Genomic DNA, 57,671 nt, shown 5'->3' with positions numbered 1-57,671 from the left:
CAAAACACTCGTTAGATGAATACGTAAGTCATCTTGCTTGTAATAAACTCCTTCATTAGATAGTCGATATAAAAATGCTTTGACGGCTTCGATATTCCCGTCCTCTAAACTACTTATTAGTAATTGCTGCTCTTCAGGCGTTAGTAATGGATCGAAGGTCTGTGTCTCCAATTGTTTACTAGCATAAAAAATATGTCCATAGCCTTCGTAAAAGCTTTGATGAAGTGCACGTTTTGTTAAGGTATACATATTCTTCATGGTGGTCGGTTCCCCATCATAAACCCCAATATTTAAAGAGCTATTATTTGTTAATCGCCATTCCTTCATTAATGTACGAACATCCTTCTCTAAATCATTCGTTTGGAATAGACATACAATTTTTTCTGATAAAGGATAAATTCTCATACTAGAATAAATAGGAGTTTGCTGAAGCCAGTTGTATAGTTTGTTAAACATTTCGGAATGCTCAGGCTCGATCATTGTGAAATGTATATTTGTTTCTAGGGAACTAGTTTTACTATCTAAAAATAATTGATAGTAAAAGGATTCATCTGTAGCTTCTTGATACACTGCTTCTGCTTTGGTTGTCCGAAGAGAAATAGCAGTGAGCTTTTGCTTTAATACTTCTAAATCAATTGGTTTAACGAAGAGATGTGCGACCTGTAAATCAATTGCCTTTAATGCATTTTTAAACAAGGGCTCTGTCGTCATAGCTAAAATAGTCCCTGAATGCTTTTGTAAAACGCGATAAAGTGCAATTAAACGATTATTTGAGAATAGGTCAATATTTAGCAGTATCACCTCAGGCTCAAACTGTTGAATACTTTGAAGTGCCTCATTAATAGTCGTACCTATTTCTATAGTTACATCCCCAGGGAAATATGTATGTAAAAACCAACGAATTCCTGAAAGGTCAGTAGAGTCCCTGTCAATTAATAACAATTTCAAAACTGTAAACCTCCTTAAAATTATCTAGTTTCGTATAAAAATACTATTATATTATTAAAATAACAAAAATTCTGAAATAATTCATGTTTTCTCTTTTAAAATTCCCTATTTTCTGAAAAAAGTAGTTAGTACAATGTAGTTAGTGTAAGTGTTATTTAACTTTTATAGCGATAGCGAAATTGATTAAAAACATTTTTACATAGCTCTAAGGAAACAGGGGGATGTCATTATTATGAAGTCTATTATCGAACTTGATGGCAAGACATTAACAAGACAGCAAATAGGGGAAATTGTAGACGGTAGTGCTACGGTAGCGCTTTCTCTAGACAGTGTGGAGCGTATACGTTTAAGTAGGGAGCGAATTGAAAAGCGTTTAGCTGAGGGGCAAACGATATATGGTGTGAATACAGGCTTTGGAAAGCTTAGTAATATAAAGATTGAAGAGGATGACATTGAACTTTTGCAGTTGAATTTATTGCGTTCAGATGCAACAGGTGTTGGAGTACCGTTCCCGACAGATGTTGTACGCGCCATGATGATTTTACGTGCCAATGCTTTAGCACGAGGTTTTTCAGGAATTCGTCTGGAAACAGTGCAACTGCTATTGGAATTTATTAATAAGGGAGTGCATCCGATTGTACCATCTCAAGGTTCGGTTGGAGCAAGTGGAGATTTAGCGCCGTTATCACATTTGGCTTTAGTACTAGTAGGTGAAGGTAAGGCGGAGTTTAATGGAGAGATTATGAGCGGCAGTGCAGCGTTACAGCAAGCTGGGCTAACTCCTGTCCGACTACAAGCTAAAGAGGGGCTAGCGCTTGTAAATGGTACACAAGCAATGACGGGTATCGGAGTTTTAACAGTCAATGAGGCAGAGCGTATGGGGTTAGCGGCAGATATGGCAGCGAGTTTAACGCTTGAGGCACTTAAGGGGATTACTTCCGCATTTGATCCAGCACTTTTGGCGGTAAGGCCGCATCCGGAATTAGAGCTTGTTGGCGGACGAATCCGTAAGTGGCTTGATGGAAGTAAGCGAGTGACAAAGCAAGGTGAAATTCGCATGCAGGATGCTTATTCACTACGTTGCATTCCGCAAGTGCATGGTGCTTCATGGCAGTCGTTTTTCTATGCTCAGGACCGTGTGCAAACTGAAGTGAATGCAACGACAGATAATCCGATTGTTTTAGAAAGTGGAGAAGTATTGTCTGGTGGGCATTTCCACGGTCAACCAATTGCGTTAGCTATGGACTTTTTAAAAGTTGGTGTAAGTGAGTGGGCTAATATTTCAGAGCGACGTACAGAACGCATGGTTAATCCACAGCTTAATGAAGGTTTGCCACCATTTTTAGCAACAAATCCAGGTATTGAATGTGGACTAATGATTGCTCAATATACAGCGGCATCTATCGTATCTGAAAACAAAGTATTAGCACATCCTTCAAGTGTGGATTCTATTCCGACATCAGGTAACCAAGAGGATCATGTGAGCATGGGTACAACATCCGCTCGCCAAGTACGTCAAATCGTACACAATGCTGCTCGCGTCATTGCGATAGAAATGATTTGTGCATCACAGGCTATTCATTTAGATAAAGCAGAAGATCAGTTATCTCCAACAACTCGAAAGTTTTTAGAAAAAGTGCGTGAATTTTGCCCGCCGTTGTTAGCGGATCAACCAATTGGCGATGAGATTGAAGCGCTTTCGCAATTTTTATTAACGAGTGATGTTCTATTGAATGAGTATGTGTAAACCATATGGTGATAGCTTCCTAGGGAAAATTAAGAAAATCCTTTAACTTGTTCGGATGACTTGGAAATTTCTTTGAGGAGAAGTACTTACAGGGGGGATAGGGTGGAATTTCAACAACAAGAGCTGAGGCAAGACTCGCAATTTCGAGTCTCCTCCGCTATGAAGATGATTGCGTGCAGTTTAGTCGGAATATTCAGTTTCTTCATATCGTTTGAGTGGCAAGGTAAGAGTACCATTTTAATTGATCACATAGTGAATTTTGTTCGCACCGAAGTACCACTACTTGTAACTGTATATGTACTTATAATGCTTGTAGGCGGAGCGGTTCATCCATTCCTTACTAAGAAGTGGAATAAGTCGATAGTCAATATTGTATTGTCAATTTTTAAAGTGGGCGGTATGGTTGCCGGGATATTATTAATTTTCAATATAGCACCTGCATGGTTAGCGAATGAAAGTATCGGTCCGTATTTAATGGAGAAGCTTATTAAACCGGTAGGGGTACTAATCCCGATTGGATCTTTGTTTTTAGCACTTCTAGTAAGCTATGGGTTGCTTGAATATATCGGCGTTTTAACACAGCCGTTTATGAAGCCTATTTTTAAAACACCGGGACGTTCAGCAGTGGATGCGGTTGCCTCATTTGTCGGTAGTTATTCGGTTGGCTTACTTTTAACGAACCGTGTTTATATGGAAGGTCGCTACACAGCAAAGGAAGCCGCGATAATTGCAACGGGTTTCTCGACTGTATCAGCAACGTTTATGGTCGTTATTGCAAGTACGCTAGATATTATGCAGCATTGGAATGCGTTTTTCTGGGTGTCGCTCGTAGTAACATTTATAGTCACTGCGTTAACAGCGCGTATTTATCCACTACGTTCAATGAAGGATGAATACTACAAGGGCGCGACGCCGATGCCAGAAAAGATTGTAAAGAAGGACCGTTTTAAAGAAGCGTGGCGTCAAGCGATGGATGCAGTTGAGCAAAATCCACCTTTATCTAAAGTTTTATGGGCGAATCTAAAGGATGGCTTCATCATGGTGATGGGTGTTATTCCGTCGATTCTGTCAATTGGTCTGCTAGGAATTGTACTGGCAACATATACTCCAATTTTTGATTGGCTTGCATATATTTTTGTACCATTCACATATGTGTTGCAAGTTCCGGAACCATATTTAGCAGCGAAAGCGCTGTCATTATCGTTAGCAGAAGTATTTTTACCGGCACTTGTTGTCACGCAAGCAACACTTGTGACGAAATTTATTGTGGCAGTTGTATCAATATCGGCAGTATTGTTCTTTTCAGCCGTTATTCCACTTATTTTATCATCTGAAATTCCGTTGACATTGTGCCAAATTTTACTCATTTGGTTTGAGCGTGTCGTATTAACTTTAATCATCGTAACACCAATAGCATTTTTACTATTTTAAAGGAGCGTGTTTTTAATGGTAGTTAAAACAAATATTCGTGCACCACGTGGGAATGAATTAACATGTAAAGGTTGGACACAAGAAGCTGCAATGCGTATGTTAATGAACAATCTAGATCCTGAAGTAGCAGAAAATCCAGATGAGCTAATCGTCTATGGTGGGATCGGTAAAGCGGCGCGAAATTGGGAAAGCTATGAGCAAATTATTGCGTCTTTAAAAGAATTAGAGAATGATGAGACACTTCTTATTCAATCAGGAAAGCCAGTAGCTGTATTCCGTACACATGAACATGCACCACGTGTATTAATTGCGAATTCTAATTTAGTGCCAGCATGGGCAAATTGGGAGCATTTTTATGAGTTAGAGGACCGCGATTTAATGATGTACGGTCAAATGACGGCTGGTAGCTGGATTTATATTGGTGCGCAAGGGATTTTACAAGGAACATACTTATCATTCGTAGAGGCAGGTAAAAAAGTATTTGGCACGGCGGATTTACGAGGCAAATTCATCCTTACAGGTGGTATGGGTGGTATGAGTGGTGCACAGCCTTTAGCTGGGAAAATGGCTGGCGCTGTCATTTTAGTAGTCGAAGTGGATCGTGCTCGAATTGAACGTAAAATAAAAGAAGGCTACTGTGACTATCTTGTGGAGACGGTAGATGAAGCTATTGAATTAGTCAATAAACTACGTGACCAAAAAGAGCCTGCGTCAATTGGTCTTGTCGGCAACTGTGCAGACGTGAATCGTGAGTTATTGAACCTTGGAATTATTCCTGATTTTGTAACTGACCAAACATCTGCCCATGATCCGATAAATGGCTATGTACCAAATGGTATGACATTTGAGGAAGCACTTGAACTGCGTAAAAGTGATGTGAAAACGTATGAGCGAAGAGCAAAAGAGACGATGGCTGAGCATGTTCGTACAATGCTTGAATTTCAACAAGCAGGTGCAGAAGTATTTGATTACGGTAATAATATTCGCGCTTATGCCAAAGAAATGGGCGTAACAAATGCCTTTGATTTCCCTGGGTTTGTTCCAGCATATATTCGTCCTTTATTCTGTGAGGGGAAAGGGCCATTCCGTTGGGCTGCACTTTCAGGTGACCCTGAGGACATTTATAAAACAGATGCACTTGCTAAAGAAATGTTTGCTGAAGATAAAGGTCTTGTGAATTGGATTGATATGGCGCAAAAAATGGTTAAATGGCAGGGATTACCGGCACGAATTTGCTGGTTAGGCTATGGTGATCGTCATCGTTTCGCATTGAAGGTTAATGAAATGGTTGCTAGCGGTGAGCTATCAGGGCCGATTGTCTTTGGTCGAGATCATCTAGACTCAGGTTCAGTTGCTTCACCAAATCGTGAAACAGAGGGTATGCTTGATGGCTCTGATGCAGTATCAGATTGGCCAATTCTAAACGCACTTGTTAATACAGCGAGTGGTGCTAGCTGGGTAAGTGTGCATCATGGTGGTGGTGTAGGTATGGGTTATTCGCAACATGCTGGCCAAGTGTTAGTAGCGGATGGTTCTGAGCTAGCTGCTGAGAAGATTGCACGAGTGTTAATTTCAGATCCGGGAATGGGTGTTGTGCGTCACGCAGATGCTGGCTATGACATTGCCATTAATACAGCAAAGAACAAAGGTGTGCGTATACCAATGTTAAAGGATGATGCGAAGTGACAATTTTAATCAAAAACGCCAATGAAGTGATAACGTTAAAAAGTGCCGTACAAGGTCCTCGTACGAAGGGACAAATGGGTGACATTGCGGTAGTGGAAAACGGCAGTGTTTTAATGGAGGGAAATAGCATTATAGCAGTAGGTTCAATTGCACAGCTGGAAGTGGATTTCCCTGATCTTGTAAAGGTGGCTGATGTCATTGACGCCTCAGGTAAGATTGTTATGCCGGGTCTCGTCGATTGTCATACGCATTTAGTTCATGGAGGTACACGTGAGCAGGAGTTTAATATGCGACTCAATGGTGCCACATACATGGAAATTATGAATGCGGGTGGCGGGATTCATGCCACAACAAAGCGGACGCGAGAAACTAGTTTTGGTGATTTATATAGAAAAACTATGAATCATTTAGATGTGTTTTTAAAGCATGGTGTCACAACGGTTGAAGCAAAATCAGGCTATGGTTTAGATTGGGAAACTGAAAAGAAACAGCTTGAGGTAGCTAAGGAATTACAAGCTACACATGACATCGATGTCGTTAGTACCTTTATGGGGGCGCATGCGGTGCCACGTGACTATAAGGGACGCGAGGATGAATTTGTCGATGTAGTCATTCATGACATGCTGCCGAAAGTAGCTGAGCAAAACCTTGCTGAATTTAATGATGTATTTTGTGAAAAGGGTGTATTTACGCCAGAACAATCACGACGCATTTTAGAGGCCGGGAAAGCGTTAGGGTTAACATCGAAAATTCATGCAGATGAAATTGAGCCTTATAAGGGAGCAGAGCTTGCTGCGGAAGTAGGGGCAATTTCAGCGGAGCATTTATTAGTTGCTTCTGATGAAGGTATACAAAAAATGGCTGAGGCTGGCACGATTGCGGTGTTGCTACCTGGAACAGCATTCTTCTTACGTGCACCGTTTGCGAAGGGACGCCTAATGATTGATGAAGGGGTACCTGTAGCTATATCAACTGACTTTAACCCTGGTTCATCCCCAACGTTGAGTCTGCCGTTTATCATGAATTTAGCTTGTATGCATATGGGTATGACATTAGAGGAAGTGTTAACTGCTACAACAATTAATGCAGCATATGCACTTAACCGTGGACATCAAATTGGCTCTCTTGAAGCGGGTAAACAAGCCGACGTCATTATATTGGATGTTGCCAATTACAAGCAGTTACAATATTTCTATGGCATGAATCATACGAATACTGTAATTAAAAATGGTCGAGTTGTCGTACAGGATGGTATTCTTTTGAAAAACCAACTAGTGAATTAATAATACGAAAGGCATAAATAAGGCAGAGATGCTTTATTTATGCCTTTTTTATGGAAAGCTGTACTTCTTATTCTTTTTTATAAAAAGAGTTGAAATTGTTAACTGGAAAAGTTATTATGTTATTAAATAGTAATTGTTGATTTACAAATTACTACCTCTACAAAACATTGAATCAAAGGAGTTATCTTAAAATGACAAAATATCGTTCACAAGAAGAAGTTCTTGCGAATTATGATTCTTCTAAATATAAAATACCTGATGGATATACATCAGATATCGCAATTTTTACAATAACCTCCGAAAAAGTAGAGGAAAAAGCACCTCCGATGATGACGCTTAAAATCATGTTGATTAAACGGGCCGAAAAAGATCATGAAGGAAACCCAAATATCGAAGGTGGAAAATGGGCGCTTCCAGGTGGATTTGTAGATGCGACAAAAAAGGAAACCGCCTATATGGCTGCTAAAAGAGAATTGAAGGAGGAAACGAATGTAGATAGTCTACACATTAAGCACTTTGGTGTCTATGATGATATAGATCGAGATCCTCGAGGTTGGATGATTTCAAATGCCTTTTATGCAATTGTTCCGGAAGTATACATTGACCAACGTCAAGCCAATGACGATGCGGTAGAAGTAGAGCTTTTCGATATAAATGAAGTGTTCAAACTCGATTTAGCCTTTGATCATCGGAAAATTATTTCGGACGCTTTAGAATTTATTAAGAAAGATATGATACAAACAACAGTTGCTAAAAATTTTTTACCGGTAGAATTTACGTTATCTGAACTACAGAGAGTTTTATTGACAGTGGGAGATGATCCGCGTATTTTAAACGATTCGGTGTTCTTTACAAAAGCGCCTAAGCTGCCTTTTATTGAAAAAGTTTTAGATGGAGATGGGAAACCGAAGAAAACGAAAAGAAATTCATTTAGACCATCGCAATTATATTCTTTTAATGACTTCGAAATCGTAGAGTCAATTTATAATTAGGAAAGCATCAGTCTTTCCTAATTAATTTTCAATATACTAATTTGTAATTTGTTGATTACTAATTAAATAAAAATTGGAGTGATAGAAATATGTCAAGGCGTGCATTGATTAATATTGATTATACAGTGGATTTTGTAGCTCAAGATGGAGCCTTAACTTGCGGAAAACTAGGGCAACTATTGGAAGGGGTAAATACACAATTAACAAAGGAATTTATGTCAAACGGCGATTTTGTAGTTTTCGCTATTGATGTTCATGAAAAAGAAGATAGCTATCACCCAGAAACAAAGCTTTTCCCTCCTCACAATGTTCGAGGTACGAGGGGGAGAGAACTATATGGCTCTTTAAAAGAACTATATGAAGGAAATAAAGAGTTGGATCATGTCTACTATTTGGATAAAACCAGATATTCTGCTTTTGCAGGTACAGATTTAGAGATTAAATTGCACGAAAGAGGCATTACTGAACTGCATTTAATCGGTGTATGTACGGATATTTGCGTTCTTCATACAGCGGTAGATGCCTATAATAAAGGGTTTAACATTGTTATTCATAAAAATGCAGTAGCATCTTTTAATCAAGCGGGCCATGAGTGGGCGTTAAGACATTTCGAGCATTCTCTCGGAGCTACTATTATATAAACGGAGGAACAGGGTATGAAATATGCGGACGATAGCTTCATGTTGCACACGGATTTATACCAAATAAATATGGTGGAAACGTACTGGAATGATGGTACACAAAATCGAACAGCGGTTTTTGAACTATACTTTCGACAACTTCCGTTCGGGAATGGCTATGCGATATTTGCAGGCTTAAAAAAGATAATGGAGTTTATCAAAAACTTTGGTTTTTCAAATAGTGATATTCAATATTTACGCGAGGAAGGAAAATACCCAGAGGAATTCCTTAAATACCTTCAAAATCTAAAATTTACAGGTACTATTTCTGCAATGAGGGAAGGTGAATTAGTATTTGCAAATGAACCTATTTTACGAATTGAAGCCCCATTGGCAGAAGCTCAGTTAATGGAGACACCTTTATTGAACATCGTTAATTACCAAACCCTTATTGCAACGAAGGCTTCGCGCATTAAACAAGTAATTGGAAAGGATGTCGCGATGGAATTCGGTACTCGTCGAGCGCATGAATTTGATGCAGCGATTTGGGGAACTCGTGCAGCTTATATTGGTGGATTTTCTGCAACTAGCAATGTCAGAGCTGGAAAATTATTTGGTATTCCTGTCTCAGGTACTCATGCACATGCCATGATACAGGCATATCGTGATGAATACACTGCGTTTACAAAATATGCAAATACGCATAGAGATTGCGTTTTCTTAGTAGATACGTATGATACGTTACGTTCGGGTGTCCCTAACGCAATTCGGGCCGCAAAGGAGTTTGGAGATAAAATCAATTTTGTAGGAATCCGGCTGGACAGTGGAGACTTGGCTTATCTGTCAAAAAAAGCAAGGGAAATGCTAGATGAAGCTGGCTTCACTGAAGCAAAAGTTATAGCATCTAATGATTTGGACGAATACACGATTATTAATTTGAAGTCTCAAGGGGCTAAAATTGATACATGGGGAATCGGAACTAAGCTCATTACAGGGTACGATCAAGCAGCTCTTGGTGGCGTATACAAATTAGTATCTATTGAGGATGAAAACGGGGAAATGGTCGATACCATCAAAATTTCCGGAAATCCAGAAAAAGTAACGACTCCAGGCCGCAAACGTATTTATCGAATTATTAATACAGCCAATGGTCATGCTGAAGGAGATTATATTGCATTGGACTACGAAAACCCGCAAGAGGAAAAACGCTTGAAAATGTTTCACCCTGTTCATACTTATATCAGTAAATTTGTGACGGATTTTACAGCGAAAGAATTACATCAAGACATTGTGGTAAATGGATCTATTCTGTACAAAGAACCCACACTTCAAGAAATTCAAGTATATGTAGAGGAGAATTTACATCTACTATGGAGTGAGTACAAACGAACAATGAATCCAGAAGAGTATCCGGTCGATTTAAGTCAAGCGTGCTGGGATAACAAAATGACAAAAATTAAAGAAATTAAAGAAAAAGTCGGGAAGATGATGAGTGGGGGAAATTAATAGGGGATGGAAATGGAGGGATAGATGATGGCGAAAATAGGGATTTACGGATCATCCTTTGATCCAATCACAAATGTTCATCTTTGGACCGCGAGCACAGTCGCACATCGTTGCAAATTAGATAAAGTAATTTTTTTACCTTGTTCAAATAAACGAAAGGACAAGGAGATAAAAACTGAAAATACGCATCGATGGAATATGTTACAGCTGGCTATTGCTAAGGATGAGCGTTTTATTGCAAATTCATATGAAATGGAGCAAGAAGGCTGGAACATTTACACATATGATACGATGAAATATTTTAGAGAACAAAACCCGAATGATGATATTCATTTTATTATGGGAGCCGATTTATTGGTTGATATTGGCGCAGGATTATGGAAAAACGGAGAAGCGTTAGTAGATGAGAACAAATTTATTGTAATGGCAAGGCATGGAATTGATATGTTATCAACAATTAGTCGTTCTCCAATTTTGAGGAATCATGATGATGGAAGATTTCATTTGATTGACAAAGGCTTGGCGATGGAAATTAGCTCTACCTATATTCGAGAAGAATTCGCAATGGGCGGTGAACCAAAATATCTATTGCCTTCCGCTTGTTATGACTATATTAAAGAGCATAATCTTTATCAAAAATAATCTGGGTAAGGCCGATACATGATAGTAGAATGCAGTTTAATACCGCACATCTCAGATTGTAGGCAAAAGCAATGAATCTTTTATTTTGAAAAGATGGTGAACTCTCTCATATATCGTTTTGGGTAAGATATAATAAAACAAAGTGATATAGCGAAAGTGCAAGGTGCTGCAATTACAAAAGGTTTTGCGTATCTAGCACAATGATTAATGTTAGAAAGGAATTCTTAGAAGTGCAGCTTACATTAACATTTCTTATTCTAGGAGCGACAATTTTTGCATTTGTGACAAATAAAGTACGGGCAGATCTCGTTGCGATTGTGTCGCTTCTTGCCTTCGTCATTACAGATATTTTAACGCCGACAGAGGCGCTTGCTGGCTTTTCGAACTCTGTAGTTTTAATGATTGCAGGGTTGTTTGTTGTGGGCGCAGGAATTTTACGTACTGGACTTGCAGGGATGGCAGGACGATTATTGTTGAAATGGTCTGGTGATAGTGAGCTGAAATTATTTGTGTTACTGCTCATTATTGTAGGGACGGTAGGTGCCTTTATGAGTAATACAGGTACTGTAGCTTTAATGATGCCGATCGTTGTTAGTATTGCCATTAGTATGAAGGAAAGCCCTTCGAAATTCTTGCTACCACTTTCTTATGTTGCGAGTCTTTCGGGGCTTATGACATTAATTGCTTCACCAACAAATTTAATTGTCAGTCAGTTATTAGTAGATCGTGGCTATAATAAACTAGGGTTTTTCGAAGTGACTCCCATCGGTATTGTAGGAATGATTGTCGGTATTATCTATTTAGTACTCGTGCGCAATATTCTTTTACCAAATAAAAAAAATCGCACACAAACGAAAGCTGACTATAAACTATCACCAAAGAAGATTATTAAGCAATATGATTTAAACAATCGTTTGTTTAAAGTGTTTGTGCCTGAAGGTTCCCCGATGATTGATGCAACATTAGCAGAATTAAAGCTTCCGGCCAAATATATGCTTTGTATGATGAAAATTCACCGCCGATCTCAAGAAGGCATTAATTTTTTACCGATGACATATCAGGAGATGGCAGGTCCGACAAGCGTGATACATGCCAAAGATGAATTGTATGTCCAAGGTGAGGAAGAAAATATTCGTCGCTTTGCTGCGGATTATAGTCTAGAGATGCAGGAACTAGTCGAAGGAGAAGCTGATGAATTGGTATCGAAACATCTTGGTATTGCTGAAGTATTATTAACGCCAAATTCGAGCTTTATTAACGAGACTGTTAGCTCCCTGGGCTTCCGAGAAAAATATAATCTTAATATAATCGGCATTAATCGTAGAGGCGGCTATAAACTTCAAGACATGGTGAAGCATAAATTGAAATTTGGAGATGCCATTTTAGTGCAAGGATCATGGGATGAAATTCTATTACTTGCAAGGGAAACGCAGGATGTCGTTGTTGTCGGTCAGCCGAAAGAGCATGCGAGTGTCGCGGCAGCAACGGGGAAAGCTGGTATTGCCGGTGTCATTATGCTTTTAATGATTGTCTTAATGGCATTTGAAATTTTCCCTGCTGTTATTTCCGTTATGATTGGTGCTGTATTAATGATATTAACAGGCTGTTTACGTAATATGGAGGATGCATACGGCAATATGAACTTTGAAAGTATTGTGCTTGTAGCTGCGATGCTCCCGATGGCGACTGCATTGGAGAAAACAGGTGGTATGGTTATTCTATCCGATGGTATTATTAACGCACTTGGAGATTACGGACCGTATGGAGTACTAATTGGTGTATATATTTTAACAGTTATTTTTGGACAATTTATTAGTAATACGGCGACTGCTGTCTTGTTTGCACCAATTGCTATGAATGCAGCGATTGCAATGGAAGCAAGTCCAACGACATTTATGATTGCTGTTGCTGTAGCAGCGAGTATGGCGTTTGTTACACCAATTGCTTCCCCGACAAATGCGCTTGTAATGACGGCTGGCGGTTATAAATTTATGGATTTTGTGAAGATTGGAATACCATTACAGATTATTATGTTTATTGTCATGATGCTAGCAATTCCATTTTTCTTCCCGTTTTAAAAACTCGGTATAATAACCGAGTTTTTTATTTTTAGTTGAAAAATAATTAATTTTTTAATAGAGATTATGATAAAATTATATTTTAAATAATAATAAAATATTAAATTAACTTCAGATTGTGAGTCTAATATTAAATTTTTTTCGTGATCATTATAATAGGAAGTTTCTCGGAAAAATGAAAAACTATCAATTTTTTTTAGAAAAAGTGTTGACCGTATTAGATTAAGCGTGTATTATTATACAAGTCGCTAAGACATCTACTGAAAAACAATTAAATTAAATAAAATTAATTGTTGACATAGAGTTCGCGACATGATATTATATAAGAGTTGCGGTTGAAAAAAACGGTAACGAAATGAACCTTGAAAACTGAACAAGCAAAACGTAATCAATAAAGTTTTTAGTAGCTAACCTTGAGTTAGTGAACGAAACAAAATTTTGGACATCAAACATGATGCCAGCAAAACAATTTGAGCTAATCAAATTTCTTTTTATGGAGAGTTTGATCCTGGCTCAGGACGAACGCTGGCGGCGTGCCTAATACATGCAAGTCGAGCGAACAGAGAAGGAGCTTGCTCCTTTGACGTTAGCGGCGGACGGGTGAGTAACACGTGGGCAACCTACCTTATAGTTTGGGATAACTCCGGGAAACCGGGGCTAATACCGAATAATCTATTTTACTTCATGGTGAAATACTGAAAGACGGCATCTCGCTGTCGCTATAAGATGGGCCCGCGGCGCATTAGCTAGTTGGTGAGGTAACGGCTCACCAAGGCGACGATGCGTAGCCGACCTGAGAGGGTGATCGGCCACACTGGGACTGAGACACGGCCCAGACTCCTACGGGAGGCAGCAGTAGGGAATCTTCCACAATGGGCGAAAGCCTGATGGAGCAACGCCGCGTGAGTGAAGAAGGTTTTCGGATCGTAAAACTCTGTTGTAAGGGAAGAACAAGTACAGTAGTAACTGGCTGTACCTTGACGGTACCTTATTAGAAAGCCACGGCTAACTACGTGCCAGCAGCCGCGGTAATACGTAGGTGGCAAGCGTTGTCCGGAATTATTGGGCGTAAAGCGCGCGCAGGCGGTCCTTTAAGTCTGATGTGAAAGCCCACGGCTCAACCGTGGAGGGTCATTGGAAACTGGGGGACTTGAGTGCAGAAGAGGAAAGTGGAATTCCAAGTGTAGCGGTGAAATGCGTAGAGATTTGGAGGAACACCAGTGGCGAAGGCGACTTTCTGGTCTGTAACTGACGCTGAGGCGCGAAAGCGTGGGGAGCAAACAGGATTAGATACCCTGGTAGTCCACGCCGTAAACGATGAGTGCTAAGTGTTAGGGGGTTTCCGCCCCTTAGTGCTGCAGCTAACGCATTAAGCACTCCGCCTGGGGAGTACGGTCGCAAGACTGAAACTCAAAGGAATTGACGGGGGCCCGCACAAGCGGTGGAGCATGTGGTTTAATTCGAAGCAACGCGAAGAACCTTACCAGGTCTTGACATCCCGTTGACCACTGTAGAGATATGGTTTTCCCTTCGGGGACAACGGTGACAGGTGGTGCATGGTTGTCGTCAGCTCGTGTCGTGAGATGTTGGGTTAAGTCCCGCAACGAGCGCAACCCTTGATCTTAGTTGCCATCATTTAGTTGGGCACTCTAAGGTGACTGCCGGTGACAAACCGGAGGAAGGTGGGGATGACGTCAAATCATCATGCCCCTTATGACCTGGGCTACACACGTGCTACAATGGACGATACAAACGGTTGCCAACTCGCGAGAGGGAGCTAATCCGATAAAGTCGTTCTCAGTTCGGATTGTAGGCTGCAACTCGCCTACATGAAGCCGGAATCGCTAGTAATCGCGGATCAGCATGCCGCGGTGAATACGTTCCCGGGCCTTGTACACACCGCCCGTCACACCACGAGAGTTTGTAACACCCGAAGTCGGTGGGGTAACCTTTTGGAGCCAGCCGCCGAAGGTGGGATAGATGATTGGGGTGAAGTCGTAACAAGGTAGCCGTATCGGAAGGTGCGGCTGGATCACCTCCTTTCTAAGGATATTTTCGGAATACAAACCTAGGGTTTGTAAGATTACGTTTTGCGTTCAGTTTTGAAGGTTCATTCTTACGAATGAAATACTTCAAAACGTGTTCTTTGAAAACTGGATAAAACGACATTGAAATTGTAACAAACACATTTATTTTTTAAGTTTTTTTATAGGCTTAATAACTTGGTTAAGTTATTAAGGGCGCACGGCGAATGCCTTGGCACTAGGAGCCGATGAAGGACGGCACTAACACCGATATGCTTCGGGGAGCTGTAAGTGAGCTTTGATCCGGAGATTTCCGAATGGGGGAACCCACTACGTTTAATCGCGTAGTATCTTGACGTGAATACATAGCGTCTTGAAGGCAGACCCAGGGAACTGAAACATCTAAGTACCTGGAGGAAGAGAAAGAAAAATCGATTCCCTGAGTAGCGGCGAGCGAAACGGGAAGAGCCCAAACCAAGAGGCTTGCCTCTTGGGGTTGTAGGACACTCTATACGGAGTTACAAAAGAGCGAGTTAGATGAAGCGACTTGGAAAGGTCCGCCAGAGCAGGTAAAAGCCCTGTAGTCGAAAGTTCGTTCTCTCCTGAGTGGATCCTGAGTACGGCGGAACACGTGAAATTCCGTCGGAATCCGGGAGGACCATCTCCCAAGGCTAAATACTACCTAGTGACCGATAGTGAACCAGTACCGTGAGGGAAAGGTGAAAAGCACCCCGGGAGGGGAGTGAAAGAGATCCTGAAACCGTGTGCCTACAAGTAGTTAGAGCCCGTTAATGGGTGATAGCGTGCCTTTTGTAGAATGAACCGGCGAGTTACGATTACGTGCGAGGTTAAGCTTTAGAAGGCGGAGCCGCAGCGAAAGCGAGTCTGAATAGGGCGAAATAGTACGTGGTCGTAGACCCGAAACCAGGTGATCTACCCATGTCCAGGGTGAAGGTGAGGTAACACTTACTGGAGGCCCGAACCCACGCACGTTGAAAAGTGCGGGGATGAGGTGTGGGTAGCGGAGAAATTCCAATCGAACTTGGAGATAGCTGGTTCTCTCCGAAATAGCTTTAGGGCTAGCCTCGTGATGAGAATACTGGAGGTAGAGCACTGTTTGGACTAGGGGGCCATCCCGGTTTACCGAATTCAGACAAACTCCGAATGCCAGATATTTATACACGGGAGTCAGACTGCGAGTGATAAGATCCGTAGTCAAAAGGGAAACAGCCCAGACCACCAGCTAAGGTCCCAAAGTAATCGTTAAGTGGAAAAGGATGTGGCGTTGCACAGACAACCAGGATGTTGGCTTAGAAGCAGCCATCATTTAAAGAGTGCGTAATAGCTCACTGGTCGAGTGACGCTGCGCCGAAAATGTATCGGGGCTAAACGATTCACCGAAGCTGTGGATTGACATCTACGATGTCAGTGGTAGGAGAGCGTTCTAAGTGCGTTGAAGTCAGATCGGAAGGACTGGTGGAGCGCTTAGAAGTGAGAATGCCGGTATGAGTAGCGAAAGACGGGTGAGAATCCCGTCCACCGTATGACTAAGGTTTCCTGAGGAAGGCTCGTCCGCTCAGGGTTAGTCGGGACCTAAGCCGAGGCCGATAGGCGTAGGCGATGGACAACAGGTTGATATTCCTGTACCACCTCCTCACCGTTTGAGAAATGGGGGGACGCAGTAGGATAGGGTAAGCGCGCTGTTGGATATGCGCGTCCAAGCAGTAAGGCGTGTGTGTAGGCAAATCCGCACACTGTAACGTTGAGCTGTGATGGCGAGTCCGTATGGACGAAGTTCCTGATTTCACACTGCCAAGAAAAGCCTCTATCGAGGTGAGAGGTGCCCGTACCGCAAACCGACACAGGTAGTCGAGGAGAGAATCCTAAGGTGTGCGAGAGAACTCTCGTTAAGGAACTCGGCAAAATGACCCCGTAACTTCGGGAGAAGGGGTGCTCTTGAGCGTGCAAGCGCATGAGAGCCGCAGTGAATAGGCCCAGGCGACTGTTTAGCAAAAACACAGGTCTCTGCAAAACCGTAAGGTGACGTATAGGGGCTGACGCCTGCCCGGTGCTGGAAGGTTAAGAGGAGTGGTTAGCGCAAGCGAAGCTGCGAATTGAAGCCCCAGTAAACGGCGGCCGTAACTATAACGGTCCTAAGGTAGCGAAATTCCTTGTCGGGTAAGTTCCGACCCGCACGAAAGGCGTAACGATCTGGGCACTGTCTCAACGAGAGACTCGGTGAAATTATAGTACCTGTGAAGATGCAGGTTACCCGCGACAGGACGGAAAGACCCCGTGGAGCTTTACTGTAGCCTGATATTGAATTTTGGTACAACTTGTACAGGATAGGTAGGAGCCAGAGATCTCGGAGCGCCAGCTTCGAAGGAGGCGTCGGTGGGATACTACCCTGGTTGTATTGAAATTCTAACCCATGCCCCTTAGCGGGGCAGGAGACAGTGTCAGGCGGACAGTTTGACTGGGGCGGTCGCCTCCTAAAAGGTAACGGAGGCGCCCAAAGGTTCCCTCAGAATGGTTGGAAATCATTCGTAGAGTGTAAAGGCACAAGGGAGCTTGACTGCGAGACCTACAAGTCGAGCAGGGTCGAAAGACGGGCTTAGTGATCCGGTGGTTCCGCATGGAAGGGCCATCGCTCAACGGATAAAAGCTACCCCGGGGATAACAGGCTTATCTCCCCCAAGAGTCCACATCGACGGGGAGGTTTGGCACCTCGATGTCGGCTCATCGCATCCTGGGGCTGTAGTCGGTCCCAAGGGTTGGGCTGTTCGCCCATTAAAGCGGTACGCGAGCTGGGTTCAGAACGTCGTGAGACAGTTCGGTCCCTATCCGTCGTGGGCGTAGGAAATTTGAGAGGAGCTGTCCTTAGTACGAGAGGACCGGGATGGACACACCGCTGGTGTACCAGTTGTCTTGCCAAAGGCATCGCTGGGTAGCTATGTGTGGACGGGATAAGTGCTGAAAGCATCTAAGCATGAAGCCCCCCTCAAGATGAGATTTCCCATTACGCAAGTAAGTAAGATCCCTCAAAGACGATGAGGTAGATAGGTTCGAGGTGGAAGTGTGGTGACACATGGAGCTGACGAATACTAATCGATCGAGGACTTAACCAAAATGTTTGAAACAATCAATGCACCGTTTATCCAGTTTTGAAAGAATAATTCTTTCAACCAAGGGTTTCAAGATACGAGTAGTTCGAGGAAGCGATGGAGAGAAGGAAGGAGCGTACTTAAGTACGTGACTGACTGAACGACAGAAGCTGACGAAGAAATACGATGTATATTGGAAGCCGACAATAGTCTAGTGATGATGGCAAAGAGGTCACACCCGTTCCCATACCGAACACGGAAGTTAAGCTCTTTAGCGCCGATGGTAGTTGGGGGCTTCCCCCTGTGAGAGTAGGACGTCGCTAGGCATTATACCCAGGAGGATTAGCTCAGCTGGGAGAGCACCTGCCTTACAAGCAGGGGGTCGGCGGTTCGAGCCCGTCATCCTCCACCATAATGGTCCCGTGGTGTAGCGGTTAACATGCCTGCCTGTCACGCAGGAGATCGCCGGTTCGATCCCGGTCGGGACCGCCATTTTTTTTTGCCGGTGTAGCTCAGTTGGTAGAGCAACTGACTTGTAATCAGTAGGTCGTGGGTTCGACTCCTATCGCCGGCACCATCCCTTGGAGGGGTAGCGAAGAGGCTAAACGCGGCGGACTGTAAATCCGCTCCTTAGGGTTCGGCGGTTCGAATCCGTCCCCCTCCACCATTTTAGGGGCATAGTTCAACGGTAGAATAGAGGTCTCCAAAACCTTTGGTGTGGGTTCGATTCCTACTGCCCCTGCCAGGTTTCGAGGTACTCGTTATCAAACACTGCTATGATTACATATAGTGGCGATTGTGGCGAAGTGGTTAACGCACCGGATTGTGGTTCCGGCATTCGTGGGTTCGATTCCCATCAGTCGCCCCATTTAATTATTGGGGTATAGCCAAGCGGTAAGGCAACGGATTTTGATTCCGTCATGCCTAGGTTCGAATCCTAGTACCCCAGCCATTCATTTCTTAGTTTGAGCCATTAGCTCAGTTGGTAGAGCATCTGACTTTTAATCAGAGGGTCGAAGGTTCGAGTCCTTCATGGCTCATCAGTTTTTATAAATGCGCCCGTAGCTCAATTGGATAGAGCGTCTGACTACGGATCAGAAGGTTATGGGTTCGACTCCTGTCGGGCGCGCCAAAAAAGCCTATAATATCGGAATGTAGCTCAGCTTGGTAGAGCACTTGGTTTGGGACCAAGGGGTCGTAGGTTCGAATCCTGTCATTCCGACCATCTTTCTTAATTATTGGGGCCTTAGCTCAGCTGGGAGAGCGCCTGCCTTGCACGCAGGAGGTCAGCGGTTCGATCCCGCTAGGCTCCACCATTTATATAATTTCCGGAGGTATACCCAAGTCTGGCTGAAGGGATCGGTCTTGAAAACCGACAGGCGGGTAACACCGCGCGGGGGTTCGAATCCCTCTACCTCCTCCATTTTCCGGGTCAGTAGCTCAGTTGGTAGAGCATTAGATTGAAGCTCTAAGTGTCGGCGGTTCGATTCCGTCCTGACCCACCATCTGCGGGTGTAGTTTAATGGTAAAACCTCAGCCTTCCAAGCTGATGTCGTGAGTTCGATTCTCATCACCCGCTCCAAAAAATAATGGGCCTATAGCTCAGCTGGTTAGAGCGCACGCCTGATAAGCGTGAGGTCGATGGTTCGAGTCCATTTAGGCCCACCATTATTCCGAAGTAGCTCAGTTGGTAGTAGCACCTGACTGTTAATCAGGTTGTCGCAGGTTCGAGTCCTGCCTTCGGAGCCACGGCCCGTTGGTCAAGTGGTTAAGACACCGCCCTTTCACGGCGGTAACACGGGTTCGAATCCCGTACGGGTCATCAAGCATGTTGCACATTAGTGCGACATGCTTTTTTTTATGCGAACTATACTGACAAACAAAGTTCATCATGCGTTAAGGAAATTTTATTTCTAAAGCACAAATAATAACTTCTACTCCTAAATACTGCAAAGGGAGTGCAAAATGGGGCCTAATGCGTCTCGTGTATTACCTACTTCGGCATAATAAAACGTTATAATAAACGTTATAATAGCATATCTCTACTTAAAAAATTTTCCTCTGTAATTTCTCCTGATTTTTATAATGTCTACTCAAGATGGGAACCCTTTTAATAAATAATTTTAGTGAAGGCTTAAGCATAAAGACGAATCCTGACGCATTGTTTATTTGCACGACAGCGGCAATTATACCGAGGCATAATTCATAAAATGAAGAGGTGGTATGAAATATTGAACAAAGTATTTCATATATAAAATATGTATGTTTTCTGGCAGATTTTTTCGTGGTGATTATAGTTCCATTCCTCTAATATGAGGGTAGATGGAGGAATTCGATATGAATTTACAGGAAGTACAGCGTTTTTTAGAACTTTATCAAGTAGAACAAAATGAGTCGAAAACATGGCTAGAAAATAAGTCACAGCAAATTAAAACTGCAGGCGAATATATACCGACAACGGAAGAATTAATCTTTGGTGCACGAGTGGCCTGGCGTAATAGTAATAAGTGTATTGGTCGATTGTTTTGGCAATCACTGCATGTTGTAGATGCCCGCGATATTTCCAATGAAGAGGGTATCTTCAAAGCTTTGCTTGAACATATTAAGTATGCAACAAATGGTGGAAAAATTCGTCCAACAATAACGGTTTTTGCACCAGGGCGTGTTCGTATATGGAATCATCAGCTAATCCGTTATGCTGGCTATGAAACTGAATCTGGAATCATTGGTGATTTGCATTCTGTTGAGTTTACAAAATTATGTGAGTCACTTGGTTGGCAAGGAGAGGGAACGGCATTTGATGTCCTTCCACTTGTTGTACAAATGGACGGAAGGGAGCCGCAATTGTTTAGGATTCCTGACGAGTATGTACTACAGGTACCGATTCGTCATCCAGAATCATCTCAAGTAGAGAAGCTAGGATTAAAATGGTATGCAGTGCCGATTATATCGAGTATGCGTTTCCAAATGGCAGGTATTGATTTTGAGGCTGCCCCATTCAATGGTTGGTATATGGGTACAGAAATCGGGGCACGTAATTTAGCAGATCATGAACGTTATAATATGCTGCCCGCTATAGCAGAAATTTTCAATCTCGATACAACTAAACAGGCTTCTTTATGGCGTGATCGTGCATTAGTCGAGCTGAATATTGCCGTACTACATTCTTTTAAAGAAGACGGTGTGAGCATTGTAGATCATCATACAGCTGCACAGCAATTTAAATTGTTTGAGGAAACTGAAGCAGCGGCGGATCGTAAGGTTACAGGCAATTGGACGTGGTTGATTCCACCTCTTTCACCAGCTACGACTCATATTTTCCATAAGCCCTATGTTAATATTTACAATACACCGAATTATTTTTATCAGAAACCACCTTATTAGAGAAAAAGGCAGCCCACTTTAACTTCTTTCAGCGGGTGTTCAAACATCTGTACCTGTCGCTACGCTTTCGGTACAAAAGACATCCGCTTAAAGAAGCTCATGAGCCACCTTATTTAATTCACATATTCATTTTTAGAAGCCCTAAATGAACATAAGAAAAGTATCAATACTACGATAACAAATAACCAACCTGCTATATTCCAGCCACCAAATAAATCATGTAAATATCCAAATAAAATTGGACCGATTGCGGCTAATAAATATCCTAATGATTGTGCGAATCCTGATAAATCAGCTGCTTCTAAAGCTGTACGGGTACGTAGTGTAAAGAACATCATCGCTAATGCGAATGAAGCACCTCCGGCTAAGCCTAGTAGCACCATCCATAGTACAGCGAGGCTTGTCCATTCCATGACTACCCCGATAAAGCCAACTAAGTAAAATGCCGTAAACATTAATACGAGAGGACGTTGAGATGTCATTTTACTAGCGATAATAGGCACAGCTAAAGCCATTGGAACTTGTGAAAATTGCATGATGGAAAACATCCAGCCTGCACGATCTGCAGCTAATCCTTGTGCTATATATATTTCAGGAATCCAAGCGGCAGTTGTGTAGAATAATAATGACTGAAATCCCATAGCCCCTGTTACTGCCCAAGTAACAGGTGATTTCCATAATGGTATACGTTCTTTCGTAGTCTCAACATTCGGTTCAGGCTTATTAAATTTCAACTGTGGAATCCAAATTAAGATGGTTAACACCACAAGAACAAGTGCGATTGCCAGTGCACCTTGCCAACCGAGTGATGAGTTGGCAATAGGATAGCTAATGCCAGCGCCGAGTCCAGCTGTCAAATTCATCGACATTGTAAAAAATGCCATAAGTAAACCTACGTGATAGGGAAATTTCAATTTAAGTAATCCCGGAATTAGTACGTTACCGAATGAAATGGCTATACCAATTAGCATAGTACCAAAAATAAGTAAACTAGTTGTGCCAAGGGAGCGTAATACAATCCCTACCGCTAATAGAATAGTCGATAAAAATAATGTTAATTCTAGTCCGAATTTACGTGCGACAATTGGTGCAAATGGTGAAATGATTGCAAATGCTAGCAATGGAATCGTCGTTAGAAAGCCTGCTAGTACATGGGATATGCCGAGGTCTTCACGAATAAAGGAAGTAATAGGTCCAACAACTGTTAGCGGCATCCGTAATGTCGAGGCAATACAAATTACTCCGATAACTAGTAATAAGGTTGTACCTTTCCAGTTAATTTTCCTGCTAGGATAAGTATCGGTATGTTCATGAGTAGTCAAATAAATCCCCCCTGTTAGAACAATTTTGATTGAATCACTATACCACTTTATCACATTAATAAAAATAGTTGAAAATTCACAAAATACAGAACATTACTCTGGTTATTGAAATGTCATAGGTCATATGTTAAACTAATACCCATCATAAATTTAATATTTAATGCCTCATGTTTATATTGAGGTAGAGGTCGCGGTATTTAAGAGTATGTTAATGGAAATGACAAGCATTTGAGAAATTAGCTGAAAGGAAATACTGCCGAAGTGTGAGGGGACTTGAAAACCTCATGCTGGGGCTGTCTCCGAAAGGAACAGAACTGTCACGTTTGGACAACGTGTTGAGCTATCATTTTGAAAGAACAGAGGATTTACTTAGCCATCACAGTAACGTTCATGTGATGGCATTTTTTTGCCTCTTAAAAGGAAGGAAGCTATATTGTGAGTGAAATAAAAGTCAATCAGCTCGGACATAAAGCGCCGAAGCTGAAAAAAGAATTAAAAAGCCGTCATATTACAATGATTTCATTAGGCGGTACAATCGGTACTGGATTGTTTTTAGCTAGTGGTGGTGCAATTGCACAAGCAGGACCTGGAGGTGCACTACTCGCTTATGCATTAATCGGTATCATGGTGTATTTTTTAATGACGAGCTTAGGCGAAATGGCAGCCTATATGCCATCATCGGGTTCATTTAGTACTTATGCTACAAAGTTTGTAGACCCAGCTCTAGGCTTTGCACTTGGTTGGAACTACTGGTACAACTGGGCAATTACAATTGCAGCAGAAATTTCTGCTGTATCATTAATTATGAAATATTGGTTCCCAGATAGCTCATCAGCACTTTGGACTGTTTTATTTATTGCCGTCGTTTTAACGTTCAATCTATTATCGGTAAAAAGCTATGGTGAAAGTGAATATTGGTTTGCCATGATAAAGGTTGTAACTGTAATCATTTTTATTATCATCAGTTTTTTAATGATTTTTGGTATTTTAGGAGGAAACGCTCCGGTAGGCTTTACGAATTTCTTTATTAGTGATGGACCATTCCACGGTGGATTCCTTGCTACATTTGGTATTTTCTTAGCTGCAGGATTCTCGTTCCAAGGGACAGAGCTACTTGGAATAACAGCAGGTGAAACAGATGATCCTGGTAAAAATATTCCGAAAGCAGTTAAGTCTGTTTTCTGGCGAATTCTTTTGTTCTATATTTTAGCAATCGGTGCAATTGGGTTGTTGATTCCATTTACAGACGCACGTTTATTATCTGAAGATATCGCTGTTTCACCATTTACACTGGTGTTCGACCGTTTAGGAATTGCCTTTGCGGCATCATTGATGAATGCTATCATTCTAACGGCAATGCTGTCAGCAGGGAATTCAGGGCTGTACGCATCTTCTCGTATGCTTTGGCAATTAGCGGTAGATGGACATGCACCGAAATTTTTCACTAAACTAAGCCGTCGAGGTATTCCGATTTACGCATTGCTGGCGACTTTAGCTGTAGGCTCCCTAGCATTTTTAGCTTCATTCTTTGGTGATGGTGTGGTCTACATGTGGCTTCTAAATGCCTCAGGAATGTCTGGATTCATTGCTTGGTTAGGTATTGCATTTAGCCATTACCGCTTCCGTCGAGCATTCGAGGCACAAGGCTTAGATCCGAAATTATTGCCGTATAGAGCAAAGCTGTTCCCATTCGGTCCGCTATTTGCCTTTACGGTTTGTATGATTGTTGTTATTGGACAAAACTACAATGCCTTTATGGGTGATACAGTAGATTGGTACGGAGTCCTTGTCTCGTATATCGGTATTCCTCTTTTCTTGCTGTTATGGCTTGGCTATAAAATCAAGCATAAAACAAAAATGCTTCCACTTAAAGAATGTGATTTAAAGGTGGAAGACTAATATTAAAGCTGTTCTATAATCCATTGAATGATGGTTATGGAACGGCTTTTTTTACTATTTTGCAAAAGATATATGAAACAAAGATATTACATATGGTAAATTATAGATCAATAACCACAAGTAGTTGATAATATTTTTGGTTATTAGTTGATTGGAGTGGAGGCTGGGTGACTCCATGGGAATCAGCGTCTTAGATAAGACACTGGAGCGAGGCGAAGCGGCTCATCGGACACCCCAGGAAGCTTTGCTCTGCGCGAAAGCGAAGCGGCAGCGATAAAAACGCCCAGCCGGAACGGAAATCAACCCCTCGTTTTGGTGATGGCCCAAATTATAAATAATTTATCCACTATTAACGGGCAGCAATTATTTATACCGAAAGCAAAAATAACTGCACGGAAAAGCCCAATAGGTGAAGAAAAATAATCAGAGGGGGAAAAATGATAGACTACCCATTTTTACAATATAGATTAAAAAAAGAAAAGATTAATACTTTTTTGATTAATAGTCATGGTAAAACGATATTTCGATACTATAAAAATAAGAAACAACAACAGAAACTTCATAAAATTAATTCTTGTACAAAGAGTATTCTTTCAATTCTATTTGGCATTGCAATAGATCAAAAATATTTGGAATCTATTCATATACCTGTCCATACTTTTTTTCCTGAACTATTCGAACGGCAAGATGATAAACGTAAAATGGATATGACAATATATCATCTTTTAACAATGACGGAAGGGTTAGATTTCCCGGAATTTGGGGAATGGAATTGTTTTGCTCCTATGGTATTTCATTCTGATATAGTAAAATTTATAATAGATCGCCCGATGGTGCATCCAGTTGGTACGCATATGAATTATAACTCGGGTTGCTCCCATATACTTTCTGCTATATTGCAGAAAGTTACGAATATGAAAACAAAAGAATTTGCCAATCGTTATTTATTTCAACCATTGGGTATTCTCGAATATCAATGGTACGAGGATAAGAAGAAAATTAGTAAAGGGGCAGATGGTCTTTTATTAAAGGCAGAAGATATGATGAAAGTTGGGCTCTTAGTTTTAAAGAAGGGTGTATATAACGAGAAAAGGATAGTTTCAGAGGATTGGATTAACCATTCGATAAAGCCTAATTTAATGACTTATGACAAAATTGGTTATTACGGGATGCATTGGTGGGTAAATAAACAGAATGAAACTAAAGCTTTTTCGGTAGATAATCAATATTTCTTTGCATTAGGTTATGGGGGGCAATATATTTTTATTTGGCCAAAGGAAGAACTAGTTATTACTATCACAGGTGATTTGTATGAAACTAGTTTATTACCGCTTCAATTAATAAAGTATTATATCTTGAGATAATCGTTATGGTGCTAAACCAATAAAATAAAATTTATAGATTTTAGAAGAGAGGTGCATGAAAGTGCAAAACAATATATTACTAGTAGAAGATGACGAAGCCATTCGTGAAATGGTGGAAAACTATTTAACGATGGAGGGGTTCCTTGTCACCTCTGCGGTAAATGGTGAGGAAGCATTACAAAATTGTTTAAACAATCACTTTGATTTAGTGATCTTAGATATTATGATACCGAAACTTAATGGATTAGAAGTTTTAAAGATTATACGAGAGCAAGCATCACTTCCAATAATCATTATGTCAGCTAAGGATAGTGATGTTGATAAAGCGTTAGGATTAGGATTAGGGGCAGATGATTATATCGCTAAGCCATTCTCAATGCTGGAATTTTCAGCACGTGTCAAAGCCGCAATTCGAAGAGCTACGAAATACTCCAGTCAAGTAGAGGAGAAGAAAGATATAGTAGAGATAGACAACTTATCGATCGACCTTGTTAATTTTTCAGCTGAGAAGAATGGACAACAAGTAAAACTCACATCAAAGGAATTTGCTATCTTAAAATTATTCGTGACAAACCGTAATCGGGTTTTTACAAAGCAACAAATTTACCAATTGATTTGGAATGATGCTTACTATGGGGATGAAAATATTATTAATGTACATATAAGAAGATTGCGTGAAAAAATAGAAGACGATCCATCCAATCCGCTATATATTAAAACACTTTGGGGAATCGGCTATAAATTTGAAGGATAAACAGATGATTATATTTCTATTACTGATGATTGTGTTACTTGTAGGCATTATTATTTTTCAGGTGAGAGTTAAAAAACAACAAAACGCTTCTATTCAATACATGCATCAAAAACTGCAAGCAATCATTAACGAACAATCGAGCGAAAAGATTTTAGTGCCGACAGCAAATCAAGAATTACAGCAACTACTTATTGCGATGAATGCGTTGTTAGATCACAATCAAAGAGTATCGGCGACACATCGAAAAATGGAAAGCTCTATGAAAAAAATGTTAGCCAATATTTCACATGATCTTAAAACACCTTTAACAGTTGTACTAGGTTATACGGAAATGCTACAGCTGAAGCAATCACTTAGTGAAGAGGAGCAGCGCCGGTTGCTCAAGGGCGTTCATTCGAAATCATTGGAAGTATTAAAAATAATCCATACATTTTTTGACCTGGCAAAATTGGAGGCAGGAGATACAGATTATCCAATGACGAAAATTAATGTTAATGAAATTTGCCGAAAAAATATTTTATCATTTTACGATATGGTCACTTCTATGGGACTAGAAATCGATATAGCAATACCAGAGATGTCCGTATATGCATTTGGCAATGAAGAAGCGTTAGATAGGGTTCTGAATAATTTACTGTCAAATGCTGTTGCCTATGGGGCAGCGGGAAACATCATTGGCCTCACAGTAAGAAATGATGATACTAATATTTTCATTGATGTCTGGGATCGTGGTAAGGGGATTGACGAATATCATATTGATAATGTTTTTGAAAGAATGTATACGCTTGAGGATTCCAGAAATAAATCCTTTCAAGGGAGTGGCCTTGGCTTAACTATTACAAAACGCCTTGTAGAATTAATGGAGGGTTCCATCCAGCTTTCCAGTATCCCATATGAGAAGACCATTTTTACAGTTTCTTTAAAACGAATAACATACTGAGCAGTCATGCTTGTAGAGCAATTTTATGGCTTTACAGGCTTTTCTTCTGCCCTTAAGAAATTTGTAAGAATCAAGTAATAAATTAGAGAGTTTCATTTTTTATAATAAAGGTAGCTAAATTAAAGGGAGAGATCTACATGACATATATTGTGAAAACAAATCAGCTTACAAAGGTGTTTGAGGGAAAAGAAGTTGTTTCTGCTGTGACTATGCATGTTAAAAAGGGAGAGATTTACGGTTTTTTAGGTCCTAATGGTGCTGGTAAAACGACAGTAATGAAAATGCTAACAAACCTTACGAAGCCAACGAGTGGAGATATCGAAATATTTGGTGAAAAATTAATGGACCGCTCATACGACGTGCTGAAAAGAATGGGAACGATTATTGAATATCCAATTTTCTATGAAGATTTAACAGCAAAGGAAACGTTAGAATTACATTGTGAATATATGGGCTATTATGACAAGAAAGAGATTGCCCATGTCCTAGATCTAGTGAAACTAACAAACACTGAGAAGAAACGTGTAAAAGACTTTTCTCTAGGGATGAAACAACGGTTGGGTATTGCACGTGCAATTATTACTAAGCCGGAATTACTTATTTTAGACGAGCCGATAAATGGACTAGATCCAGTTGGCATTAAAGAGCTTCGAGAACTATTCAAGATGCTTTGTAAAGAGTATGGAATTACGATTATTATCTCTAGTCATATTTTGGGTGAAATTGAGCAATTGGCAGATACAGTTGGGGTTATTAAAGATGGAAGATTAATTAAGGAAGTATCAATGGATGCTGTCAATCGTAGTCAAGCAGATTATATTGAAGTGATTGTCAATGATGGGAAAAAGGCTGCCTTTATTATAGAAAGTAAATTAAATATTACTAATTTCAAACTAATGGATGATACATGTATTCGAATTTATGAATCGACAGCTTCACAAAAGGTGCTATCTAAAACATTGATTGAGCATGATATTGAAATTGAGGGCATTAGCAAAAAAACAAGCTCATTAGAGGATTATTTCTTGAAATTAATCAATGGAGGTGTCGCTAGTGCTTAATTTAATGCGTCTAGAAATGAAAAAATATCATATTGGTTCATATATAAAACGAGCTATTTTCGCAGATTTTGTGATATTAGCTGTTATATTTATGCTTCTATTTATTACTAAAGTAGAAGGAGATCAAGATTTTAGAACTTATCAGACGGCATTTGGTCTCATAGATACATTTGTAAGAGTAGTATTTATTATTTTTGGTAGTGTGTTAATCGCCAAGTTTATTATTGGAGAATTCAAATATAAAACGATCACTGTAGCCTTTATGTACCCGATCAATAGAAAAAAACTAATTGCTTCAAAGCTTGGCATAGTTGTTCTTTTTACCTTTAGTGCAATTATTTTCTCGACAATTTTTATTACAGCAATTTTTAGTGTTGTTAGCAGTTATTTTCAATTGCTTCCAGATGTGGTAACGTTCTCTTCCGTAATACAACGAATTCCCGCTGTGGTTATGAATGCAGTTTCAGCATCATGCATCGCATTAATACCATTGTATTTCGGTATGAGAAAATACTCCATTCCGGCAACGATTGTATCTTCTATATTAATCGCAATGGTCGTATCATCAAATTCGGGTAACTTCACCTTGTATGATATTATTTTTATACCAATCACTTTAGCTATAATCGGTATAAGCGTGGCCTACTTATCATTTCGGAACATTGAGAAGGTAGATATTTAAAGGTAAAAAATAGCGCATTGTAGTAGGGGCGACAATTGTTAAAACGATAGGGGAACGAAGGCTAAGAGCATCACATCCTGTGATAATGCTTCGTGATCAACATCCTGCTGTCGCTTCGTTGCACTACGCTTTCGCACAGAATAAACCCATGTTGCTGCCGCTACGTTAGCTCTACGCTTTCGCGCAAAAAATACCTGTTGCCCAAGCGGCTCATCGGATGCCCCCGGCAAGCTTTGCTCTATGCGAAAGCAAAGTACCCAGTCGGAACGGAAATCAACCACACATTATGGAGTAGTCCCTTACATGTAGAAATGCCAGCCACAAAACCAAATTTGAGGTTTTGTGGCTGGCATTTTTTCAACCAAATACTGTTTGCCATAATAAATAAAGATTTAAAGTAACTACAATCGCTACGACAATCCATCCTAATATTGTTGTAATACGATGATTGACTAAGCTTCCCATAATATCACGCTTACTTGTAAACATAACAAGCGGTATAAGAGCAAATGCAATACCAAAGGATAAAATAACCTGGCTTAGGACAAGCGCGTAAGTCGCATTAACGCCGGATGCAATGATGACCAAAGGAGGTAACATTGTAACAGCGCGGCGTAAATAGAGCGGAATTTTCTTTCTAATAAAGCCTTGCATCACAACATCACCTGCTAGTGTACCAACTGAAGAACTAGCAAGACCTGCAATGAGAAGTCCAAGACCAAAGGACACTGCCGCCATCGGACCAAGCGCCTCTTTTAATCCGTTATAAGCGATATCTAAATCTTCCACTACAACACCTTGTGTATGGAATACGGCTGCGGCAATAATAAGCATACTCATATTGATGGCACCGGCAATAACCATTGCGATGATTATATCAATAAACTCAAAACGGAATATACGTCTTTTTTCAGCATCATTTCGGCCAACGATACGATTTTGGGTTAAGGAAGAATGCAAGTAAATAGCGTGTGGCATGACCGTTGCTCCTAAAATACCTGTTGCTAGTAAAATAGAATCTACTCCATTAAAGCGCGGTGTGAACATGCCTATTGTTACTTCGCCCCAATTTGGTTGTGCTAAAAATGTCTGGAATGCAAACGCTAAAACGACAATAAGCACCATGCCAGAAATACCCGCCTCAAACGCTCTAAAGCCTCTGCGTTGTAATTCTAAAATAGCAAATGAGCCCACCGCTGTAATAAGCGCTGCAGGCAACATTGGAATATTGAATAACAAGTACAGCCCTAGTGCCGCACCAATAAATTCTGCTAGGTCTGTTGCAATAATGACCAATTCAGCCTGTATCCATAAAAATATAGAAGTTTTTTTAGAAAAATGTTCACGTGCTACTTCGGGTAAATTTTTACCTGTCGCAATGCCAAGCTTTGCTGACAAGGATTGAATTAACACCGCCATTAAATTGGAAAAGGCGATTACCCACAGCAGTAAATATCCATATTGTGAACCTGCTGTAATATTTGTTGCGAAGTTGCCTGGATCAATATAGGCAACTGAAGCGATGAAGGCTGGGCCAAGAAACGGTAAGATTCGTCGCCAACCTTTTATATCTCCATCTAAAACCGCCTCTGCAGACGATTTCGTCATTCGTTTATAAACCATGTTGTTCCCTCATTTCAAAGAGTATCACAAGTGAAATAAAGTTTCCTAGAGGAAAATTATATATACTTATTTTATAGTTAAAAGAAGAAAATGTGAAGGAGTTTGCTCAATTTTTTACTTAATTCAAAATTTTTTTGATATAGTAAATCAATTGTCATTGAAGATCTTTGATTTTTGTTTGTGTACCATAATGTATTGAAGCATAATAGCAAAATATTCGATTCATTTGAAAATGATCAAGGATTAATGTACTTAGCCATTTTAAAAGAGGGAATATACTTATAAGGTGGCTTTTAACTTCTTACATCAATTGTTTTTTTGTAACGAAAGTGAAAAGGTAGTTACAAATGTCTCCCTCCTCTATAGGTGGTGAGATGAATGCAGGTTTAGATAATTTTTCATCGGGTTCCAAATGTCTGCTGCTAACGCTACGCTATCGAGCAAAAAACATTGTGCAGGCCTAAGTACAAAGCCAATTCCAGACCACTTATGCCGATTAGGGTATTCACATATTTTCTACCAATATTAAAACGTTATTCTTCAAATAGTAAAGAATCGTCTCCAAAGTTGAGGAATGATTAGGGTGAGATTTAGCGACTCCGCTTCACACACGAGACTCTGAAATACAAGCGAAGCGGCTTCCTAGGAAAGCAACCAGTCGGAGCTGAAATCTCAGCACGTTATGGTAGAGGGCCCGCATACAAAAATATCAAGTAAAATAAATTTTTTGTAACCGTTTTCTTCATCTTTACTTTTTCTTAATACAGGCGTAATATGACATCATTATAAAAGTTTCAAATTTCTAAATCGCTGAAGCAATTAGACGCGGGGGACCCAATTGTTACGGATTACATAGGTAATCCTTGGGGTGAATCTCTTCATTTATTGAGGGGTAGGGCTACTCAGGCCCGAATCCGACAGCTAACCTCGTAAGCGTTAAGAGCAGAAAAGTGGAGCTTGGCAGACGAATGAACGTCTACAAGTCTTATTTAGTGATGGCTTGTAGATTTTTTTATCTTCATTTTATGAAACAAGGCCCCGGTGAATGGAACAAAACCGATTATGCTAAAGTGTTATCGATTTAGAAATGCGAAACACATTCTATGAAACTAGAAGGTGTCGAATATGAAATCCTCATTAAAACGTTATATTATCGGTAAACCATTGAGATCTGATGCGTTAGGGGAACAAAAGCTTAGTAAAACAAAAGCACTTGCCATACTATCTTCTGATGCTTTGTCATCAGTAGCGTATGGGCCTGAGCAAATATTAATTGTACTCATGACAGTAAGTACGGTTGCCTTTTGGTATTCTTTACCGATTGCTGCTGGGGTAGTTGTGTTACTGACAGCACTTATTTTCTCGTATCGTCAGGTTATTTATGCGTATCCACATGGTGGTGGAGCATATGTAGTTTCTCGGGAAAATTTAGGCGTCAATGCTGGTCTGGTCGCCGGGGGATCATTGCTTGTCGATTATATTTTAACAGTTGCGGTAAGTGTATCGGCTGGAACAGATGCCATTACTTCGGCATTTCCAAGTCTTCACCCCTATAACGTTGTAATCGCTGTGTTTTTTGTTATATGTTTAACGATTTTAAACCTACGTGGTGTTACAGAATCAGCATCTATTTTAGCGTATCCAGTTTATTTGTTTGTGATCGTAATGCTGATGTTAATCGGGGTAGGGATTTATAACGTAGTAACAGGGCAAGTTCCTGCAGAGTTGCATCCAAAGGTCGGTACACCAGTTGCAGGAATTAGTTTATTTATATTATTAAAAGCATTTGCATCAGGAAGCTCAGCTTTGACTGGTGTCGAAGCAATTTCAAATGCTATTCCTAATTTTAGAGATCCAGCGCCGAAAAATGCGTCTAAAACATTACTAGCTATGGGCGGTATTTTAGCAGTGTTATTTATCGGTATTGTGAGTCTAGCATATTTTTATGGAGTTGCTCCAAATGCGAAAGAAACGGTTGTCTCACAAATTGCGGAGGCAAGTGTAGGTCGTAATATTTTTTATTATATAGTACAAGGAACAACAGCGATGATATTAGTACTTGCTGCGAATACAGGTTATTCGGCCTTTCCTTTACTGGCTGTCAATTTATCGAAGGACGGTTTTATCCCAAGAATATTCCAAATTCGTGGGGATCGACTTGGTTATTCAAATGGCATTATGATGCTTGGGTTAGGTGCCATTGTTTTAATCTTTTTATTTGGTGGAACAACAGAGCATTTGATTCCACTTTATGCAGTAGGTGTGTTTATTCCATTTACTTTAGCGCAGGCTGGAATGATGAGAAAATGGTGGCGTGAAAAACCAAAAGGTTGGCTTGCTAAATTTATGATCAATACGGTTGGTGCGATCATTTCCTTTATTGTAGCCATGATGTTCTTTGTGACAAAATTGCCTCAAGTATGGCCAGTATTTATCTTTTTACCAATTATTATTTGGACGTTCCACCGTATTAAACATCATTACAAAACAGTTGGTGAACAGCTAAGATTAGATAATGTGGAATTACCGAATGTTGAGGGTAATGTTTTCATTGTCCCTGTTGCAGGTATTACGAAAGTAGTCGAAAATACAATACATTACGCGCAGACATTAAACGTTGATAAAATTATTGCCTTTTATGTAGCCTTCGATCAAGCAGAAGCAAAAGCATTTGAGGAGAAATGGAAAGCTTGGCAGCCAGATATACGCCTTGTAACATACTATTCTCCATATCGAAGCATTACACAGCCACTGATGAAGTTTATTGATAAGGTTGAACATCAATGTACGAAATCTGGCTATCAATTAACAGTTATCATCCCACAGTTTTTACCAAAAAAAGGATGGCATCATATGTTACACAATCAATCGAGTCTATTAATTCGCGCTTCGCTGTTATTTCACAGAAATATCGTCATTATGACAGTGCCTTTCCATTTAACAAAATAATGACTAGCAAGCTCGAAAATAGTCTGATATAATCATTACGTTGGTTGTAAAACACGAACGTTTACAATTGAAACTTACTAGAATGATAGTAAATTCCGAAAATACAGACTTTATTTAGTGTGAGATATAAGCACATGCCGAATAAATACCATTTTTGGAAAAAACGCTAAGGCGTGATAAAGATAAAAAAGTTCTTACAGCTTTATACTGTTTCACTCATATAATAGCGAGAATATGGCTCGCAAGTTTCTACCGATTTACCGTAAATGAATCGACTATGGGTAGCAATGCTTTAGAAGACTTCATATTAAGATGTTTTCTATTGGTTTCGACGTTTTTACGCTGAATGCTTTGCTCCACTCGTAGATGATTGGAATCAAAGTATTCAGCGTTTTTTATTACTTACATTGCTTGCGGCGCTCGCCTGTAACTCAATGTAAGTTGCTCATAAAGAGTTATTACTATAAGAAAGAAGGCTATCAAGGAAATGAAGTTATTACACGACAAAATTACACAAGAGGGTAAAGTTTTATCTTCATCTGTATTAAAAGTAGATTCATTTTTAAACCACCAAATTGACCCAATGCTTATGAAGGAAATTGGTCATGAATTTGCAAATCGATTCTCTGATCAAGTCATTACAAAAATATTAACAATCGAATCTTCAGGTATCGCACCATCTGTAATGCTAGGTCTTGAAATCGGTGCTCCTGTAGTGTTTGCACGCAAACGTAAATCATTAACACTATCAGATAATCTGTTTTCTTCAAAAGTACATTCTTTCACAAAAAATGAGACAAATGATATTTCAGTATCACGTAATTTCTTAAATGAAGATGATAACATTCTAATTGTTGATGATTTCTTAGCTAATGGGGAAGCTGTCAAAGGTTTGCTTGATATTGCAGCACAAGCTGGTGCAAATGTTGTTGGTGTAGGCATTGTTATTGAAAAAGGCTTCCAAGACGGTGGGAAATTATTACGCCAGCAAGGGGTTCGCGTGGAATCATTAGCAATTGTAGACTCTCTTGAAGATGGCGAAGTAACATTTGCTACGGAGGCTAATGCGTAATGAATACCGTTAAGTCGACGACGCTAGCTATTCAACATTTACTTGCGATGTATGCAGGAGCCATTTTAGTGCCACTGATTATCGGTGGGGCAATTGGCTTTGATTCAGCACAAATGACGTATTTAGTAGCGATTGACATTATGATGTGTGGGATCGCAACGCTTTTACAAGTATATTCAGGTAAAATGATTGGTATTGGTTTGCCGGTAGTACTAGGCTGTACATTTACTGCAGTTAGTCCAATTATAGCAATCGGTACAAATCCCGAACAAGGTATTACTGATATTTATGGATCTATTATTGCATCAGGTATAATCATTATGATTATTGCAGGCTTTTTCGGTAAGTTAGTAAAATTCTTCCCGCCGGTTGTTACAGGCTCGGTCGTGTCGATTATCGGTATTTCTTTACTACCAGTAGCTTTAAACAATATGGCAGGTGGACAAGGTGCAGAAGACTTTGCATCCAGTTCGAATGTAGCTTTAGCGTTTATTACATTGGTCATTATTTTAGTCGTTTATCGATTTTCTACAGGCTTCGTTCGTGCAATATCAATTTTAATCGGATTAGTTGTGGGGACAATCCTAGGAGTATTTATGGGGAAGGTTGATTTTAGCCCAGTGTCAGATGCTGACGTCTTGCACATGGTTCAACCATTTTACTTCGGGATGCCAACATTTAATGCATCTGCGATTATTACAATGACACTTGTAGGAATGGTTTCTTTAGTAGAATCAACAGGAGTTTATTTTGCCCTAAGTGATATTTGTAAGAAAAAACTAGATTCAAAAGATTTATCGCGTGGGTACCGTTCAGAAGGTCTTGCCTCTGTTATCGGTGGTATTTTCAACGCTTTCCCATATACAACATTCTCACAAAACGTGGGACTTACACGTATGTCGGGCGTAAAAGACCGTAAAGTCATTTACATCACAGGTGGCTTACTAGTAGCACTTGGTTTCCTACCAAAAATCGCAGCATTAACAACGATTATCCCAACACCAGTACTTGGTGCGGCAATGCTTGCGATGTTCGGTATGGTAATAACTCAAGGTATGGGCATGCTAGTACCTGTTATGAATGAGTCAGCGGAAAACGCTATGATTGCTGCGATTGCAGTTAGTCTTGGTGTCGGTGTATCAGTTGTTCCTGGAATTTTCGATGCACTACCAGAGAGTGTATCTCTTCTAACATCTAACGGTATCGTCTGTGGTTCGGTTACAGCGATTATCCTTAATATTTTATTCAACATGATTGGGCCTAAACATAAGGTAGACCCAATGCATGGGGAAGCTTAAAAATTAGATAACGTTCATCTAAATACCCCACATATTTTGATGAAAAGAACGTTGTCACCTACTTTTATCTATTGATTTAGATTTGAGGAGGTGGCATTTTTTTATGCGGAAGAAAGGCTATTTAATAAGGGATGATTTTAATGATGATACTGTATCTCTTACTTTACAGCAGGCTTATGACTATTTTTATTCAGCTAAAAAGGCAGAAAATATGCGAGAAAAAACACTAGTCACGTATGTAGAACATTTTCGCTTTTTCACTAATTGGTTAGAGATTACTGATTATAAGTTGAAAAATGTTAATGACTTATCGGGAGAAATTGTAAGGGCTTATATTAACTATATGCGAGAAGAACATTACAACTTCAAAACAGGAAAAAGAGGACTGTCTATTCAAACTATCAACGCTAGAATAAGGTTTCTAAAAACTTGGTATTCCTTTTTGAAAAAAGAGAACTTAATAAAAGACAATATTATGCTTACAGTTAATTATTTGAAAATAGATGAAAAGAAAGTGACGCTTTTAACTAAGGATGAAATGCAAAGATTATTTGAAATACCTGACCAAAAATATTATCCGCAATGGCGTGATTATGTGTTGTTTCATGTACTCTACGATAGTTCATTGCGAATTTCCGAAGCAGTCAATCTTGAGTTTGTCAATATACTAGTAAGGGAGATAAAAATGATGTCGGATGAAACTAGAATTATTCGCTATTTATTAGGAAGGTAGTGCGAGAATATTTCGAAAAACAAGAAGTGATGCTGGAAAAATATATTTAGAACCGGAAATTGTCTGGGGAGAGTTAGGACTTTCTATAAAGCTTGAGGGCTTTTCCGATTATGAGGCAATAACTAGCATAATAAAGATTACTGGAGGGAACTTTTGGCTCAAACAGAGACTGTTCACTCAAATTGAAAGAATACTCGAAATTAATAAGCTTGAAACAATAACAACAGAGGTTGTTGAAGCCGCACGAGATAGTTTAGTAATCGGAATCAAGTAAAAAAACGCTATCGTTTTATATGATGATAGCGTTTTAATATTTACTTATAATGCAAAATATTGATTAAAACACGTGCAAAATAACTCCAAAAGTGACACATCTGAATCCAGATTCAGCCGCTGTATGATTCAATTTTGTCTCAATTTCCTCAAATGCCGTTAATTGTGTGCTACCTTCTCTAATATTCCGCACAACTTCCGCTAAGACCAAATCCTCATCCAGCGCCCAAGGATCTTGTCTTGATCCAGACATTCGATTCCCTCCATACGTGTTTTTATTAGCGTATGCTATTGATATTTGAGATAGATTGAAACTTAAAGCTTTTAATATTTATGACTATCCTATTGCATCTATATCTAACAGTGTTTGCTTTTCACGAAATGAAAACTGATTTTTGAGAATATTTAGTTTATGTTATTACAATACGGTCGAAATAACGATAAACAATAGTTTACGTATATTCTTATTGGATTTTAATGATATACGAAACGTAAAGCCGTTTACTTAAACAGGTTTAAGGAATATTTGAATTAAAAATATCTTCTACTTTTTGTTCAATCTGTAACAAAACATTATTATCTTCAATATTAGCTAGTCTATCATTTAAGTATTCTATAAGTAATTGAATATTTTGATCATCTTGCTGAATGTTAAAAATATCAAGAAGACTTAAAAGTGATTGTATGCAGTTCATATCTCTATTTTCAAACGAAAAGATTGTTACTGCTTCTTCTAAATTTTTTTTTGCTTCATTAAATTGTGATTGTCGTTTATAAAGTATACCTAATAAATGTTTTACTTCTCCAATAGCATACAATAAATGGTTAGATTCTAAAAAATATTGTACTTTGTAACAAAACTGCTTACATAAATCAAAGTTTCCTCTTTTATATTGGATATAGGCCATATTATATTTAACTCTTGGATATAAAGACTTATCATTAATGAATGTTTCGTTTTTTAAGAATTTTAATGCATTTGAAAGATATGTATAGGCTTCATCAAAATTCTTCTTTTCTATCAGAACCAAGGCTAAAGAATTCGCAATATTAACATCTAGTTCATTTGTAATTACTTTCTTTTTGAAAAGGCTCTTGAATGTCTTTTCTGCTTTTTCCAAATCACATTCACGCATGTGGTAGAATATACCTTTAATCCACATAATGAATCTCTGAAGACTTTTTTTAGTATGTAAAACAGCACTCGTTTGACATATTAATTCAGCTTCTTCCATGAAGTACTGTAGGGAAGTATAATCCTCTTTATATAAAGCGTACCTACAATTTTGCTTTAACACTTCTATATTAGAATCTTCAGTATCACCAATAATACAACTAATATGGATATTAAGTTTTTTACATATATTCATCAAAATATCAACACGAGGAATGTGTTGTCCTTTTTCTATACGAAATAGAGTAGATTCATCGCAAATATTATAAGATAATTCTCTTCTGGATAGCTTTCGCTTATTACGATAATATTTAATCTTTTCTCCTATAGTAGTATACAACTATGAGTCCTCCTTTGTGAAAATTATATGCGAAATTGCATATATGAATTAACAATATTTTACACGATAATAAAATAATACCACAAGGAGGCGATGCATATGAAGGAAATTAATGAAAGATACTTAGTGGAATCTATGGTTTTGAATCCACATAATGAATTAAGCAGTCCCCATATTCCTACTCTGTCGATTGATGAACCGATTCCTGGTCACCATTAAAAAATGAAAAGAATATTACTGATTGATAATGAGAATACAAAGAATGCAACTAACATATGTAAGTATTTGAAAAGCAATAGAAAAAACGAAATTCACATATTAAATAACAAGGTTATGCTTAATGATCAATGGTTTCTAAAGTACTTTGATTTAATAATTGTTTCTTTTATAAATAATGAATTGCTATCCATCATAAACAAAAATAATATACCTTTTATTGTTCAAATAGGTTCACGGGATTTACATCTTATACAACTTGTTAAAAATGCATGGGGGATAGTTTCAAAGGGAAGTCCCAAGGAATTGATATTGGCTATTCAAGCAATAGAAGCGGGAGGGTGTTATATTTCTGCTAAATGTAAGGAACAGTTGCTTTTAAATGAAAATCACCATTATTCTTTTCAATTATATGAGGATAAAAATGAAACAGATATACCCTCAGTATTAACAGAAATGGAATTAAAAGTTCTTAATCAGCTGGTTAATGATAAAACTAATCAAGAGATTGCAGATTGCTTATATATAAGTAAAAGAACAGTTGAATATTACCTTACTTCGTGTATGCAAAAGTTAAATGTAAAATCACGGGTTGGATTAGCGGTTAAAATCGCGAAGTTTTGTTAATTTATTTTTTTAGTAGGTGATTAGGACAGATTTTATCCTTTGAATTATTGGTGTTTATCAAGAAGTTTTATTTGTGTAAAATTCTGAATATTAGAATGATTCTTTATATCTTTCAAAAAAATAAATGAAATTTATATTAAGGAGTATTAAATGTCTACAATTATATTAAATCGTTGGCCTATCCAAATAGTTAATTTGAAAGAATGGATTAATGAGAATGAGAATGATACATTTATTATTTTACCTGAACAATTTAAGGATGCCTTTTTAGAACATGGCTATAAAAACCTTATTACTACTAAAAGCTATAATGACGATCAAGAAATATTTACTATATTGTGCAGCTTAAATAAGGATAAGGCAATTAACAGAATTGTTGCTCTCGATGAGACAGATATTAAAAGGGCGGGGTTTTATAGAGAATATTTTAATATTCCAGGCCAAAAAGCATTTAGTGCCAGTGTATATCGAGATAAATTATTAATGAAATCAATAGTGCAAGAGAACGGCATACCAACCGCTCCTTTTAAAAGCGTAAAAACCAAAGATGATATATTGGATTTTTATAAAAGATATAATACTTCCTTAATTTTAAAACCTACGGATGGTATGGGTTCAATGGGAGTTGTGACAATAGAATCTGAAGAAGATATCAACAAAATAAGTATCAAAGAAGAATCAATAATAGAGGTATTTGTAGATTATAAAAATATGTATACTGTTGATGGCATTGTTATTAACAACGAGGTGGTTTTTTCCACAGTTACTAGATATAGGGATGGGACATTAAACTACTTTTACGGAAATGACGCACATGTTGTTGAATTAGTTGACCCTTGCGAAAACATCTTTTCGAGGATAGTAGAATTAAACAAGAAAATTGTAGAAGTATTACCTAGTTGTGATTTACCATTTTCTTTTCATACTGAGCTGTTTCATACAACAGAAGATAAATTATTATTTTGTGAAACGGCAAGTAGAACTGGCGGAGGACGCATGGTAGAAATGTTTAAGCAAAGCCATGGATTAGATATAGATGAAGCAATAGTGAAACTACAGATGGATATTTTAACTCCTGAGGACATGCATTTTTCAGAAATTCCTGATAAGTTAACAGCTGTGTATTTACTTCCTAAACAAGAGGGGATTTTAGATGAAATTCCAGTAAGTATACCATTTGATTGGGTTGCAGAATATCTACCGAGAGCAAAAAAGGGGGAAGTTATATCAGAAATCAAGCACAGTGCAGATACTCTAGCTTCTTTCGTTCTTACGGGTGAAAACTATGATTGCTTATGGAATAATATTAATGAATTAACAAAATACTTAAAAGAAAATGTAAAGTTTATTAAACAATACGAGCTTATATAGTTTGTGAATGAAGAAGAACAATAATAATTATAATATTTATAACTTAGGATCAGCTATTAAACAAAGATTTAATAGCTGATTTATTTTTTATATTCAGCTTGAAACCGAAATATAAAAATAGTTGTAATATGGTTCTGGTGCGAAAATAAAGCAATAGAAACATGTGTACGCAATAATTTCGCCATTAAATAGGTCTAAGATACTTGAAAGGTACATTATGGATTGTCCAAAAGGCAAGTAAGTAATATCTGTTACAAGCTTTTCTAACGGTTTTGTTGCCGTAAAATCACGTGCTAATAAGTTAGGAACAATATGAGCTGGTTGTCCAGTACGTTTACGTTTCTTTACCTTCACACGACATTGCCAGTCATATTTTTGCATCACACTTTGCACTGTTTTCTCACTAATGCCTTTAAGTAATTCTGGAATTTTTCGATAGCCGTATCTGAATTTGTGTTGCTTGCACAAGTCACCAATTTGTTGGTCTCGAAGATCCTTTTGAGTTAATTTGTTTCTATTGGCCTTCCAGCGATAATACGATGAACGGGCTACACCTAAATGACGGCAGATTTCACCAATCGGCATAATTTCTTTTAACTCCTCTACAAGCGAAACTACAACTTTAGGGACCACTTCCTCTCCAACTCTGCGTACTTTTTTAAAACTTCAATTTGTTGCTTTAAATAACGAATCTCTGCTTGTAATTTAGCGGTTTCACTTTCATATTCAGGTCCTTTGCCAAAGGTATATTGTTTTCCTACAGGTTGTTCAAGACGATGTAATTCACCATTCCTGTACCATTTCATCTATGTTTTTAACTGAGAATGGTTACGAATATTTAGCTCCTCTAGTACTTGTTTTACAGGGATCCCTGCTAATCTCATTTCAATTGCTTTCATTTTAACTTCTACTGGATAAATAATTCTCGTCCTCATAGAAAAACACCTTCACGTTGATTTGATAAGGTACAATACCCGTTTTTCAACGAAAGGTGTTTTTATTTGTCTCATTTTTTTAGGTCAGTGCGTTTCTTGAAGAAGCGCTTTGCAGCCTTTTGATCTCCTGTTTTGCTTAAGACAGAAATCAATTGTATTTTCTTCTGAGTCCACTACGCGATACAAAATATCCATTACCCTCTTACTTTGATATACGTCTCATCGACCCGCCAGGAATCATTTGTTTTCTTAAGATGACGCTGAAGTCTTTTATCCATTTCAGATCCATATTTTGTACCAGAACCGTTTAACGTGTCTATCTTATAGGGTACAGTTTAAAAGGGTTATAGCCTTTTATTATTCTAATAATATTTATATTGAAACTGTTAAATGATCTAATGCGTATTCCTCTAACGCTTTATTATCTATTTTTCCATTAGGTAGAAAAGGAAATTCCTCTATACAAATTAGTTTATCTGGATACATATAAGTGGGTAACTCATCAACCAATTTTTTTCTAAATTGACTATATTTCTCATGAGAATATTGAATAAATAGTATTAAATATGAACCTTTTCTATCTTCTGTAAAGCTTACTACTTTACTCAATATTCCTAGTTCCTCTACGATTCTTTCCATATGACAGGGATAAAAAGTGGCACCCATCCTATGTATTGCATTGTCACGCCTACCTATTACAAATAAATTCCCATCTATATCAAAATATCCAAAATCCTTCATATCTAGCCAACTGTTTTTTAAATCTAATTTAATATTACCATTGTTATCAAGGTATCCTTCCATTAGGCCGTTTCCCTTTGCATAGATGTGTCCAATTTCACCAGGTTTTGTTTCATTAAAACTTTCGTCAACTACTTTGACCGAAACGCCTTGTAAAACACTCCCAGTTCCGTTGCGATTTTTTAAATTCGTAGATGTTAAATTACCAGCCTCTGATGATCCATAATAGTCAAGTAATGGTATATTAAAAACTTTCTCAAATCTATTTTTTAATGCCTGCGGTACTGGAGCGCCACTAGTGAACCACAGACGTATATTATTTTTGATTAAACTAACATTTTCTCTATTTCTCTCTGCTATTTGTACAATTAAATAAGTTGTAGCAATAGTAGCTTCTACTACAGAAATTTTATAATTATTTATAATGGCTGGCAATGTTCTTATATTTTGATAATTACATATAACAATTGTACAACCTACTACCCACCACTGTATAATCATGTTTAATCCCCATATATTAAAAAATGGCACCATCGGTAAAATAACTTCATTTGATTTATATCCCATCCCTAGTGCTGTTGATTTCATATTATTAAATAAAGAAGCACCAGATTTAACCATTCCTTTCGGTGTACCAGTAGAGCCAGAAGAAAAGAGTATTATAGCATCGGATCTGTGATACCACTCATTTAATTCTATCTCAATATCGCGAGAAATTTGATTTGCTTCTATATCCTTAAATGAAGTAGTTAAGCTAATGTATTTAGGACCATCAAATGCTGAAGGTTCAGTTTCAGTAAGTACCCATTTAGCTTTTGTTTTATTATTTATTATTTTTAAATCAGAGTGGTTAGTATTTATGTCGAGGAGTACAATTGAACAATTTATGTGCATAAGTGAAAAAAGGGACACCATAAATGCATAGTTATTATTACAACATAGAATTACTCTGTCTCCTTTAACAATCCCATGATCTAAGAGAACCATTGAATAGTTAATGACATCATTTTTAAAATGTGCCTGAGAATATACTTGGTTTTCAAAAATAATTGTACTATTTTTTTTTTGGGCTATTTTCATATAAATTACCTCCTTTAAATATTGATATTTTAATTTATTAAAATGTTAAATTCTATGGTAATTAACGCAATTATTATGTATAATTACTAAAACTTTCCAATAAAAAAGGGTATACCAAGTTGTTTGTCAAATTCCTCTCTAGAAAAGAAAAATGGAGAAGAGTCAATACAATGCCAAAACATATACCCTTGAAGATGCGGATGTCAGGATCAAGGAAGTTCGGGAGGCCATGAAGGATACCAAAGATAAGCGCATGTACGAGAGATACCAATGCATTTATTTAGAATCTTACAGCCAAATATCCGAAGGGAAAGACGGTTATCGTGCTCGATAATGCTCGTATTCATCATGTCAAGTTGATTCAGCCGTTTCTGGAGGCCCATAAGGAACAAGATCGAGCTGATGTTTTTTCCTCCATACAGTCCGCAGCTTAACCTTGTCGAAAGGTTATGGGGATGGATGAAAAAATCCGTTATTTACAATGTGTTCTTTTCCTCCGTGGAGGACATTGGAAAAGCAGTCAAGGGTTTTTTCGACGAAATCAGTAAGAATTTATCAAACGTAGTAGACCGTCTTTGTTATTGATAAGAAAAAGTAGAATGATTGGTTTTTACCGTTCAATCTATTATTATTTAAAAACAACTGATAAACTGTATTATGTAATACAGCTGTGTTAAAGAGAGGGGGTTGGTTTGAGTTTGGTCGCATGGATGATCGTCGCATGTGAAATTGCATTTTGGATTGTAATCGTATCTGGATTATTCGTCCGTTATGTTTTTAAACGGGATAAATTAGGTTTATTTTTGTTGGCATTGACTCCTGTCATTGATTTGATCTTGATCGTCATTACGAGCATTGATTTATATCGTGGGGCAACTGCAACGCAAGCTCATGGAATTGCAGCCGTATATATCGGTGTATCGATTGCCTTCGGGAAAAGCATGATTGAATGGACTGATGAGAGATTCCAATATTATTTGACGAAGAAAGGTCCGAAGCCGAAGAAGCGATTCGGGATGGACTATGCGAAACATTATGTAAAAGGATGGCTTAGACATGTCACTGCCTATGCGATTGGTGCTGTACTTTTGGCCGGAATGATCTACTTGATCCAGGATCCTTCCCGGACCGAGGTGTTGAGCGGGATACTAAAAACTTGGAGTATCATCTTAGGTATCGATTTCCTCCTAGCTGTAAGTAATTTCATATGGCCCAAGCAAAAAAAAATATACTAAAAATAGCAGCACAAACCACGGCATGGTTTGTGCTGCTATTTTTTATAGGAGAAGGGAGGATAAGTCTTTCGATTAATAAATAAATCCTCATCATTATCGTGAAACGGGTGCTTTATTATACCGTTAAATGGCCCGATTGCTGAATAGGCCATAAATAAATTTTTGTTAATCAACAGCTTCTTCTTTTTTATTGACTGAACTCTCTAACTGATTCTAGCAAACTTTCAGATTTACTTTCTCCGAGATCTTCAAGAAAGTCAATAAATTCCCCTTCTCCATTTTCTGTAGATATACAATGAAAACTGACCCACCCTAGATACTATATCTAAACTTATCTCATCAAATAGATGAGAGGGGTTTCAGGGGGATGATTTCCATCGATAAATGGACCACGATTCGCGCGTTGTATAAACAAGGTCCATTTTCATCGCCAAAATCGTCCATTAAGTCATTAAGTTCCCATTCAATAGTCTCTAACTCTTTGGGTTGAACAGGTGTTTAAAAAGGACATTGTATCATACATATCATTCGAAGTTTAGTATAAATCACCCACGAGTCTTCTTCCCACCATCTTGAATCTCTTCGGTTCATCATCCAGCGAATTTTATCAATATCTAGCATTAAGGTCACTCCTTTACTTTGTTAAATGCATACTATTTTCTCTTGCACCAGAACCTGTAATATTATCTTTAAAATTTTGTTTATAGAATGTTTCAGTTAGTTCCGATAACAATGGATTTGCGGTATTTACTAGTTTTTTTCGTTTAGTTCTATCTTATGATTATCTTATACTTTTAAATCACTTAAGGAGGTTATTATGCAAGGAGATTTAGTAAAATTGCAGGCTTTAGAACCAGAAGATTATAAATTATTCGCTGAATGTTTACGGCCATCAAAAGTAAGTGCATTAGCTTTAGGGACTCAGGATTTTTTATCCATCGAGGAAATAGAAAAAAATATAAAGCTTGGAAATACACGTTATGCCACAGTTTTAACACATGAGAATGAAAAAATAGGCTTTATATCATGGCAATCGCAAAAATATGAAGGTAATTATTTGCTTGGTGGTGTAATAGTAGATCAAAGTAAATGGGATCAAGGATACGGCGCAGAAGCTTCATTATTGATATTAGAATTTCTTTTCCATGCTAAAAATGCGCATAGAGTCCAATTTATTAATGCCGCATACAATAAGCGAACTGTAGGTTTTTTAATAAAAAATAAAGTGAAAATTGAAGGGATATTAAGAGATCATCTTTTCTTAGATGGAGAATATCATGACGCAGTTATCTCTTCTATTCTTAGGGATGAATACTACACAGATGACAGTGATTTTAGTCAAGACACAATACCTAGAAATGAAAAAAATCAAATCAGAAAAGAACTATATGAATACTTAGAGGAACAGTGGAAAGAAGAAAATTTAGTAAAAAAGTGAAATAGGGTGAAATGATGGATTGGAAAGAAAAAGTAGTAATTATCACCGGCGGCTCTAGGAGTCTTGGGAAGAGCATTGCCCTTAGTTTTGCTCAATTAGGGGCAACGGTTATTATAGGTTATCGCTCATCATTAGAAGAAGCTACTGATTGTGTAAATGAAATTCAAAGAATTACTAAAAATAAAAATGTATCGTTTAAAAAAATTGACGTTACGGATGGTAAAGAAGTTCAAAAGGCGTTTATTGAGATTATAGAAAAAGAAGGAAAAATCGATGTACTGGTCAATAACGCAGCATTAAGTAATGCGGGAGCAATTCTTACTACACCATTGGATCATTGGGAAGAAATAATTGATACTAATATAATTGGCACAATTAATTGTATTAAGGCAGCCTCTTCAAACATGCTGTTGTTACAAAAAGGAGTTATTATAAATATTTCTTCTGTTGCAGGTCTGGTTGGAATGGATAGGTTAGGTGTATATAGCGCAACAAAATCGGGAGTAATTGGATTAACAAGGTCTTTGGGAAAAGAGTTCGCTCCATATAATGTAAGAATCAACGCGATTGCACCAGGATATATAGAAGGAACTGGTATGGTGAATCGCATTCCTGAAAAGCAAAGGGAGGAACTAAAAAATAAAATTGCTATGCAGCGATTTGGTGAAGCAAGTGAAATTGCAGAAACCGTTGTTTTTCTTTCCTCAGATAAGGCTAGCTATATTACAGGCCAAACTTTAGTAGTTGATGGAGGATTAGTATAAGAGGAGGTATATTATTGAAAACAGCATTATTGTTTCCACCATTAATGAAATTAAAAAAAAATAGTTTTATAGAATTCTTTGAAGAATTTCAAGCTGTGAGAGATAAGTTTGAAGAGGCTAGTGCTATTTTAAAATTGGACTTAGCTGCTAATTTTTTTTCGGATGATGAGGAGCTAATAAACAAAGGGATTATTGCTAGGACTAGCATTGTTACAATATGTTCAGCTATTTATGATTTGATCAAAGATAAATATCAAGATTCAAGTTATTTTTTAGGACCCAGTTTGGGATTAATAAATGCTGTTCACTGTAGTGGAGGTATGAGTTTTTCAGACAGTCTGAACATGGTCAAGGCAATGTGTGAAATTGAGTCTCAAAATCCTGAAAATAAAAAATACGGCGTATATTTTTTTTACAATATTGATACAAAAATTTTGTTGGAATGCATCGATGAATACAAGAAAAAGGGATATATATTAGAACCCTGTATGTATGCTTCTCCAAATCAAATGATTGTTAATGGAGATTTTAAAAGTCTTGAATTACTAAGTACAAAAATTGCAAAATACGGAGGATTAGGAGTGATAATTCCATATAGTCCTCATAGTCATTGTAACCTCCTTACTGATGTTCAAAAGAAGTTTAAAGAAAGTTTCATGACAAGTTTCAAACTTTTAACTCCTTATAAACCGATTATCAGTAATGTGTTCGCAAGAGAAATTAGTACACCTGAGGAAATCAAGGAAGATTTGATATTACAGTATACATCTCCTGTTTTATGGTATCAAAGCTTAAAGTATATCCATAATCAAGGGGTCGAAAAACTAATAGTTTTGGGTCCAGGGAACTTTATTCGTAAATCGTTAAACTTTACAGATATACCTTTTTATATTGATAACGTATTAAGTACTGAAGACGTAAAAGGAAAATTGACATTGGTCTAGTGGGAGGAAACTAAATGGTAGGTCTTGTTTTTCCAGGGACAGCTCCATCCTATTACCACGATATTGTGGAATACTTGAAGTTTAACCAATATGCACGAAAACGATATGATCAGGCAAGTGAGATTTTAGGCTATTCAATGATGGATGCATTTGCCGAAGCCAAAGAAGAGGATTCAGAAGTTTTAGAGACCGCCTTTTTCATCAATACAATAGCTTTATTGGATTTGTATTATCAAAAATACAATTATCAACCTGACGTCACCATTGGACCTAGCTTTGGAGGAATGGCTACATCGGTGCAGGTTCAAAGCTTAACGTTTGAAGAAACATTGTGGCTGACGCACGAATCATCAAAATTCTCCAAGAATTGGTATAAGCGATTAGGGAATTACCAAACGTTATTAATTTATAATCTTTTATTAGAGGATATCAAAATTTTAATAGCCGAATACAAAAATAGAGGTATAGATTTTGAAATAGTAGGTTATATGGATAAAATTATTTGTGTATGTGGAGATATTGAACACATTAACGAATTAAAAAGATATTTAAATCACAAAAGAAAATGCTTTGCTGTTGATACTTTGAATTATCCTATGCACAGTAAAATATTAAAACCGCTTAAAATTGAATTAGAAAAAGAAGTCTATAGTAAGGTCGATTTTAAGGAGTTGAAAAATCCTGTAATTTCGGATGTTGATGGAACCCTAATTACTGATAAAGATGCATTTAAACAAACGTTATTAAACGGTGTCTATCAGCCTGTACGATGGGATTTAGTCGTTAACATGATGAGAAAGCTAGAACTTGAGGATGTTTATGTAATTGGTCCTAAAAATATTTTTGCACAACTGCTAAAGAATCAATTTAATACTATTAATATCAGTCCGGAAAATTCAAAATATTTAATTCGGAAGGAGAAAGTATAATTCTGACTGAGAAGAATCGATATAATCGTGAAACATTTTTAAAGGATGTTGGTGCTTACTCTAATTTTCTAAAGTTAAAATTCCTATGTTTTTTTGATAATTAAAGGTGAGATTACTATGCAAGATAGTTTGAAAAAGTTAATTTATCAGACAGTAGAAGAAAACTATCTTCCTGATAAAGTGATTGTATTAGATGAATAAATTAGACGGTAAATGGCTACAACAATATGCGGAAAAAATGTGGAAAGAGAGATTTCAAAAAGAAGAAATTAGGAAATTCAGTTATTAGTTAATAACGGATGTGTAATGATTTTTCTTAGTATTCTGTAAATTAGATGAGTAAGGAGGCGAAACGAACATGGAAGCGTTATTACCACAAATAGAGTTAAGTGGTTCAGGCTTGACAACACCAGTTAATATTCAAGGAATAGGTTTTTCAGTTCCAGATAAAGTTGTCACAAATGCTGAAATAATAAAAGGTTTAAACTCAACAGAACAATGGATTCAAAATAAAACAGGTATTAAGGAGAGAAGATTTTTAGAAGATGATCTGATAACATCCGATCTTTGTTTAAATGCATGTAAAGAAGCTCTATTAGATGCAAATATTAGTGCATTGGATATAGATGTGATTATTCTATCTACAATAACACCAGATCAGCTTTTACCCTCTACAGCGCTTGTATTAAAAGAAAAGTTGGGAGCATTTAATGCCATCCCTATCGACCTCAATCAAGTAGCTTGTGCAGGTGGAATATACTCAATTTATTTAGGAGCACATTTATTACAAAGTAACAATATACAGAACGTTTTAGTTATTGGAGGGGAAGTTCTATCAAGAATAACGGATACAAATGATAGAACAACTAGAGTTTTTTTTGGTGATGCTGCTGGTGCTGTGGTGTTACAAAAAACTAAAGAGGGTTACGGCCTACTCTCTTATGATATAGATTCAAAATTAAATTATGCTGTTCAAAGACCCGGTGGAGGCTCGGAACCGCTTCCATATGATGAAGATATTGAATCAAGTTTATATTTGAAAATGGATGGCCGTGAAGTATGGAATATCGCTACGGAAGTTGTTCCTTCTTCTATTATAAAGGCTGTAGATAAAGCTGGTCTTTCTATTCCAGAGATAGATTACTTTTTTATTCATCAAGCTAATGTGAATATTATTAATAAAGTGTTAAACAATTTAAACATCCCTAAGGAAAAGACAAATTATACAATACAAGATTACGGAAATACAGGTTCTGCCACCATTTTTTCTTGCTTATACCATGCGATTAAAAATAATAGTATAAAAAATAATGATAATATCGTTTTTTCAGCTATTGGAGCTGGATTTGTCTGGGGTTCACTTTGTTTTAAATATAATAAAAACTAAAAGGGGTTAATAACATGAAAGATCAAATCAAAACAAAATTTATTGAGGTATATAAGATGAATATTTCTAATAAAGAAATAGAGGACAATGTTGATTTGTTTGGTCCTGAATCACCATATGGTCTAGATTCCATGGATGTATTAGTATTTATTAATGAAATTAAAAAAGAATTTAATTTAGAGTACAATCATATTAATACAGATTGTTTCAAAACTGTGAATAATATAGTGGAATTTATAAATTCACAAAAAAGTAATCAAGTTATATAACAATTATTATGAAATGAATCTATTTATACGGAGTTTTTTCAAAAGGCGGTTTTATTATTAAAATCGCTTTTTGTATGCCCAGAAACAATTGCTTATTATGAATATTTTTTGCGGTAATCACGATTATTTTTTCCTCTTGGAATATTTATGATGAACTTAAGAATAACTAAAAGGAGATAAAGAAATGTTGGACCTACTTAAAAATAGAATTATATTATCTCTAATGGGTTCAATGTTTTTTCTACAATTAGGAGTTTGGATAAGAAATTTTACAATACTCTTATATGTTATAGAAAAAACTAATAAGAACCCAATAGCAATCTCACTTATCTCAATAGCTGAATATGGTCCTATACTAATATTTTCATTTATTGGAGGAGCTTTAGCGGATCGTTGGAGAGCAAAAAAAACTATGATTTGGTGTGATTTTCTTAGTGCTATATCTGTCTTTCTCATATTTCTTACGTTATTGATTGGAAGTTGGAAGGTTATATTTTTATCTACACTTCTTTCAACCATATTTTCTCAGGTGTCTGTACCGGCAAGCGTAAAAATGTTTAAAACCCATTTAGAAGATAGATATATTCAGCCTGCAATAGCACTAAATCAGACAATTATAGCTACGTTCATGATTATGGGGCCTGTTATAGGAACAATAGTGTATCAATATTTTGGCGTGTATCAATCTTTTTTATTAATTGGATCTCTGTTTCTTTTATCTGTATTATCACTATTATTTCTTCCAAATGATAAAAAAGAGAAAGTGGAAATATCCAAACCTAACTTGTTTAAAGAGCTACGTATTGGATTTCAATATATTCGAAACAAGAAAGAATTATTATTGTTAGGTGTCTGTTTTTCTATTGCTGGATTGGCGATTGGGCTGATACAACCGTTAAACGTATTTATTGTAATAGAGAATCTGAACTTGGATAAGTCATTTTTAAGCGTTTTATTAATGATAAATGGTCTAGGGATGATAGTTGGTGGGGTTGTTTCTTTAATTGTTGCTAATAAAGTGTCTGTGCATAAATCACTTCTATTTAGCGTGATACTAACTGCTCTTGCCGTTAGTATCATCGGTTTCTCAAAGATTGTATGGATTACGTTGATGGCTCAATTTATATACGGGTTGTGTCTACCTATTATCCAGATATCAATTAATACTGTTTTGTTAAGAAATACAGACGAGAAATTCATTGGGAGGGTAAATGGTCTAATCACACCTCTATACACAGGTTCAATGATATTAACCATTTTAATTTCGGGAATGGTTAAGAACCATCTGTCTTTAGTTAGTATTTTTCAAATATCTGCCATTTTCTTCCTGATTGCAGTTATCTTTATCTTGCCCCTTAAAAATAACGATGGCAGTAAAAATTTTGATAAAGAAAGGGCAAATAGTTATTAATGAATACTATTTTTCCCTTGTAGGTGAAAGGGCGAATGAATAAATGTTGTGTTTAGACAATATCTCCAAAAAATTGATGAAAAAGAAGTGATTAAAAATATTAATTTTGAAATTGATGAAGGTGAATTTGAAGTATTAATTTGTCCTAGCGGTTGTGGAAAAACAACGCTGCTTAAAATGATTAATAGACTTATCTTGCCAACGAAAGGCAAAATTTTAATCAATAATATGGATATCAAGGAAACAAATGTTATTAAAATTAGAAGAAAGATTGGTTATGTTCTGCCTATATCCTTTGCCTACATTATAGGTGGAATTAAAACAGCGTTAGTTGTAGCTATTGGATTAACGACTCTTGGAGCTTTTATTGGCGGCGCTGGACTTGAATCTATAATTATAAGAGGTACAAATGTAACAGACGGTACCGCCATTATTTTAGCTGGTGCATTAGCTCCCTTTTAGCTTTGTTATCTGAAAGGCTATTGAAATGGATAGAAAAAATTTGCCTACGATATAATAGAAACTTATCTAAAAAAAATATTGCATTATAAAGTATAGGAATGCTTTTAATAAGGAGTGTAGCTAAATGAACTCAGAAAAATCAAGATATATGTTATTTGTAGAATCAAATACAACAGGTTCGGGAATGGAAGCTCTGAAGATAGCAAAAAACATGGGGTTTTTACCAGTTCTTATATCTAATAATCTCAATCGTTATATAGGGCTATCGCAAATTGACTGTTTAACTTATGAATGTGATACAAATTCCATAACAGATATTATCAATCTAATTAGTTCTAATTTTAATCCTAAAGATATTATCGGTATTACTACTACTAGTGAATTTTATATTATTATGGTTTCACGATTATGTAGCCATTATAATTTACCTTCAAATACCACTAGCTCCCTCGCAAAATGTCGAAACAAGAGTTTAACAAGAGAAGCTTTAGAAACCAATAAAATTAAACAACCACGGTTTAAAACTTTAAAAAAACTAACAGATTTAGAAATTAAAGATGCTATAAATCATCTAGGTTTACCGTGTGTTATTAAACCAGTGGATGATACTGGTTCCAATAAGGTGAAACTATGTTTTACTTTGGAAGAAGTTTTTCAAGCCTCTGAAAGTATAATGAATACATCTAGCAATGTAAGAGGACAAGAGACAATAAAAAGTGTTTTAATTGAAGAATATATTGATGCTCCTGAATTTAGTGTGGAGATGTTTAGTTGGAACGGAGAACACCGTTTTGTAGGAATAACGAAAAAAGTTGTAGGTTATCAACCGAATTTTGTAGAAACGCAACATATATTTCCTGCTTCAGTGCCTGCTAGTATAGGTGAGGAAGTTAAACAAGCATGTATAGAAGTTCTAAATGCCCTCGAAATAAAGCAGGGTCCAACTCATATTGAAATAAAAATTCTGGAAAATGACTACTTTTTTATAGAAGTAAACGCAAGATTAGCGGGTGGGATGATACCTGAATTAATTAAATTATCCACCGGAATGGATCTTCTGAAGGAACAGCTTAGGATATCGTGTAATCTTGAACCTAAATTAATAGGTCAAAATAATCTTTATTCAGGAATAGCTTTTATAACGACGGAGAAGAATGGAATATTGAAGGGCATTGATTTTGAAAAGGTTCAAACTAAAAAAGGTATAGAACAAATAACGGTGACAAAAAAAATAGGGGATTACGTACAAAAACCTACAAATGCATACGATCGTCTAGGTTATATCATTGTTAAAGGATATTCAGAAAAAGAAGTGGAAAGTTTATTATCAAATGTTTTAGCTCAAATCAGCATTGAAATAATATAAGTTTTCAAAATATGCAATTGATATATTGATTTTTAAGTTTGGGAGTTATGTAATGGAAAATAAAATTAATATTATTTATACTCGGATACCTAGCAAACTAGATGAAAGTGTTAGAAATGCAAATATTAATATATTAAGTCAAGAAGAAAAAAAAACTTATTATAATTTTAGAGTTAATCATAAGAAAAATGAGTATTTAATTGGAAGGATGTTATTAAAAAGATACTTATCCACTGTTCTTAAAATACCTCCAACAATGATTAATTTTAATAAAAATAAATATGGTAAATTATATTTAAAAGCAGAAGGTTATAATCACCATTTTAATTTATCACACTCTAATGGGCTAGTGATAATGGCATATACGAACGTGGGCAAAATAGGAATAGATACAGAACAGCTTCTCAATAATAAAATAGACTGTATGGAATTAGTTTTTACACCCTTAGAGATAGATTATATTTTAGATTCAACCAATAACAATGAACTTGAATTGAAATTTTATGAAATGTGGACTAAGAAAGAAGCGTATATAAAATGTATCGGTAAAGGATTTTCTTTACCACCGCTATCATTTTCATGTCTCGATTTCCCGAAAAGGTATGACTGTTACTCCTCTTATATTCTTAGTAACGATTTTTTAGTATCGGTTGTTTGTGAAAATACTAGAAGCATAGATTTAAAATACGAGTTAATGGAAATACCCTTTAACAAATTTGAACAAAAATGGTGTACTAACAATATTGTTTCCGTTCCCGTAGAAATGGATACTTATGTGGATGAGTAGTAAATACTAAAAATTTCCTGTTTTTTAGTATTATTTACAATAAAATAATTTTTAAGGAGGGAGGTATGAGATAATTAAATAAGCATATGTCAATCTTTATTCAGGAGGTAAAATGAATATTGGAATAATTTCAACTATAGGTTTAATGGCTTTATTAGACACCTTAAGCCCAGCCGTTTTTGGAGTAACTATTTTTATTTTACTTAGGAATAAGAAAGGTGAAAGTAGATTATTATCCGTAGTGGGTAATGATAATAGTGGGTGGAATTTTGTTTATTGGAAGTTGGTTCGTCCCTAAGAATTAGGAAAGAGAACTGAAATTTCCTAAGTATTTAAAAACAAGTACTATGATCATTTTAGGCATAACAACCTCTATTGTCGAAGTAGCAACCGCTCTTCCTTATTTCGCATCTTTGGCTTTGTTAAAAAGTTTAAATGTTGACTTTCTATATTGGTTTTTAATATTGATTGGGTACAACTTTATTATGATTGCACCATCTTTATTATTACTTTTATTAAAAACTGTTTTTAGAGGCCGTATTAATCCACTTTTAGAAAGAATCAGAAGAACATTTGCTAAAAGTTCTTCTTCTACTCTCTCATGGGTAATGTTTTTTATAGGGTTAATATTACTTTACAATGGTTCGAATTAATTTTACTGAGATATATTCAATTTGAAATTTAGAAGCAAAAAAATCATAAACGCATAATTCATGTTATTGAATATAGCGTTTATGATTAAGTTAGTTATAGAGAATTATTTATTTTACTGTTTATTTAATAATTCTCTTGGTGTCAACTTAGATGCTTTATAAGCTGGGAAGATGGAGACAATCGTACTGATACCGACTCCACTTATTATGGCTAAAATCATAGTATCAAGAGGAAAAGAAAAATGAATCATCGGACTATTCTGAGAGTTCATGTTGATAAATATGAGTAATATTCCTAGCAAAATACCAATTATCACTCCAATAATGCCTATAATTAGGCCTTCCCAAACAATCATTTGAAACACTTGTTTTGAAGTGAAAGCGATTGATCTCATAACTCCTATTTCTCTTTTTCTATCAATCATATTCATAATTATTGTATTTAGAATTCCAATACCTGCTACAAATATCGAAATTAATAGTAATCCATTAAATAATAGTTTTACTCCAGGTAAAGCTCTTTTTTGTTTTTGTATCTCTTCTGTTATTGTTTGAATATTAGTGATGTCATTTGGATATTGTTGCAATAACGTGTTTTTGACTTCACTTTCCTCCTGGCCCTTTTTGGTAACTATCAATCCTTTATGAGAAGAATTCACCTTAAAAATTTCAGAAAAGTGATTATCGAGCATAAAAGCTGAATATCCGCCGTATTGAGACGTTTCAACTTTACCAACAACTTTCAATTTATGCTTTTCTTCCCCGTAATTTATAGTAATATATTCTCCTATTTTCCCACCCCATGCATTAAATAGATAGGTACCCAAAGCTATCCCTTTATCAGTCGATAATAATTTCACAATTTGTTGAGTATCTTCTTTAGTTGAATAAAACAAAGGATATTCTTCGTACCATTGTGGATTAACAGAAATGATTGAGAACTGATTCCATTTTGAGTTTGCTTTCCAGATGACTTCCTGCTCCTTATATGAATGCACTTTATTAATATCTTTAACTTCGTTAATTCTTTCAAGCAATTCACTATCTAAAGAGGTTTCTGTCGTGAATCGAATGTTGCCTCCGTAAGTTCGGCTTATTTCTGTATTGATATTATTTTCAATCGATGTAAAAAGAGAGGATACAAAAATACCCAAACATACAACAAAAGATAGAATCAAGGATACATTTGAAGAACGATGTATAGTGCGTAGTATGTTTTTTGAAGCAACCTCACCTTGAAAAGGTATGACTTTTTTAAATAATAGAATCAAGTTTGTTAGAGTTTTCATTAACTGCGGATATATTAACGTTACGGCAATAATTAGTAAGATCATTGAAGATGGATGCTTGATGAAAATAGACAATAGCAGAACCAGACCTAAAATAGTTCTTATTTTTTGTTTTTTCTTATCTATAAATGTATCATTTTTTAAGCTGGAAACTATGCTGATTTTACTCCCTTTTTGAATTGGAATCCATGATGCTAAAATAGGGAATAATAATCCAAAAATCAATGAAATTATTAACCCTGTTTTATATTGTAATGAAAAGTGGAGGTTTTCTTGAAAAGAGTTAAATAAACCATTCTGTAACATCTGTGCTAAAGGAAAACCCAATGGAATACCAAGACCAATACTTAGAAGAGAGAGTATTAGTATTTCTGTTAAGAAAAACTGTTTAATTTGGTGTGGAACATAGCCTATGGTTTTCATAAGCCCAATTTCGTTATATCTTTCTAAGATACTTACGTTTACTGTATTGTAGACGATAAAAGAACTTATAAGAAGTGTTAATCCTCCAATTATATAGAGCATTAAATATAAACCTTCAAGTTGATTTGTTTGTTTTTCATCGAGAACGACTTTTTTTAGAAGCAGCTGTTTTTGAGATGTTTGTTGTCTTAATAATTTTTCTTCTTTCGAATTATTATTTTTCAATTTCAATCTTACTTCATCTAGTTTGTTTTGATCGTTAAAGAGGTTTTGTACCATCTGCAAATCTGCCACAGCACGCCAGCTTTTACTGCTTGCTTCCTGCCAATTAGCAGGTCCCTGAAGCAAAGGGGTGTCTTGAACGACTGCAGCAATAGGTATTTTTGTGAATCCTGTTGGCAACTTAACAGTTATA

General features: G+C 37.1%; 42 protein-coding genes, 17 tRNA genes, 3 rRNA genes, 4 pseudogenes and 3 riboswitches (2 of these 69 only partly in view). Of the genes and pseudogenes, 57 read left to right on the top strand and 9 right to left on the bottom strand.

The window, feature by feature from the left end; translation table 11 throughout:
• A protein-coding gene (locus tag JNUCC51_RS10595) for a response regulator transcription factor (protein ID WP_337991942.1) crosses the window boundary here: on the bottom strand, positions 1 to 948 show its 5' portion. 498 nt of this gene lie to the left of the window's left edge; the window shows 948 of its 1,446 coding nt (coding positions 1–948); its start codon is at positions 946 to 948; its stop codon lies beyond the left edge, outside the window.
• A 232-nt stretch (positions 949 to 1,180) separates the two neighbouring features.
• Between JNUCC51_RS10595 and hutH the strand changes: the two genes are divergently transcribed.
• From hutH to JNUCC51_RS10445, 30 genes are all read left to right on the top strand, one after another.
• Positions 1,181 to 2,695, top strand: a complete 1,515-nt coding sequence (gene hutH / locus JNUCC51_RS10590) for a histidine ammonia-lyase (protein WP_337991941.1) — start codon at positions 1,181 to 1,183, stop codon at positions 2,693 to 2,695.
• Positions 2,696 to 2,854: 159 nt separating this feature from the next.
• Positions 2,855 to 4,126 carry a YjiH family protein gene (locus tag JNUCC51_RS10585; RefSeq protein ID WP_337992218.1) on the top strand — a complete coding sequence of 424 codons (1,272 nt, stop codon included), beginning with the start codon at positions 2,855 to 2,857 and terminating at the stop codon, positions 4,124 to 4,126.
• Positions 4,127 to 4,141: 15 nt separating this feature from the next.
• Complete coding sequence (gene hutU, locus JNUCC51_RS10580) at positions 4,142 to 5,812, top strand: urocanate hydratase (RefSeq protein WP_337991940.1); 1,671 nt, start codon at positions 4,142 to 4,144, stop codon at positions 5,810 to 5,812.
• Positions 5,809 to 7,095, top strand: coding sequence for an imidazolonepropionase (gene hutI, locus JNUCC51_RS10575; RefSeq protein WP_337991939.1), 1,287 nt, complete (start codon positions 5,809 to 5,811; stop codon positions 7,093 to 7,095). Before hutU ends, hutI begins: the two co-directional genes overlap by 4 nt.
• Positions 7,096 to 7,286: 191 nt before the next feature.
• A complete protein-coding gene (locus JNUCC51_RS10570) occupies positions 7,287 to 8,087 on the top strand; it encodes an NUDIX domain-containing protein (RefSeq protein WP_337991938.1) in 801 nt (266 codons plus the stop codon).
• 89 nt (positions 8,088 to 8,176) lie between these two features.
• A complete protein-coding gene (locus tag JNUCC51_RS10565) occupies positions 8,177 to 8,728 on the top strand; it encodes a cysteine hydrolase family protein (RefSeq protein ID WP_337991937.1) in 552 nt (183 codons plus the stop codon).
• Between the two features lie 15 nt (positions 8,729 to 8,743).
• Positions 8,744 to 10,213, top strand: coding sequence for a nicotinate phosphoribosyltransferase (locus JNUCC51_RS10560; RefSeq protein ID WP_337991936.1), 1,470 nt, complete (start codon positions 8,744 to 8,746; stop codon positions 10,211 to 10,213).
• Positions 10,214 to 10,240: 27 nt separating this feature from the next.
• Entirely contained in the window at positions 10,241 to 10,855 is a 615-nt protein-coding gene (nadD, locus tag JNUCC51_RS10555; RefSeq protein WP_049663536.1) for a nicotinate-nucleotide adenylyltransferase, read from the top strand.
• 200 nt (positions 10,856 to 11,055) lie between these two features.
• Positions 11,056 to 12,933 (top strand): SLC13 family permease, encoded by a 1,878-nt coding sequence (locus tag JNUCC51_RS10550; RefSeq protein ID WP_337991935.1) that lies wholly within the window; start codon positions 11,056 to 11,058, stop codon positions 12,931 to 12,933.
• Between the two features lie 490 nt (positions 12,934 to 13,423).
• Positions 13,424 to 14,976: ribosomal RNA gene (locus JNUCC51_RS10545) — 16S ribosomal RNA — on the top strand.
• A gap of 181 nt (positions 14,977 to 15,157) precedes the next feature.
• Positions 15,158 to 18,085: ribosomal RNA gene (locus JNUCC51_RS10540) — 23S ribosomal RNA — on the top strand.
• A 186-nt stretch (positions 18,086 to 18,271) separates the two neighbouring features.
• Positions 18,272 to 18,387 (top strand): 5S ribosomal RNA (rrf, locus tag JNUCC51_RS10535).
• The 16S, 23S and 5S rRNA genes sit together here with 17 tRNA genes alongside, the layout of an rRNA operon.
• A 10-nt stretch (positions 18,388 to 18,397) precedes the next feature.
• A tRNA-Val gene (locus JNUCC51_RS10530) sits at positions 18,398 to 18,473 on the top strand.
• Between the two features lie 4 nt (positions 18,474 to 18,477).
• Positions 18,478 to 18,553 (top strand) — tRNA-Asp (locus JNUCC51_RS10525).
• Positions 18,554 to 18,562: 9 nt separating this feature from the next.
• Positions 18,563 to 18,638, top strand: a tRNA-Thr gene (locus JNUCC51_RS10520).
• Positions 18,639 to 18,644: 6 nt separating this feature from the next.
• A tRNA-Tyr gene (locus tag JNUCC51_RS10515) sits at positions 18,645 to 18,728 on the top strand.
• A gap of 4 nt (positions 18,729 to 18,732) precedes the next feature.
• Positions 18,733 to 18,806: transfer RNA gene (locus tag JNUCC51_RS10510), tRNA-Trp, on the top strand.
• A gap of 47 nt (positions 18,807 to 18,853) precedes the next feature.
• Positions 18,854 to 18,929 (top strand) — tRNA-His (locus JNUCC51_RS10505).
• Positions 18,930 to 18,938: 9 nt separating this feature from the next.
• Positions 18,939 to 19,013, top strand: a tRNA-Gln gene (locus tag JNUCC51_RS10500).
• A 15-nt stretch (positions 19,014 to 19,028) separates the two neighbouring features.
• Positions 19,029 to 19,101, top strand: a tRNA-Lys gene (locus JNUCC51_RS10495).
• Between the two features lie 15 nt (positions 19,102 to 19,116).
• Positions 19,117 to 19,193: transfer RNA gene (locus JNUCC51_RS10490), tRNA-Arg, on the top strand.
• 16 nt (positions 19,194 to 19,209) lie between these two features.
• Positions 19,210 to 19,286, top strand: a tRNA-Pro gene (locus tag JNUCC51_RS10485).
• Between the two features lie 15 nt (positions 19,287 to 19,301).
• Positions 19,302 to 19,377, top strand: a tRNA-Ala gene (locus JNUCC51_RS10480).
• Positions 19,378 to 19,391: 14 nt separating this feature from the next.
• Positions 19,392 to 19,484, top strand: a tRNA-Ser gene (locus JNUCC51_RS10475).
• A gap of 6 nt (positions 19,485 to 19,490) precedes the next feature.
• Positions 19,491 to 19,566 (top strand) — tRNA-Phe (locus JNUCC51_RS10470).
• 3 nt (positions 19,567 to 19,569) lie between these two features.
• A tRNA-Gly gene (locus JNUCC51_RS10465) sits at positions 19,570 to 19,643 on the top strand.
• A gap of 9 nt (positions 19,644 to 19,652) precedes the next feature.
• Positions 19,653 to 19,729, top strand: a tRNA-Ile gene (locus JNUCC51_RS10460).
• Positions 19,730 to 19,733: 4 nt separating this feature from the next.
• A tRNA-Asn gene (locus tag JNUCC51_RS10455) sits at positions 19,734 to 19,810 on the top strand.
• A gap of 1 nt (position 19,811) precedes the next feature.
• Positions 19,812 to 19,883, top strand: a tRNA-Glu gene (locus JNUCC51_RS10450).
• A 515-nt stretch (positions 19,884 to 20,398) separates the two neighbouring features.
• A complete protein-coding gene (locus JNUCC51_RS10445; RefSeq protein ID WP_337991934.1) occupies positions 20,399 to 21,445 on the top strand; it encodes a nitric oxide synthase oxygenase in 1,047 nt (348 codons plus the stop codon).
• 113 nt (positions 21,446 to 21,558) lie between these two features.
• On the opposite strand, the gene JNUCC51_RS10440 is transcribed toward JNUCC51_RS10445, so the two are convergent.
• Positions 21,559 to 22,767, bottom strand: a complete 1,209-nt coding sequence (locus JNUCC51_RS10440; protein ID WP_337991933.1) for a CynX/NimT family MFS transporter — start codon at positions 22,765 to 22,767, stop codon at positions 21,559 to 21,561.
• A 174-nt stretch (positions 22,768 to 22,941) separates the two neighbouring features.
• Positions 22,942 to 23,118, top strand: a riboswitch (Lysine riboswitch).
• 84 nt (positions 23,119 to 23,202) lie between these two features.
• On the opposite strand from JNUCC51_RS10440, the gene JNUCC51_RS10435 reads away from it, so the two are divergent.
• The 6 genes from JNUCC51_RS10435 (at position 23,203) to JNUCC51_RS10410 (ending at position 29,467) form a co-directional block, all read left to right on the top strand.
• The gene (locus tag JNUCC51_RS10435; protein WP_337991932.1) at positions 23,203 to 24,666 is read left to right on the top strand and encodes an amino acid permease; all 1,464 of its coding nucleotides are present in this window, start codon (positions 23,203 to 23,205) and stop codon (positions 24,664 to 24,666) included.
• 437 nt (positions 24,667 to 25,103) lie between these two features.
• On the top strand, positions 25,104 to 26,030 hold the full coding sequence (locus tag JNUCC51_RS10430) for a serine hydrolase domain-containing protein (protein WP_337991931.1): 927 nt from the start codon (positions 25,104 to 25,106) through the stop codon (positions 26,028 to 26,030).
• 61 nt (positions 26,031 to 26,091) lie between these two features.
• Positions 26,092 to 26,784 (top strand): response regulator transcription factor, encoded by a 693-nt coding sequence (locus JNUCC51_RS10425; RefSeq protein ID WP_337992217.1) that lies wholly within the window; start codon positions 26,092 to 26,094, stop codon positions 26,782 to 26,784.
• 4 nt (positions 26,785 to 26,788) lie between these two features.
• Entirely contained in the window at positions 26,789 to 27,724 is a 936-nt protein-coding gene (locus JNUCC51_RS10420; RefSeq protein ID WP_337991930.1) for a sensor histidine kinase, read from the top strand.
• A 137-nt stretch (positions 27,725 to 27,861) separates the two neighbouring features.
• Positions 27,862 to 28,785, top strand: a complete 924-nt coding sequence (locus tag JNUCC51_RS10415) for an ABC transporter ATP-binding protein (RefSeq protein ID WP_134022841.1) — start codon at positions 27,862 to 27,864, stop codon at positions 28,783 to 28,785.
• Positions 28,778 to 29,467, top strand: a complete 690-nt coding sequence (locus tag JNUCC51_RS10410; RefSeq protein ID WP_337991929.1) for an ABC transporter permease — start codon at positions 28,778 to 28,780, stop codon at positions 29,465 to 29,467. Before JNUCC51_RS10415 ends, JNUCC51_RS10410 begins: the two co-directional genes overlap by 8 nt.
• A 357-nt stretch (positions 29,468 to 29,824) precedes the next feature.
• Here JNUCC51_RS10410 and JNUCC51_RS10405 read toward each other — a convergent pair whose 3' ends face one another.
• Complete coding sequence (locus tag JNUCC51_RS10405; protein WP_337991928.1) at positions 29,825 to 31,090, bottom strand: Nramp family divalent metal transporter; 1,266 nt, start codon at positions 31,088 to 31,090, stop codon at positions 29,825 to 29,827.
• 798 nt (positions 31,091 to 31,888) lie between these two features.
• Positions 31,889 to 32,040, top strand: a riboswitch (cyclic di-AMP (ydaO/yuaA leader).
• Positions 32,041 to 32,215: 175 nt separating this feature from the next.
• Here JNUCC51_RS10405 and JNUCC51_RS10400 point away from each other — a divergent pair.
• From JNUCC51_RS10400 to JNUCC51_RS10380, 5 genes and pseudogenes are all read left to right on the top strand, one after another.
• Entirely contained in the window at positions 32,216 to 34,039 is a 1,824-nt protein-coding gene (locus tag JNUCC51_RS10400) for an APC family permease (RefSeq protein ID WP_337991927.1), read from the top strand.
• Positions 34,040 to 34,235: 196 nt separating this feature from the next.
• A riboswitch (purine riboswitch) is annotated at positions 34,236 to 34,337 on the top strand.
• A 189-nt stretch (positions 34,338 to 34,526) separates the two neighbouring features.
• Complete coding sequence (locus tag JNUCC51_RS10395) at positions 34,527 to 35,111, top strand: xanthine phosphoribosyltransferase (protein WP_337991926.1); 585 nt, start codon at positions 34,527 to 34,529, stop codon at positions 35,109 to 35,111.
• A complete protein-coding gene (locus JNUCC51_RS10390; protein ID WP_337991925.1) occupies positions 35,111 to 36,409 on the top strand; it encodes a nucleobase:cation symporter-2 family protein in 1,299 nt (432 codons plus the stop codon). The genes JNUCC51_RS10395 and JNUCC51_RS10390 overlap by 1 nt, the downstream gene beginning before the upstream one ends.
• A 103-nt stretch (positions 36,410 to 36,512) precedes the next feature.
• Complete coding sequence (locus tag JNUCC51_RS10385; RefSeq protein ID WP_337991924.1) at positions 36,513 to 37,142, top strand: tyrosine-type recombinase/integrase; 630 nt, start codon at positions 36,513 to 36,515, stop codon at positions 37,140 to 37,142.
• 55 nt (positions 37,143 to 37,197) lie between these two features.
• Positions 37,198 to 37,416 (top strand): annotated as a pseudogene (locus tag JNUCC51_RS10380) (AAA family ATPase); the annotation flags it as partial.
• A gap of 99 nt (positions 37,417 to 37,515) precedes the next feature.
• Here the strand turns inward: JNUCC51_RS10380 and JNUCC51_RS10375 are convergent.
• Together JNUCC51_RS10375 and JNUCC51_RS10370 are read right to left on the bottom strand one after the other, a co-directional pair.
• A pseudogene (locus JNUCC51_RS10375) lies at positions 37,516 to 37,668 on the bottom strand (RsfA family transcriptional regulator); the annotation flags it as partial.
• Between the two features lie 262 nt (positions 37,669 to 37,930).
• On the bottom strand, positions 37,931 to 38,929 hold the full coding sequence (locus JNUCC51_RS10370; RefSeq protein WP_337991923.1) for a helix-turn-helix transcriptional regulator: 999 nt from the start codon (positions 38,927 to 38,929) through the stop codon (positions 37,931 to 37,933).
• 222 nt (positions 38,930 to 39,151) lie between these two features.
• On the opposite strand from JNUCC51_RS10370, the gene JNUCC51_RS10365 reads away from it, so the two are divergent.
• Together JNUCC51_RS10365 and JNUCC51_RS10360 are read left to right on the top strand one after the other, a co-directional pair.
• On the top strand, positions 39,152 to 39,772 hold the full coding sequence (locus JNUCC51_RS10365; RefSeq protein ID WP_337991922.1) for a LuxR C-terminal-related transcriptional regulator: 621 nt from the start codon (positions 39,152 to 39,154) through the stop codon (positions 39,770 to 39,772).
• 150 nt (positions 39,773 to 39,922) lie between these two features.
• Positions 39,923 to 41,143: an ATP-grasp domain-containing protein gene (locus JNUCC51_RS10360; RefSeq protein WP_337991921.1), complete on the top strand. Its 1,221-nt coding sequence runs from the start codon at positions 39,923 to 39,925 to the stop codon at positions 41,141 to 41,143.
• 162 nt (positions 41,144 to 41,305) lie between these two features.
• On the opposite strand, the pseudogene JNUCC51_RS10355 reads toward JNUCC51_RS10360, so the two are convergent.
• The 3 genes and pseudogenes from JNUCC51_RS10355 to JNUCC51_RS10345 all read right to left on the bottom strand — a co-directional run.
• Positions 41,306 to 42,078: pseudogene (locus JNUCC51_RS10355) on the bottom strand (IS3 family transposase); the annotation flags it as partial.
• Positions 42,079 to 42,170: 92 nt separating this feature from the next.
• Positions 42,171 to 42,371: pseudogene (locus tag JNUCC51_RS24805) on the bottom strand (DDE-type integrase/transposase/recombinase); the annotation flags it as partial.
• A 79-nt stretch (positions 42,372 to 42,450) separates the two neighbouring features.
• Positions 42,451 to 43,899: a class I adenylate-forming enzyme family protein gene (locus JNUCC51_RS10345; protein ID WP_337991920.1), complete on the bottom strand. Its 1,449-nt coding sequence runs from the start codon at positions 43,897 to 43,899 to the stop codon at positions 42,451 to 42,453.
• A gap of 402 nt (positions 43,900 to 44,301) precedes the next feature.
• Between JNUCC51_RS10345 and JNUCC51_RS24800 the strand changes: the two genes are divergently transcribed.
• The 14 genes from JNUCC51_RS24800 (at position 44,302) to JNUCC51_RS10280 (ending at position 55,544) form a co-directional block, all read left to right on the top strand.
• A complete protein-coding gene (locus tag JNUCC51_RS24800; RefSeq protein ID WP_443136984.1) occupies positions 44,302 to 44,484 on the top strand; it encodes a transposase in 183 nt (60 codons plus the stop codon).
• Between the two features lie 107 nt (positions 44,485 to 44,591).
• Positions 44,592 to 45,134, top strand: coding sequence for a hypothetical protein (locus JNUCC51_RS10340; RefSeq protein ID WP_337991919.1), 543 nt, complete (start codon positions 44,592 to 44,594; stop codon positions 45,132 to 45,134).
• Between the two features lie 817 nt (positions 45,135 to 45,951).
• Positions 45,952 to 46,572, top strand: coding sequence for a GNAT family N-acetyltransferase (locus tag JNUCC51_RS10335; RefSeq protein WP_337991918.1), 621 nt, complete (start codon positions 45,952 to 45,954; stop codon positions 46,570 to 46,572).
• 14 nt (positions 46,573 to 46,586) lie between these two features.
• Entirely contained in the window at positions 46,587 to 47,336 is a 750-nt protein-coding gene (locus JNUCC51_RS10330) for an SDR family NAD(P)-dependent oxidoreductase (RefSeq protein ID WP_337991917.1), read from the top strand.
• Positions 47,337 to 47,350: 14 nt separating this feature from the next.
• On the top strand, positions 47,351 to 48,280 hold the full coding sequence (locus tag JNUCC51_RS10325; protein WP_337991916.1) for an ACP S-malonyltransferase: 930 nt from the start codon (positions 47,351 to 47,353) through the stop codon (positions 48,278 to 48,280).
• A 14-nt stretch (positions 48,281 to 48,294) separates the two neighbouring features.
• Positions 48,295 to 49,209 carry an ACP S-malonyltransferase gene (locus JNUCC51_RS10320; RefSeq protein WP_337991915.1) on the top strand — a complete coding sequence of 305 codons (915 nt, stop codon included), beginning with the start codon at positions 48,295 to 48,297 and terminating at the stop codon, positions 49,207 to 49,209.
• Positions 49,210 to 49,567: 358 nt separating this feature from the next.
• Complete coding sequence (locus tag JNUCC51_RS10315; RefSeq protein ID WP_337991914.1) at positions 49,568 to 50,596, top strand: 3-oxoacyl-ACP synthase III family protein; 1,029 nt, start codon at positions 49,568 to 49,570, stop codon at positions 50,594 to 50,596.
• Positions 50,597 to 50,610: 14 nt separating this feature from the next.
• Positions 50,611 to 50,865 carry an acyl carrier protein gene (locus tag JNUCC51_RS10310; protein WP_337991913.1) on the top strand — a complete coding sequence of 85 codons (255 nt, stop codon included), beginning with the start codon at positions 50,611 to 50,613 and terminating at the stop codon, positions 50,863 to 50,865.
• A 184-nt stretch (positions 50,866 to 51,049) separates the two neighbouring features.
• On the top strand, positions 51,050 to 52,276 hold the full coding sequence (locus tag JNUCC51_RS10305) for an MFS transporter (RefSeq protein ID WP_337991912.1): 1,227 nt from the start codon (positions 51,050 to 51,052) through the stop codon (positions 52,274 to 52,276).
• A gap of 48 nt (positions 52,277 to 52,324) precedes the next feature.
• The gene (locus JNUCC51_RS10300; protein ID WP_337991911.1) at positions 52,325 to 52,738 is read left to right on the top strand and encodes an ATP-binding cassette domain-containing protein; all 414 of its coding nucleotides are present in this window, start codon (positions 52,325 to 52,327) and stop codon (positions 52,736 to 52,738) included.
• Positions 52,739 to 52,862: 124 nt separating this feature from the next.
• Positions 52,863 to 54,104: an ATP-grasp domain-containing protein gene (locus JNUCC51_RS10295; protein ID WP_337991910.1), complete on the top strand. Its 1,242-nt coding sequence runs from the start codon at positions 52,863 to 52,865 to the stop codon at positions 54,102 to 54,104.
• A 52-nt stretch (positions 54,105 to 54,156) separates the two neighbouring features.
• Positions 54,157 to 54,891 (top strand): 4'-phosphopantetheinyl transferase family protein, encoded by a 735-nt coding sequence (locus tag JNUCC51_RS10290; protein WP_337991909.1) that lies wholly within the window; start codon positions 54,157 to 54,159, stop codon positions 54,889 to 54,891.
• A gap of 112 nt (positions 54,892 to 55,003) precedes the next feature.
• Positions 55,004 to 55,189 (top strand): hypothetical protein, encoded by a 186-nt coding sequence (locus JNUCC51_RS10285; protein ID WP_337991908.1) that lies wholly within the window; start codon positions 55,004 to 55,006, stop codon positions 55,187 to 55,189.
• A 49-nt stretch (positions 55,190 to 55,238) separates the two neighbouring features.
• The gene (locus tag JNUCC51_RS10280; RefSeq protein ID WP_337991907.1) at positions 55,239 to 55,544 is read left to right on the top strand and encodes a GAP family protein; all 306 of its coding nucleotides are present in this window, start codon (positions 55,239 to 55,241) and stop codon (positions 55,542 to 55,544) included.
• Positions 55,545 to 55,657: 113 nt separating this feature from the next.
• On the opposite strand, the gene JNUCC51_RS10275 is transcribed toward JNUCC51_RS10280, so the two are convergent.
• A protein-coding gene (locus tag JNUCC51_RS10275; RefSeq protein WP_337991906.1) for an ABC transporter permease crosses the window boundary here: on the bottom strand, positions 55,658 to 57,671 show its 3' portion. Its footprint extends 452 nt past the window's final position; only the last 2,014 of its 2,466 coding nucleotides appear in the window; the start codon falls outside the window, past its right edge; its stop codon occupies positions 55,658 to 55,660.

This window comes from Lysinibacillus sp. JNUCC 51 (genome assembly GCF_015999525.1).
Lineage (GTDB): Bacteria > Bacillota > Bacilli > Bacillales_A > Planococcaceae > Lysinibacillus > Lysinibacillus xylanilyticus.
The sequence above is the reverse complement of the archived record's forward strand: the minus strand, read 5'-3'. Positions and strand labels throughout refer to the sequence as shown.

Bases quoted from the DNA above. Each gene is read 5' to 3' on its own strand.
- JNUCC51_RS10415 (WP_134022841.1), top strand. From the start codon at position 27,862: ATGACATATATTGTGAAAACAAATCAGCTTACAAAGGTGTTTGAGGGA.
- JNUCC51_RS10395 (WP_337991926.1), top strand. From the start codon at position 34,527: ATGAAGTTATTACACGACAAAATTACACAAGAGGGTAAAGTTTTATCT.
- JNUCC51_RS10550 (WP_337991935.1), top strand. From the start codon at position 11,056: ATGATTAATGTTAGAAAGGAATTCTTAGAAGTGCAGCTTACATTAACA.
- JNUCC51_RS10585 (WP_337992218.1), top strand. From the start codon at position 2,855: ATGAAGATGATTGCGTGCAGTTTAGTCGGAATATTCAGTTTCTTCATA.
- JNUCC51_RS10320 (WP_337991915.1), top strand. From the start codon at position 48,295: ATGGTAGGTCTTGTTTTTCCAGGGACAGCTCCATCCTATTACCACGAT.
- JNUCC51_RS10335 (WP_337991918.1), top strand. From the start codon at position 45,952: ATGCAAGGAGATTTAGTAAAATTGCAGGCTTTAGAACCAGAAGATTAT.
- JNUCC51_RS10430 (WP_337991931.1), top strand. From the start codon at position 25,104: ATGATAGACTACCCATTTTTACAATATAGATTAAAAAAAGAAAAGATT.
- JNUCC51_RS10365 (WP_337991922.1), top strand. From the start codon at position 39,152: ATGAAAAGAATATTACTGATTGATAATGAGAATACAAAGAATGCAACT.
- JNUCC51_RS10420 (WP_337991930.1), top strand. From the start codon at position 26,789: ATGATTATATTTCTATTACTGATGATTGTGTTACTTGTAGGCATTATT.
- JNUCC51_RS10560 (WP_337991936.1), top strand. From the start codon at position 8,744: ATGAAATATGCGGACGATAGCTTCATGTTGCACACGGATTTATACCAA.
- nadD (WP_049663536.1), top strand. From the start codon at position 10,241: ATGGCGAAAATAGGGATTTACGGATCATCCTTTGATCCAATCACAAAT.
- JNUCC51_RS10305 (WP_337991912.1), top strand. From the start codon at position 51,050: ATGTTGGACCTACTTAAAAATAGAATTATATTATCTCTAATGGGTTCA.
- JNUCC51_RS10565 (WP_337991937.1), top strand. From the start codon at position 8,177: ATGTCAAGGCGTGCATTGATTAATATTGATTATACAGTGGATTTTGTA.
- JNUCC51_RS10360 (WP_337991921.1), top strand. From the start codon at position 39,923: ATGTCTACAATTATATTAAATCGTTGGCCTATCCAAATAGTTAATTTG.
- hutH (WP_337991941.1), top strand. From the start codon at position 1,181: ATGAAGTCTATTATCGAACTTGATGGCAAGACATTAACAAGACAGCAA.
- JNUCC51_RS10310 (WP_337991913.1), top strand. From the start codon at position 50,611: ATGAAAGATCAAATCAAAACAAAATTTATTGAGGTATATAAGATGAAT.
- JNUCC51_RS10400 (WP_337991927.1), top strand. From the start codon at position 32,216: ATGAAATCCTCATTAAAACGTTATATTATCGGTAAACCATTGAGATCT.
- JNUCC51_RS10345 (WP_337991920.1), bottom strand. From the start codon at position 43,899: ATGAAAATAGCCCAAAAAAAAAATAGTACAATTATTTTTGAAAACCAA.
- JNUCC51_RS10330 (WP_337991917.1), top strand. From the start codon at position 46,587: ATGGATTGGAAAGAAAAAGTAGTAATTATCACCGGCGGCTCTAGGAGT.
- JNUCC51_RS24800 (WP_443136984.1), top strand. From the start codon at position 44,302: ATGTTTTTTCCTCCATACAGTCCGCAGCTTAACCTTGTCGAAAGGTTA.
- hutU (WP_337991940.1), top strand. From the start codon at position 4,142: ATGGTAGTTAAAACAAATATTCGTGCACCACGTGGGAATGAATTAACA.
- JNUCC51_RS10385 (WP_337991924.1), top strand. From the start codon at position 36,513: ATGCGGAAGAAAGGCTATTTAATAAGGGATGATTTTAATGATGATACT.
- JNUCC51_RS10285 (WP_337991908.1), top strand. From the start codon at position 55,004: ATGAATATTGGAATAATTTCAACTATAGGTTTAATGGCTTTATTAGAC.
- JNUCC51_RS10570 (WP_337991938.1), top strand. From the start codon at position 7,287: ATGACAAAATATCGTTCACAAGAAGAAGTTCTTGCGAATTATGATTCT.
- JNUCC51_RS10280 (WP_337991907.1), top strand. From the start codon at position 55,239: ATGATCATTTTAGGCATAACAACCTCTATTGTCGAAGTAGCAACCGCT.
- JNUCC51_RS10390 (WP_337991925.1), top strand. From the start codon at position 35,111: ATGAATACCGTTAAGTCGACGACGCTAGCTATTCAACATTTACTTGCG.
- JNUCC51_RS10445 (WP_337991934.1), top strand. From the start codon at position 20,399: ATGAATTTACAGGAAGTACAGCGTTTTTTAGAACTTTATCAAGTAGAA.
- JNUCC51_RS10315 (WP_337991914.1), top strand. From the start codon at position 49,568: ATGGAAGCGTTATTACCACAAATAGAGTTAAGTGGTTCAGGCTTGACA.
- JNUCC51_RS10290 (WP_337991909.1), top strand. From the start codon at position 54,157: ATGGAAAATAAAATTAATATTATTTATACTCGGATACCTAGCAAACTA.
- JNUCC51_RS10295 (WP_337991910.1), top strand. From the start codon at position 52,863: ATGAACTCAGAAAAATCAAGATATATGTTATTTGTAGAATCAAATACA.
- JNUCC51_RS10405 (WP_337991928.1), bottom strand. From the start codon at position 31,090: ATGGTTTATAAACGAATGACGAAATCGTCTGCAGAGGCGGTTTTAGAT.